Genomic DNA, 55,872 nt, shown 5'->3' with positions numbered 1-55,872 from the left:
GTTCGAACCATGGCTGATGGAACTGCCGTGGTGCAGCCACACTCTGCGCCCGTTGTCCGGCGCCGGTTCGACCGGCGCATCGGTGCGCAGGGCGATCAGCTCGGTGATCTCCGTGTGCGGAAGCCAGATCTCGACGTTCTTGTCACGCGCCGGCAGATCGGTGAAGCGAGCGGTGCCGGCAGGCCCCTCACGCAGTTCGGCGGCCTGGGTGACCATGTCGATGATCGTACGGACGTTGCCGCCGGCCACCGTGGCCTGGGCGGCGAGGCGGCCGTCGACCAGCAGGTCGTACACGCCGTCCGCCGGGGCCGGAAAACCCCGGTAGGCCCGCTTGGTGGGCAGTGTGTCCAGTTCGATGGTGGTGGCCCGGGTGCGGAAGACCAGGCGCACGCCGGAGGGCTGGGCCTCCGCCACGGCCAGTTGGTCGTCAGGGATCTGTCGACGCGCTCGGGCGGGCAGCCGATGCGGCAGCAGGCCGTGCGTGGTCGGTTCCGCGTCGAGGAAACCGCGCAGGATGTCCGCGGTGACAGGGGTGGTGATCCAGTCGTGCTCAGCGTTCATCGTCCCAGCCTGTTGATCAAGGTTTCCGGATTGTTCGGATACGGTGCGCGGCGCGACGGATTGCCTTCGGCGGCGCGGCCTCGCATGGGTCAGGGGGTGGCCCGGTTCCGAAGCAGAGTGTCGAGGGAGTCCAGGATCCAGACCCAGGACTCCTGAGAGTCGACGGCGGTGTGGCTGAAGCCTCCGGCCGTCTCCAGGCTGACGTAGCCGTGGAAGACGCTGCCCAGCATCCGCACCGCGTGCGTCTGGTCCGGCTCCGTCAGGTCGTAGCCCCGCAGGATGGCCCGTGTCATCTGTGCATGCCGAACGCCGGCACTGGCGGCCGCCGTCTCGGGATCGAGCCTCAGCCGGGCAGCGTCGTAGCGACCGGGGTGCTCCCTGGCGTAGTCGCGATAGGCATCCGCGAAGGCCGCCAGTGCGTCCTTGCCGGCACGCCCGGCCAGCGCGGCGGCGACCCGGTCGGCGAGCTCCTCCAGCGCGAACAGCGCGATCCGGGTCTTGAGATCCTGGGAGCTCTTCAGGTGCGAGTACAGACTCGCGACCTTGACGTCGAACCGTCGGGCGAGCGCCGAAACGGTCACCTGATCGAAGCCGACCTCGTCAGCCAGTTCCGCCCCTGCCCGGGTCAGTCGCTCCGGTGTCAGCCCTACTCGAACCATGACCTTCCCCCCATTCAGCGATGTCCATTATGCATTTACCTAAAGCCTATAGGCAAATTAGCCTGCACTCCATGAAGCCGCTGACCGAGCAAGAGATCCGTACCGCGTTCGTGAACTGCACCAAGGGCGCGGCGAAGCGTCTGCCCGTCCCCCGCGACCTGACCGAGCGACCCCGGGGACGACCTGGACTTTCTCGGCCGGCGCGACCCCCAGGCCCCCGACCGTGCCCACCTCGCCACCGAGCTGGACGGCCGCCCGGTGGCGCTCACTCTGCGCTGCTCCAGCGCCGACTCCTGGCAGACACGGAGCAGCATGTGCACGATGTGCATGACCACCCACACCGCGGGCGTCTCGTTGATGGTCGCCGCGAAGGCGGACAAGGCCGGGCAGCAGGGCAACTCGGTGGGCGCCTACATATGCAGCGACTTCGCCCGCCCGCTGCATGTGCGGGGCAAGAAGGACGCGGGCGCCGGCGCGCGGCTCCCCAAGTCGCTCACCTCAGGAGAAGATCCAGCGGACCGTCGCCAACCTCACCGCGTTCATCACCGAGGTCACCACATGAAGTGTCCGGTCACGCCCGCCATATCCGCCCGCGCCGGATGCAGCACGGCACGATCCCCATGGATCCGCGATGCGGGGGTCCCGGCGGTGCGGACACACTCGACGTCGGCAGTCACCGCCGTCGCTCCGTGGCACAACAGCTCCGCGGCAACGCGAAAGGCACCCGTGCACCGCACCCGCGGTGACGGACGGCCGGGGGTCGCCGGCTTCGTCCGGCTTCTCGCGCCGGGGAACGAGTGCATTCGGCGCTAACCTGGCTCCGTGACGCAACAAGTGAGCTCAGTGGTGCTGATGTGTGGTCTTCCAGGAGCGGGCAAGACCACCTGGGCGATGGAACTGGTGCGCCGCGGCTACGTCCGGCTCTCGATCGACGAGGTGGTCTGGCACCGACTCGGGCGACGCGATGCCGGCGTGGTGCTGCAGGCGGAGGCGTTCGACGAGCTCAAGGAAGAGGTCCGCCGCGAGCAGCGGCAGGAACTGGTGGAGTTGATGCTTGCCGGGCGCGACGTGGTGGTGGACTACAGCTTCTGGAGTCGTGCCGCCCGGGACGACTACAAGGCACTCGTCGAGAGCCACGGCTGCCGTTGGGAACTGATCCACCTCAAGGCCGACCGGGGGACGCTGGAGCGTCGCCTCCAGGAACGGAACCGCGAGGAGGGTGCCAACTCCGTGACCGTGGGCGCGAAATTGTTCTCCCGCTACCTGGCCAATTTCGAGGAACCGCAAGGAGAGGGCGAGCAGGTCTTCACGCAACCGTTGGCTTGAGCGCCTCAAGCCCTGCACAGCGAGGACAGGACGCCCTCCACAGCGGGTTGTTCCCTTTCCCGCCGCGGATGCGGGGGGGTGGTCGCGCCACCGCGCCTGGAGCTGTTCACACGGGCTGTCAGGCCGTGCCCCTCCGCGCGTACACCTCGATCTCGATCTTCATCCGGGGGTCGGCGAGACCGCACACGAGCATCGTCGCAGCCGGCCGGACCTCGCCGAAACATCGGCGCAGGACAGGCCAGCAGGGCTCGAAATCGACGCGGTCGGGCAGGAGATACCGCACTCGTACGACGTCCGCGAAGGTGCACTTCGCTTCGGCCAACGCGGCCTCGATGTTGCGCAGGCACTGCTCAGCCTGCTCGACCACATCGTCGGAGATCGTCATGGTGGTGTAGTCGAACCCGGTCGTCCCGGAAACATGTACCCAGTCACCGTCGATCACGGCACGGGCATAGCCGATCTGCTCCTCAAAGGTCGAGCCGCCGAGGATCGCACGTCGCTCCGTCATGCGCCGAACGCTAAGTGGCCAACGGTGATACGTCTAATACAGTCAGAGGAATTGCCTGATATCTCTAGGCGTATGGAGCGTCCCGAACTTCGCCTGCCTCAGTTGCATGCTTTCGTCGTACTCGCCGAAGAACTCCACTTCGGTCGTGCGGCTGCGCGCCTGGGCATCGCACAACCGCCGCTGAGCCAGCAGATCAGTCGCCTCGAAGGCAAGGTCGGCCACGCGCTGTTCAGCCGTGAACCGGGCCGCGTAGCTCTTACTCCGGCAGGCCAGGAGCTGCTGCCGGCCGCCGTGCAAGCCCTCACCGGCCTCTCGGACGGTCTGGCCGCTGCACGACCAGATCACCGGCCTGTGCTCCACCGCCGGCTTCACGCCCCGGGTGGTGCAACGCGCGGTGGAATGGCAGACCGTCTGCGCCCTGGTGAAAGCCGGCTTGGGTGTGTCACTGGCTCCGGCGAGCATCCGGCGTATCCGTCTCGAAGGCGTCACCTTCCGCGGCATCGGTCCCGGCACCCCCCGCACACGAGTCGCCGTCGCCTGGCGCAAGGACGACCAAAACCCCCTGGTCGCAAGCCTCCTGTCAGCCATCAGCAAGGATCCGCCGACACCGGGCCGCCCACGTGCCCAGCGGGGCGACGCCCCGGCGCGCGCGCTCATCTCACCGATCCGGCCGGGGTGAGGAGGAGTTCGATCCGGAGCGCGGAACCTGGCGCACCGGGATCAGGCCAGGGCAGCCGAGTTGACGGCGGCCGGGCAACAGACCGTTAGGCCACCGCTACACGCCGTGTGATGTGAGCAAAGGAAGTACCTCGTGTGTCGATATTCCTCTCGTGAGGATTGAACTGATTACAAGATGGTCACTAGGGTTGGGCCTCGAACCTTCGCACGATTGATCACCCATCCGGGGTGGCAGCGAAGACACCGCCGAATCCGTGACATGCACGGAGCCGGGGATTCACCTCCCCCCATAGCCCGGTAGGCGGCTCGAGGAAGAAGGAGCTCGCCTTCGTGGCGTCCCACCGTCGTCCCAAGCAGCCGAGCCGCACCCGTGTGACCGTGCTCACCGCGACCGCCGCCGCGGCCGTCGCCCTCACCTCCCAGGCCGCTCACGCCGACCCCAAGCCGACCAAGAGCGAGGTCAAGGCGAAAGTCGACAAGCTCTACCACGAGGCGGAGCAGGCCACCGAGAAGTACGACGGGGCCAAGGAGCAGCAGGAGAAGCTCGAGAAGCAGGTGAGCGCGCTGCAGGACAAGGTCGCCCGCGGCCAGCAGGAGCTCAACACCCTGCGCAGCGGCCTCGGTTCACTCGCGTCGGCGCAGTACCGCTCCGGTGGCATCGACCCGTCCGTGCAGCTCTTCCTCTCCTCGGACCCGGACAGCTTCCTCGACCAGGCCTCGACCCTGGACCAGCTGACGGCGAAGCAGACCGAGGCGCTGGAGAAGATCCAGGAGAAGCAGCGATCCCTCGCGCAGCAGCGCAAGGAGGCCCAGGAGAAGCTGGGCGACCTCGCCGACATCCGCAAGGTGCTTGGCGAGAACAAGCAGAAGTTCCAGGGCAAGCTCGCCGACGCGCAGCGTCTGCTGAACACTCTGACCGCCACCGAGCGCGCCAAGATGGCCGAGGAGGAGCAGCGCGCCAGCCGCAGCGCCGGCGACCGGGTGGAACTCGGCAACGAGGTCCCTGCGTCCGCTCTCGGCGCCGCCGCACTCCAGGCCGCCAGCACGCGGATAGGAATGCCCTATGTCCGCACCGCCGCGGGCCCCAGCTCCTTCGACTGCTCGGGGCTGACCCAGTGGGCCTACGCCCAGGCCGGCGCCCACATCACCCGCACCACCTACACCCAGATAAACGAAGGCACTCGCATCGCCCGCAGCCAGCTGAAGCCGGGTGACCTGGTCTTCTTCAACAACACCTCGCACGTGGGCATCTACGCGGGCGGAAACACCGTGCTGCACGCCCCGTACCCGGGCGCCTACGTCCGCTACGAGTCGATGAACACCATCGGCAGCTTCCAGGCCGCAGTCCGCATCTGATCACGCCCGAACGGGCGAATCTTCGCGCCCCGTACTGACTGTCCGTACCGCCGGAGACCACAGGTCGCCGGCGGTACGACCTCTGGCCGCCTTCAGACGTGGGGCGGAGATGTCGGCCTCGGTGCAGTGGGTGGCCGCTCGCTGCGGGGGGCGGCACCATGACAGCTCCACACAGTTCCTCTCCTCCGCAGCATCCTCTGTGGCCGTCCCGGCGTGGAATGAGCCGACCAGCGCACACGACGAGTCCAGCCTTTCGCCACTCGACGCCTGGGCCTTCAGCAGCAAGTGCAGCCGCTCCCCATCGCCCGGGCCGTCGCCCCGACCGCGCTGATGAGGTACGAAGTCCGTTGTGAACGATCAGACTCAGCCCGCGACCATTCGCGTGTTCATCGCCCTCGCCCCGCCCGACGACGCGAAGGAAGAACTCGCCAGGGAACTGCGCCCCGCCTATGGCACGCACTCTCACATGCGGTGGAACCGCATCGAGGACTGGCACATCACCCTGGCGTTCCTCGGGGAACTTCCGGTCTCGATCGTTCCGCTGCTTCGCCCGCCGCTCGCGGACCTCGCGGCGACTCGCGTTCCGCTCCGCCTGGCACTGCACGGCGGCGGGACCTTCGACGACCGGGTGCTGTGGAGCGGAATCGACGGGGACCTCGACGGGCTGCACACGCTCGCGGCCGACGTCCGCACCGTCGTGCGGAGTTGCGGTGTCACCTTCGAGGAACGGCCCCTTCGCCCCCATCTGACACTGGCTAGGGCCCGCCGGGGCGATCGTTCCTCGGCGGCAGAGATCGCCGCGGCGTTCGCCGGGTTCGCCGGCCGCCGATGGACGACCGAACGCCTGCACCTGGTCGGCAGCAACGTCGGCCGTAGCCGAGGACCGATCCACTACCGTGACATCGAGTCCTGGACCCTGGGTAGCGGGCAGTCAACTTGACCCGGTCCTGAGGGCCGGGGTTGCAGGCGGAGCCCGACCGGCTGCCGGGTTACCGCTCCAGAAGGGGCGGTGACACGAGGAACGGTACGGGTGGGACGCCGGCCCGGACCGCGCCGAGCGTCGACGCACTCGCCTCGCGGTCATCCCCGACGACAAAGCCTCCTGCTCCCGCATCAACCGGGCTCACCCACGAAATCGTCACATCAAGGCCGCCATCCCAAGAAGAAGGGCCAGACCGCCACCGCAGAAAAAGGGCAAACACGGCGGCAGAGGTGAGGCCGGCAACGGCACTCTTCCGCTGCGCCTACATGTCCATGACACTGGCGCAGTTCACGTCATTCACTGTGCACTGCAACAGGTCCGTGAAAGGACGAAGATGTCCCCGTCCAGTTCCTCTTCCCACTCCCCGCGCTCGTTCAACCGCCGTACGGCGCTGCGCGGAACGCTGGCAGCCGGTATAGGCGTCGTGCTCGGCCCCGCCGTTCTGTCGGGGGTCGCGGAGGCGTACTCCTGGTCGCGCACCCTGAATCAGGGGGCCACCGGCGCCGACGTGACCGAACTGCAGATCAGAGTCGCCGGGTGGGCCGCGGACAGCGCCGGACAGTCCCGCGTGGCCGTCGACGGCAACTTCGGCCCCGGCACTGCGGCGGCGGTGCGCCGGTTCCAAGCGGCCTACGGACTCGCCGTCGACGGCAGCGCCGGTCCCAGCACCCAGTCGCAACTCAATGCCCTTGAGCAGTCGGACGGTTCGACCGCGCACTTCGACTTCAGCGAGTTCACCGACCGGATCAGCGGCACCTTCTCCGGCGGCAAGCTGAGCGCAGCCGACGTCAAGGAGAACGCCCGCCGCGCGATGTACAAGCTGGAGGCACTCCGCAAGAAGCTCGGCAACGTCCCCATCACGGTCAATTCCGGCTTCCGCAGCATCGCGCACAACGCCGATATCGGCGGAGCCAGCGACAGCATGCACATGTACGGCACAGCGGCCGACCTCGCCGTGCCCGGAGTGTCCAACAAGACCGTCTACCAGAAGGCGGAGACCTCCGGCTTCTCCGGTCTGGAGACCTACACCGCGGACCACCAGCACGTAGACAGCCGGGCCGACCTCGGCCGCGCCTGGTGGTGGGAGAACGGCACCGTCTAGGAATCTCCTGAAGCACTTGCCGGTGGAGGGGTGTCCCCGTCGGGGTCACCCCTTTGCCCTGGTACGGGGGACGTGGCGAGTGGCCCGGATGCGGCCTGTGCGAGCGAGGAGGAGACCGGTCGGCCGGCCGGACCGATCACGCACCCGTTGATGCGCAGCTCCTCGATGTCCGGCCGATTCCCCAGCCGACGTCCGTCCGCGCCCGGCGTGACCGCTGCGTCCGCCTCCGCCGCTGGAGTAGGGCAGGATACCCGGGTAGTCGAAGACCGCGGAAGCGAGGTGCTGAGATCCCGTGCCAGCCCTGATCGTTGTCACCGGACCTTACGGATCCGGCAAGACCACGCTCGCCCACCGGCTCGCCCGGCGCATCGGGTGCCCGGCCATCTGCCGCGACGAGATCAAGGAAGGCATGGTTGTCTCCCTGCCGGGCTACCGGCCGGCCCCGGGTGACTTGCTCAACCAGCAGACCTTCACGGTCTTCCGTGATGTCCTGCGTGTGCTGCTGGATGCCGGTGCGACCACGATCGCAGAGGCGGCTTTCCAGGGGCCCAACTGGCACCACCTCCTCGACGGGTTGGGACCGGCACACACGACGCGGATCATCGAGTGCCAAGTCGCCCCCGGGACCGCCCACGCCCGTAGCACCGAACGGGACGCACGCAGCAAGGTGCGACAAGCCGCTCACTGCGCCCCCAACCCTGCTTTCACAGCCTCCGACTGGCGAGGCATCACCCTCGACCTGCCCTCTCTGCGCGTCGACACCACGGACGGATATCAGCCCGGACTGGATGAGATCGTCGAATTCTGCAGAGCGGGAAAGCCATGAGAGGGCTGCGATGCGGCCTCGTCGAAGCCGGCGTCGAGTCGACACGGTCGTGGGAGGACAGGGCCTGGTGGCGCAGCCACAGGTCACATCACTCGGCAGTGCCGGCACAGCCGAGTGCTCTGCCGGACGGCGCCGTGACGGTCTCCGCACGAAGCACTCCGATGTCGTCTCTACGATGCGCTGATGAGACTCAACCGCCGAGCCCGCACAGTGCTCCCTTCCTGCGCCGTCGTCCTCCTCACGGCGTTCGGCTGGTACGCGACCAGGACCGTACGCCCCTATGACTGCCACGTCACCGTCGCCGCCTTCGCCGACAGCGACGGACAGCCGTTCCCGGACTCGAACGGGAGACCGCAGACGTGGCACGAGCTGGACGAACGCGCCTACCAGGAGGCGGTCGACGCAGGGCGCTGCGATCCGCCGACGGCGCGCTGGCGCCAGTGGCTCACCTGATTCGGGTCAGGGCTGATGGGATGACGCTGCCCCGACAACACGTCGTGGAGTTCGGGGTGCTTCCGTCGAGTACCAAGTCGACCGTGCCGCCCGTCCTGTCGGCCGGGGAGGCACCAGTAGCTGCTTCGATCGTTCAGTGGCCGCAGGCCATGCCGTGATCCGTGGTGGACAGCGGCGGATACGCATGTCGCCGCGGTTTCGGAGCGCCCGCACGCGCTCAGCACGGGGACGGCCTTCTGCCTTGCGATGGCCGGTCGAGCGCGCGCTCGAGCGGCCGCTGAGCCGGCGTGACGACGGCCTTCAGTGCCTGCAGCGATCGCAGGCTCCGCTCGATGACTGTGAACGCCAGGTCCTTATTGGGTTGGGCTTCTCTGTCATTGCCGGCGCCGGCCCGTGACCGCAGCACGGCCTCGGCGCGTCCGAGAGAGAGCACTGCAGCTCCCGCCGCGGCAGCATGTTGGGTGGCATACGCTCCAGGATGCACGGCTCTCAACGTCGCTTGTATCAAGAGCCGCTGGTGACCGGCCAGACGCGCTGCACTCATGCCGGCGAGAAGCGCCGACTCGGATCCGGGATAGAACATTCCCGGACCCTACCCAGAGGATGGACCATACTGGTACCAGGGCCCTTGAATCAGCCCCACGAAGCCGTCGCTCTAAGACATTTGTCGTGGGGGTGCGTCAGTCGTCGGAGTGAACCTGAGCCATGAACGGCGGGAGCCCCTATCCCGCTTGTCGGCCTGTGACCATCCCCGCAGCAGGCACTCGGGACCGCTGCTCCACCGCGGCGGCTCGGCAAGCAACCTGCAGGCCATGGGCGTTTCCTGCGAGGTCAGGCGCAACAGTCCGAAGACCAGCGGGCTCGATGCCGAACGGACAGGTCGGGCGGGCTGGACCGGTCGCCGGCCGGATGTCTGCATGAGCGGGCCCCTGGAAAAAGGCAGGGGCGGGCGAGGGCACAACACAACATCCCTTACGCTGCAATACAGCGGTCACCGATGGTAGGCCGGAACAGAAGGGCGACATCATGACTTCCGCGACCAGCACCCCGGGCAGCGTCGAAGCAACAACAGCGCTTCTGCAGGCGGAACTTCCGCGTCTGGAAGTACGTCAGCAGGACTTGGAGAAGGAACTCGTCACGGTCAGCGAACGTCTGGAGTCGGTGCGCACCGCGCTGTCCGCTCTGCAGGCGCTGGCCACCGCTCCCCCCGTGCTGACGACGACATCGGTCGACGACGGACCCTCCGCCTCATCGTCCGGCAGTGAGGCAGAGGCCCATGCTCGGCCGACGACCACGCAGCAGGAGCAGCAGGAACCCGGCCTCTCTGCCGTGACAGGTGATGTGCCGGAGGCAGCAGTCGTACCCGCGCCTCGCAAGGCCGGCAGGACTGCTGCCGACGCCGTGAGGACAGCTTCCAAAACCACTGCGAAGCAGAAGAAGGAGCGCACCTCCAAGAAGGCCGCCCCCGCCAAGTCCGAGAAGGCCCAGACCGCCGAGAAGGCGGCGCCCGCCGCGTCGGCCAAGGACGGGGGCCGTCTCATCGAACAGGTCATGGAGGTGGTGGCCGCAGCCGGTGGCGCGCCCGTACGGGCCCGTGACGTGACCGAGGCCCTGGGACGCGAGCTCACAGCCGGCAGCATCAACACGGTGCGCAGCACACTCGATCGCCTCGTCGCCACCTCCAGGGCCCATCGCGCCGGGCGCGGCCTCTACCAGGCCCCTGCCGAGTAATCCCCTCCCGCGGGTTGGCACTGTCGTGGCGCTCGGACGGCAGGGGACGGCGTTGACTTCGACAGCGAGGATGCCGCCGCCCGGAGGCCATGAAGGCCTTCCGGGCGGGGGGGGGAAGTCTGTGGGCGACGGCGGCGTACTACCGCATCAACGCCCCTTCCGCTCAAGGAACACCGGGTTGGTCAGCGCGGCCATCGGCCCGAAAAGCAGTGCGTCACCCATGGTGTTGCCCTGCCCCGGGGAGCCGTTGGGCATCGGGTGTCGGACCTCGGCGCGTACGTAGGCGGCGAGCGAGGCGGTCGTCCGCCACACCACTGTGCCGGTACCGGCTGCGCTCACCGACTCCTGGTGCATCTGGCCCTCGTCGGTGATGAACCGGACCGTGCCGTTCGGCACACCCTCGACGTCGAGGCGGATGTCCACGGGCGCGTCCGCCGGCACGCTGAGCTTCTCGCCGATGCCCGCCTGCTTGCCGTTCCCGCTGGCCGTGAAGGTCAGCTCGACGGAGGAGGACTCCGCTATCCAGCTACGGCCGGCGCGGATGCCGTCCATGATCGAGTCGGTGGCCAGGTCGTCGGCGTGGACGACATTGTGCGGCAGGCCGATGACCTGGGGCTCGCTGTGCGCGTCGCTGTTTCCCATCGCCGGAAGCCAACGCTTGCCGGTGCGCACCGCCTCACCCAGCTTCTGGTCCCAGGTGCTGATCGCGTGCTCGTCGTCGTACGTCCACGGGCCCGTCCACACCTCGGTGGCATCGGCGTCGTCGAACCCGAACTTCCACTGGCTGGCCACGTAGGCGCAGTACATGTGGGCGGGAACCACGAGTCCGCCGCCCCGGTGCACCTGACGCGAGAAGCGCTCGAAGGCGTCGTCGCGGGAGCGGTAGCGCCAGTCGATCCACTCGCCCGCCGGAAGTCCGAGTGCCAGCCAGTGTCCGTTGCGGGTGGTGACCTCCTCGCCGGTCATGATCAGCAGGTCCTGGCCGGCGTACTGGCCCCATACCGCGTGCGAGGACGAGGTGTTGTGATCGGTGGAGACGATGAAGTCCAGTCCGGCGGCCCGTGCTCCGGCCGCGACCTGATCGGGCAGGCGCTTGCCGTCGGAGTGGACCGTGTGCAGGTGGCAGTCACCGCGGTACCAGCTCCGGCCACGGCCCTTGGCCCGCTGCGGCGGGAAGTTCTTCACGTGGTCGGGTCCGGGCTTGCCGTAGGTGAGTGTCACCTGGACCTGGTAGTTCATGCCCTGGGGCGCCACCTGGTAGGGGCCGAGAATGATGTTCCAGGTGCCGGCGTCGACCGGTCCGGGCAGGTAGCCCGGGGTGGCGTCGCTGTTGCTGATCGCGAACGAGGTGCGGGAGCCGCCGGACCAGCCGCGGAAGCCACGTCCGCCGAGCGCGGTCCCCCGCTCGTCGAAAATGCCGATGTCGCAGGAGTTGCCCGGAGTCCCTGCGGGGACGCCCGGCTTGTCGTAGGAGTACGAGACGGCTATCTGCTGGACGCCCTTGGGAACCTCCACCGGGAGGTAGACGAAGTCGGCGACGCCGGTCTCCAGGAACCCGCTGATGACACGGGTCACTTCACCGCTGGTCGGCGGCTTGCCACCTGCGGGTGAGGCCTCGGAGGCCTGGGCGAAGGAGACCGGCGCAAGGGTGAGGGCCGCGGCGCCCGCGACCCCGGCCGTCAGCAGACGGCGGCGTCCCGGCCCGGCAGTCGGGGCATCGTCGGACGCGGCCTCGGGAACGAGGGGGTCGTAGGTGTGTGCGCAATGTCCGTCAAGGCACATGATGGTCCTCAGCAAATTCGGTGGTTGGTACATAAAAGCTCTCTTCGGACTCTGATCGCGCCGCGCGAACGGCATATGTCCTGGGCATGACTCCCTCGGTAAGAACCCATGGCGGGAGGGCCGCTGCCGGGGCGACCATGCTCTTCCCGCCCGGCCGACGGCTGCCGCCGTTCGCCACGCCCGCCGGGACTTCGTCGACCATGACCGAGAGGTCCGTCGGCCGGTTGCCTTCCGGAGACGTCGTACCGAGCGGGAGAGGCGGGGAGTGAGCGCCCGACGTGCGGCGCGGGAGCGTCCAGATCTGTTCGCGCTCCGATGAGGTGAGCGGCCGTGAAGGGGCAGCCCCGCCAACCGGTCGTCGTCGACACACTGGAGTCGTCGAGCTCCCGGTGGCCGGGCCTGTATCTGGTGATGATGGTTGTGGGCGAGACCTTCGGCCCTGTTGTCGACGACTGATTTTGCGCGTCGGCGGGGTTGAAGCGTGCCGCCGTCCTCACGCAGCTCGTCCTTCGAGGCCCTGCCGCTGCGGGAAGGCTGAACGAGTTCTGTGATTCATTTCGTTTTGCTCATCGTGTGTGCGGTGGCGATCTATCTCTCGTGTGAGTGGTTCGTCAACGCGGTGGAGTGGCTGGGCGAGCGGCTGAACGTCGGGAAGATGGCGGTCGGCACGATTCTGGCCGCCTTCGGTACCGCCTTGCCGGAGTCCGTGGTGACGCTGGTCGCGGTCACGACCGGCGCGGACGAGGAGGCCAGGAACATCGGCGTCGGTGCCGCAATGGGTGGCCCGCTTGCGCTGGCGACCATCGCCTACGGCGTGACGGGCGCGGTGCTGCTCCTCAAACGTCGCGAGGACCGGGCCCTGGCTCTCCAGGAGACCGGCATGCCGCCCGGCCACGGACCGGCCGATGAGGCGCTGGGGAACGAGAAGGACATGAAGCGGCTGGCGAAGGACCAGAAGTGGTTCCTGCCGATCTTCATCGTGAAGGTCGCGCTCGGCCTGGTCACCTTCGCGTTCAAGCCTGCGCTCGGGCTGCTGTTCTTCGCCACGTACGCCGTCTACTTCTGGCGTGAGATCCGTGGCGAGGACGACGAGGACGACGAGGAGGCGGAGCTGGATCCGCTGAAGTTCCAGCCCGAGAAGTCCGCTCCGGACTCCTGGGCCGTGGTGGCGCAGACGTTGCTCACCGTCGTGATCATCTTCTTCGCGTCCCAGCTTTTCGTGAAGCAACTGCATGCGATCGGTCCGATTCTCGGGCTCTCCGCCGCGGTGACCGCGCTGCTGCTATCCCCGGTCGCCACCGAACTCCCCGAGATCATGAATGCCGTGATCTGGGTCCGGCAGGGCAAGACCAAGCTCGCGCTCGCGAACATCTCCGGCGCCATGATGATCCAGGCCACCGTCCCCAGCGGGCTCGGTCTGCTGTTCACCACGTGGCAGTTCGACGGCGCCCTGCTCTGGTCCGGACTCATCACGATGGCCGCGATCGTCTACCTGCTGCTGACCATGCGCGCCCACAAACTCACCCCGGCCCGCCTCACCGTCGCGGCAGCCTTCTACGCGGTCTTCGCGATCGGCCTCGTCCCGATCCTCTCCTGACACCGATCAGCCCCACCGCGGTTCTCGGCGAAGTGCCGGCTGCGACGTCACGGAGCCATCGGGCAGGGTCAGCAGCGGCTCCGGCCATCCGGCGCTCGCCACGCTGAGTTCACACGTGACGGGGTCGTACACGGCGTACATGCAGGACGGCTCGGGTGATGCACATGGCTGCCGCCCGTGTGGTCGCTCGCGACGCGGGTGGCAACATCGTCAAGGTGCACCAGGAGTTCGTCGGGTGGCAGGTCGAGGTCGGCCAGGGTGGACACCGCGGTACGGAAGCGGCCCATCGTCACGGAGGCCTGCAGCCCGTGATCGGGAACCTGCCCGATGACCAGACCGACACGGGCGCTGGAGAGGGGGGTCACGTCGAACCAGTAGGCGTCGGACTTCCCTGGAAGATAGAAGCGGCCGAAGTTGATGGCCGAGACCTCGGGGAGCATCTTCGGCAGAAGGCTGCGCTGCAGCGTGATCGCGGTGTTGTGTTCGCGAATGAATCGGCGCGCGTTCTCGATCGCGATCGATGTCCGCGCCGCCAGTTCTTCGGCCAGCGCGACGTCCTCCTCGTCGAATCGTGCCGGATGCCGCTCGTCCCGGTAGAAGCACACGATCCCCAGAGCCATGCCATGGACGGCGAGAGGCGTGATGATCACCGAGTGTGCGCCGGCTCGCGCCAGAGCGCTGGCTCGCTCGATGTCATGTGTCAGCCAGGCCGCCGGCGCGGCTATCGGATCGATCAGCCGGGTATCGAGGTCGGAGAGCACTTGTGTGTACGGGGAAGGGAACGCGGTACTTGCATGTCGAGCTCCCCGACCGGGCGTCCGATGACCTGGTCCGCTCTCTGCCGCCGCATGTCGCCGCGACACATCGGTGTCCGCGCATCGCCCTGCAGCGCGGCCCGGCCCCGCCACCTCAGCTAACACCTCGTCACCACGGTGCGTCACTCGGATGGGTGTACGTGACTCCTCCCCGATCGAGGGAGGACAGGCGAACGCGGCATGTCCCCTGTGGCGTCCGACCGGGTTCGTGGAGAAACGACCCGCTCGGATCAGACGCCGTGCCTGCGGTGGCGCAGCACGCCGCCCGGTGCATTAACTGAGACGGAACGCGCCCCGCCGGCTCGTGAGTCGTATCGGCACCGCCGGTCCCGCGTTGCTGGACTTCGTGAGGAGATGAGCGGCCCATGACGGAAGTTGTCGGTCCGGCACGACACCTGTGTGGTCTCCTGGCCGGCGCCGCCGCGGGCGCGGCCGGGACCACGGCCCTGAATGCCGTCGGCTATCTGGACATGGTGATCCGTGGCCGCGGCGCGAGCACGGCGCCCGAGGTCACCGCGGAACGGCTGTCGGAAACCTTGCACGTGCCGATTCCGGGCGACGAGGACGTACGGGAGAACCGTGTCGATGCCCTGGGCCCACTGACCGGCACGGCCGCCGGTGTGGGCATGGGCGCCCTGCTCGGTCTTGCCCTCTCATGCGGCTGGCGTCCGGGCAACGCGGTCCTGGCCGCCACGGCGACCATCGGGGCGCTGATCGGAACCAACGGCCCGATGACCGTGCTGGGCGTGACCGACCCGCGCACATGGTCGCGCTCCGACTGGGTCTCCGACATCGTTCCGCATGTGACGTACGCGCTCGTCACCGTCGCCGTCATCAGGGGCCTGGAACCCTGATGAGCCGGTCGTCCCCCCGGCGAGATCCGGGTGGGGCACACATCCCTCGCGCCACCGACGCGCAAGTGGCGCGGGTACCCACTCATCCGTCGTCCGGAGCGACCGATCTGCCGGTCGGTCTACGATCGCTGCATGGTGACCGTACTGGTTAACGGACTTCCCGGAGCAGGTAAGACCACTCTCGCCCGGGCCCTGGCACGGGAGTTGAAGCTGCCGCTGTTCAGCAAGGACGCGGTCAAGGAGACCCTGGCCGACACCCTCGGGGAGGGACCCGCGAGCGGTATCACCGCACACGAGTGGAGCAGCGCCCTCGGCAGTGCCGCCGCGGAGACGTTGTGGACACTGCTGGCGTCTGCGCCCGACGGCGCGGTGCTGGAGAGCCCGTGGCTGCGCCATGTGCGTCGGTTCGCCGTGGCCGGACTCGCCCGGGCCGGTGCAGAGGGGGTCCAGGAGGTCTGGTGCGACGTGCCGTTGGAGGTGGCGCGGCGGCGCTACGTCGCCCGGGCCGCGAGCAGACACCCCGTGCACCTGGATGACCAGCTGGAGTCCGATGCACGGTGGGAGATGTGGAGCAGGGAGGCCCGACCTCTGGGTCTCGGGCCGGTGATCCACGTCGACACGACCCGGCCGGTGGACATCTCTCTGCTCGCGAAACAGATCAGCGAAGCCGCTGCGCCGAGCCGACGTGGTGAGTGATCGTGTCCTTGCCCGCACTCCAGCCACTGACCGGCGCTCCCGCACGGACGGGGCCGACCCTGCTCCCCGGCCCTGCCACCACGTCCACGGCGCCAGGCACTCCGGCGGGCTAACTCAACTGGTCGGCGGCCCGGTCATACGAAGAGGCTGACCTTCTGGGGGACCTACGACCACGTTGGGAATCCGCAGACATGACCTCCTCGCGACGACCGCTGACAGCCCGCAGGACTCGCTGTTTCACCCTGGTCGCGCTCCTTGCCACCACCAGTGCGACGCTCAGCGGCTGCGCCGGCCGCAGCGATCGCGTCGCCGACAACGGCCAGGCGATATCCGCCGTTTCGAAGCAGATGCAGGCCTCCTACGTGCCCTGCGGCACTCCTCCGGCGAAGCTGGAAAAGATCGACCAGGATTTCCTCGACAAGCTTGCGGCAGCCGACGGGACGCCGCTGTACAAGCTGTCGTACAAGGCCGCTCGGGACGTGCTGGACAAGCTGCAGGCGGGGCCGGTGGACATGGTGCCCGCGCAGATCAGCACCCGTACCGTGCCCGGCGGCCCGACCGGCCCCGTCTCCGTCCATGTCGTCCGCCCCGACGGCGTCACGGGCGACCTGCCCGCCATCGTCTACATCCATGGCGGTGGATGGGTTCTGGGCAATTTCAAGACACACGAACGCCTGGTCCGGCAGCTCGCCGACGGTGCACGCGCGGCCGTCGTCTTCGTCGACTACACCCCCTCCCCCGAGGCGCAGTTCCCCGTCCCCGTCGAGCAGGCTTACACGGTCGCCCGGTGGGTGGCCGACCACGGCGGCGAGATCGGTGTCGACACCAGTCGTCTGGCGGTTGCCGGCGACTCGGTGGGCGGAGACATGACTGCCGCCGTCACCTTGATGGCCAAGCAGCGCGGCGGCCCCCGCTTCCAGCAGCAGGTCATGCTCTATCCCGTCACCGACGCCGACTTCGACACCTCCTCCTACCAGCGATTCGCCGAGAACTGCTGGCTCACCAAGCCGGCGATGAAGTGGTTCTGGGATGCCTACGCACCTCGCGTGACCGATCGCAGCAACCCGCTGGCCTCCCCGCTGCGCGCCACCGTGAACCAACTGCGCGGCCTGCCGCCCGCCTTGATGATCACCGACTCCGATGTGCTGCTCGACGCGGCCGACTCGTACGCCGCCAAGCTCCGCTCGGCCGGCGTCCGGGTGGTCTCGTCCCACTACAGCGGCGTCACCCACGACTTCATGATGCTCGACGCGCTGGCCGGCACCCGGGCCGCCGAGCAGGCCGTGGCCCAGACCACTGCCGTTCTGCGTGAGGCACTGTACGCACCGGCCGACCCCGTCCCCGGCAAGTAGCCGACCGTTGTCACCGGTACCCGGTGCCGGTGACAACGGTCCGGAGGGCGGACGGGGTGTATTGCGTGGCTCCGTCCCCGATCAGAGCGACTACGGGCCTCTCGGGCCGACCCCGATCGGAGTCCGATGGCGGCGGGAAGGCACCGGCCGAGGCCACCGGCGAGGGCGGCGAAGGCGAGCCGCATCCATGGATGCGGCTCAATTGGCTCGTACACGGAGTTCGACCGGCAACCGGGGCCGCACCCGGGTTCAAGTTCCGGCACGCCCGACCCGATCGGCCATTCACTCCGACGCACCACGCCATTCACCCGGTTGGCGGACATCAGCGGGCCGAGCGGCACCGATTCGTGAACGCTGAGGTGCTGTTGGCATCGAGGAAAGCGAGAACAGCATGACCGCATTGGCGATCTCCGGCATATCGCGCGCACACGCCGCCGCAGCCGGATGCACACTGGCCCTGTGCTCGATGACGGCAGTCCCGGCTGCCGCGGACGGCGGCACGGCGGGCGCCAAGCCCACCGTCGTCCTGGTGCACGGGGCATTCGCCGACAGTTCCAGCTGGGACGGTGTCATCTCGCGCCTCGAACGCGACGGCTACCCGGTCGTCGCGGCCGCCAACCCACTGCGCGGTCTGTACAACGACTCCACCTACATCGCTTCGGTGCTGGACAGCATCAAGGGGCCGGTCGTGCTCGTGGGCCACTCCTACGGCGGCGCCGTGATCAGCTCGGCAGCTGAAGGCAACCCCCATGTGAAGTCGCTCGTGTACATATCGGCTCTGATGCCCGATGTGGGCGAGAGCGGCATGTCGCTGGCCGCGCGGTTCCCCAGTGAGCTGGGGACCGCCACACGGTCCGTCCCGTACCGGGAGAGCGGTCGCAGCGGGACCGACCTCTACCTGAAACGCGACAAGGTCCACCAGGTCTTCGCCGCCGACCTGCCGGAGAGCGAGGCGAATCTGCTGGGTGACACCCAGCGGCCGGCTGCCACGACCGCGTTCTCCGAGAAGGCCAAGGTCGCGGCCTGGAAGCACATCCCGTCCTGGGCACTCGTGGGCCGGCAGGACAAGACCATCAATCCCGACCAGGAACGGTTCCAGGCAAAGCGGGCCGGCTCGCACACGGTGGAGATCAACTCCTCCCATGTGTCGTTGATCGCCCACCCCGGGGCGGTCGCCGACTTGATCATCCAGGCGGCTGCGGGGGCCGACTCCGCCCGGCCGTCCCTGGCAACTTCGGGGGCCGTGAACGACCTGGGCAGCAACACCGCCCTCGCCCGCATCGCCGGGGCGTCCCTGGCCGTCGGCGCGGGGACCGTCTTCGTCGGCCGACGGCTGCGACGCGTCCGACCCTGACGTCGCGCAGGCACGGTGCGCAGCCTCACCACCACCCGGGGGTGATACCGCTGGGCGAACGTGACGCTCCCGGCCTGCCGTGCGTGCGGCGTCCACGAACATACGCACGGCATCACCCGAGGGCACGCTGGGGCCAACGCTCCCGTTCCGCACCGAGTACGTAGTGGAGAGAAGCTGACGATGACCGGCAAGCCGCCTTATCCCCCGTTCAACGCCGACACCGCAGTGCAGAAGGTCAGGGCGGGCGAGGACGCCTGGAACACTCGCAACCCGGAGGCGGTTTCGCTCGCCTACACCGAGGACAGCCGCTGGCGTAATCGCTCCGTCTTCATCAACGGGCGCAGGGAGATCGTCGACTTCCTCGCGCACAAGTGGGAGTACGAACTCGAGTACCGGCTGATCAAGGAACTGTGGTCCTTCGGCGGGCACCGGATCGCCGTCCGCTTCGCCTACGAATACCACACAGTCAACGGAGACTGGTTTCGTGCCTATGGCAACGAAAATTGGGAGTTCAGCGACGACGGCCTCATGAGCGTTCGCCACGCGAGCATCAATGACGTGCCGATCACGGCGTCGGAACGCAAATTCAGCTGGGACCGCTCGGGGCCGCGCCCGTCCGACTACCCGAGCCTCAGCGACTTCGGCTTCTGAACCCGCACGCAGGCCGGTGCCCCGGCTTGCGCGATGGCGACTCCCCGGGAACGCGCGCCGGAGCCACGGCACTTCATGCGCAGTCACCTCTCCTACCGGGGACCCGCCGTACACCGGCCGCGGCCTCTTGGCAGTACCTGCTCAGGGCTCTTAGGATCCGACGATCGTGGCAGAACTGTGCTGATGCCGAAGCACGTCGAAGAGTTGAGGAAGGGTGGACGTGTATGACCGAGGGGGAGGTACTGGCCGCCGCTTGGGCGTTCCTTCGGGACAGGTACGGGGACGGCCCGCCGACGATCGTGATCGGACCGGCGGCGACAGCGGAGTACCGACTGGCGTGGACTGTCCGCTTCGACTCGCAGGAGCACATCGACACGGGGGACTTCACCCAGGCGCCGATGGTCCGGCAGCTCGTGTTGTTCAAGGACGGTTCACTGATCGACTTCACACCGAGCGCTCTGAACACCGACGAGGGCCGGGCGTGGTTCGACCGCGGGGTCTGGCCGGAGCGACTGAACCAGCTGACCGATCCGCGCGTCTTCGGCACCGTCTGGACCCGGCAGCCGCCGCCGTGGGCCAAGTGAAGGATTGAGCGGTCCGCGCCGGCCGGGCCGCCGCCTCCGAATCCGACCGTGATGTCCGCCCGCTCCGTGCGGCGGACTCCCCCGGTGGCAAGTCCGCTGTCGGACGGTTGCCACTTGTTCATCCCGCACTCTCCGCACCGCATGGTGCGGAGGCCGGCGGGACCTCCGGTGTGTGTGGGTCAGGCCGTCGTGTCCAGTGCCTGGACCGCGGCCTTGGCCGCCTTCTCCACCAGCGAGACACCGTCCGCCATGCTGACGTTGTCCCGCGACACCACTGCGACGAGGCGGTCATGTCCGTCCACCTGGACGAGGCCGATGCTGTTGACGTCCCAGCGCCCCGTGGCGGTCCGCTGCAGCCAGCCGTTCTTCAGGCCGGTGACGGGGCCGGCCGCGGAGACTCCCCAGTCCTGGCCTGCCGCTATGCCGCCCATGAGACCGCGGAGGTAGGTCCGGGACGACTGATCCAACGGCGAGTCGGTGCCGAAGACGGCGGTCAGCAGGGCGAGCTGATCGGTCGCGGTGGTCTGGGTGAGCCCCCAGTGAGCGCCGGCGCCACCGGTGGTGCCGGTCAGGCCGAACCTGCGGTTGGCGGCGTCGAGACCCGGCGCCTCGCCGATCACCCGCCAGAGGGCATCGGCGGACGCATTGTCACTGATCCGGATCATCGACGTGGCGAACGCCTTCTCCTGCGTGGTGAGCCCGCGGTGCTGGTCCTGGGCCTGGAGCAGCAAGGTCGCCAGGATGTCGACCTTCACGATGCTCGCCGTGTCGTACGTCACCCCCGCGCGGACGCCGTACCGTGCCGTGCGTCCGTCGGCCGGGTCGAGCACCGCCACCGACAGCGAAGCAGGGGTGGCGGCCACGACCGACGCCAGCCGCTTCGACAGCACCTGGTCGGGAGTCGCGCCGGGAACCGCCCGGGGCCCGGTGGTGCGCAGGGCTGCCGCGGACACCGACGGAGTGGGTGAGGGCGCCACCGTGACGGGCGCGGACGGCAGCGCAGGAACGGAGCCCAGGTAGGCGATGCCGGTTACCGGGCCCACCGCCGGGCCCGAACTCGGGAGGGCCCGCGTCTCGTCGGCCCTGGCCGGGTCCACGACGCCACCCGTCGCCGCCCAGCCCGTCATGACGATCGCGAGTGCGGCCAGGGCGTAGCGCGAGGGATGACGGCGGACGAACGTGACGACCGGCGGAGTGAACGAATGACGAGACATGACGCGATCATAAAAAGACCGTTCGCGAAATAACTATGTCCCACGTAACAGCTGCGTGACGCAATTCGTGATTCCGCCCACATCGCCCAGAAGTGGACTTCGGGGAAATCGCGCCCACTGAATCCTTGATCGATCGGCCCGCGCAAGCCGGGCCGCTCACGACAGCCCTGCGGAGACATTCAGGATTTTGCCGCGCCGGACGGCTACCACCGGCCAAGTCATCGGTATCCGGAAATTCCACGAACGCCCGGACTGCTCGAAGAACAGCTTTCGGGATGCGCGACCTACGGGGCGCGGATACCCGCGTTCGTGCCGCCCGCGATCATCGAAGGAATTCTTGTCGGCAACCGCGTGGGTAGAAGAATGCTTACGTGGGCGATGTCACCATTCCTTTATGCGGTTGCAGCTCTCGGTGCACATGAGAAGCGCAGTGATCGAGGCGCACCGCACTCCCCCGCGAGCATCGGCGGTGGTCGGCGGCCGTACCGAATCGTGCGCGCCTTTCGTCCGCCACACCTCGGACGATCGCCTGGGCGCCGGGTGAGCCCTGGTCATGGACCGGGCACACCTCACCTGCCGGGCACACCCCGCCCACATCCGACCGAACGACGGAGTGACCCGTTTCGAGGGGCCACTCCCCGTCGGCGCGCCGGGCAGGGCGAGGTGCGCTGTGTTCCGACGCCGTCAGGAGGGTTCGGGTGTCTCGCGTCGGAGGGCGACGACGTCGATCTCCACAAGGATGTTCATCAGATCCGTGCCGACCGTGGTGCGGACCGGCAGGGGCGCGGTGAAGAACGCCCGGTATGCGGCATCGAACGAGGCGAAGTCGCGGTGCAGGTGCTGGAGGTGCACCGTCACCTTGACGACGTCCTCCGGACCGAGCCCTTCACTGTCCAGCACGGCGCCGATGTTCCGCAGCACCTGGGTGGTCTGTTCCGCGACGGTGTCCGCGACGGCGCCGGTGCTCGGGTCCTGCGGGCCGAAGCCCGAGGTGAAGAGATACGGGCCGGCGGCGATCCCCTGGCTGTAGCCACCGGCGGGCGCGGGCGCCCGGTCCGTGCTCACCGCGTGCCGGGTGGTGCGGGTGGGGGTGCTGGGTCCGGTCATCGGGTGAGGTCTCCTTCGCGGGCGTTGACCTCCGCGTAATGGCGGAGCTTGTCCTCGTCGACGGTGACACCGAGGCCGGGGCCGGTCGGAACGCGCAGGCTGCCGTTCTTGAGCGGGATCGGCTCGATGATGTCGTCGGCGTGCAGGTAGTACATGGAGTCGATGGCGCGGGAGAGCACCGGGGTGCTTGCGACCACCGCGAGATGCGCGGCCGTCGCGATGCCCAGCTCACCGCCGCTGTGCAGGTTCATCCCGAGCCCGAAGGTCTCGCAGTGTGCCGCGAGGGCCTTGGTGGGAGCGATTCCCCCCCACTTGTAGACGTCACCGTGGATGACGTCCACGGCACCGAGGCGTACTGCGGGTGCGAAGTCCTCGAAGCGGACGACGCACATGTTGGTGCACAGCGGTATGCGGACCTTCGCACGGACCTGGCTCATGCCCTCGATGCCGACGCAGGGGTCCTCGAGGTACTCGAGGTCCAGTTCCTCCAGCGCGATGCCGGCGCGGATCGAGTCGGGGACGGACCAGGCGGCGTTGGGGTCTACGCGGAGGCTGACCTCGGGCAGGGCGGAGCGCAGGGCCCGGAGAATCGCGACGTCGCCCTGGACGTCCTTCGTGCCCTTGAGCTTGACGGCCTGGAAGCCTCCCTCGGTGACGACACGGAGGGTGTGCTCGGCAAGTGCGGCAGGAAGATCCGCCGACCGTGCGCCGGGGGCGTCGGCCCGGGTGATGAGCGCGGTGAGCGGGACCTCCTCACGCACGGGACCGCCGAGCAGGTCGGTGACGGACTGGCCGGTGGCCTTGCCCATGGCGTCCCAGCAGGCGACGTCGAGGGCTGCGATCGCGGCGTAGCCGAGGTAGCCGTAGAAGAAGGGCACCATGTGCTGCTTGCGGTGGAATGCTTCGAGTGCGAAGGGGCTCATGCCGATGAGATCCTCGGCAAGTGTCCTGACGATCGCCGCGACGGGCCGGCCCCACATGGTCTCGCCCCAGCCCTCGACACCGGTGTCGGTACGGATACGCACGACCGTGCGCGTCTCCCCGGTCTTCGTCTCGAAGGAGCTGGTGAAGGGATTGAGCAGGGGCAGGTTCACCACATGGACGTCGACATCGGTGATCTTCATGCTGTTCCTCGTTCGGTTCGGGTGGGGCGGTCGGTGCCGGGGCCGGTCACGGTCCGGTGCGGGTCGCGGCGTCGAAGGCCAGGACCGCGCGCGCGAGGCCGCGGGCACGGTCGTCCAGGAGCCTGCGGCCGTGCCCGGCGTCGGCGGTCGAGGCGTCGTCGGTGGAGCCACCTACGCGCTCCCATTCGCCGTGCCGTTCGACGGTGAGCCCGGGGTAGGGCGGCCGGTCGAAGAGCGGCGGCGGCTCGACGGGGGCCCGGGCCGGCACGGGGGTGCGTACGAGGCCGGGGTGGGCGGCGAGCATGAGCGAGGTCTCGAACCAGCCCGCGTGGCCGGGGGTGACCTCCGGGCGGCCTCCGTCGTCCTCGCCGCTGGTCACCGTCCAGTAGGAGCAAGCGGCGGCGGTGGCATCGGCGCGCAGAGCGAAGCGCTTGACGGCGAGCTTCATGATCTCGTCGTTTCCGCCGTGTCCGTTGACGACGAGGATCCGGCGGTGGCCGCAGGCGGCGAGTGAGTCGAGGATCTCGCCGAGCACGGCGGCGAGGGTGGGGGCCGAGAGCGTCAGCGCGGCGGCGAACAGATGGTGGGGGCTGTGGCCGTACGGCAGGGTGGGCAGCCGGACGAGGACGGGGGTTCCGTCGGTACCGGCGGCGGCCTCCTCGTCGATCAGGGTGAGTGCGCGGTCGACGACGGCCTCGACGAGCAGGGTGTCGGTTCCCAGCGGAAGGTGCTCCGCGTGCTGTTCCTGGGAGCCGATGGGGAGCAGTGCGATGGCCTCGGGTGCCGCCTCACGGGTCTCGCGCCAGGTGGTCTCGGTCAGGTGCCGGTGGCTCATGCGGCTGTCTCCTCGGAACACGGACGTGGCAGAGTCGGCGCATGGCGCATGAACGTTCTCCTTTGCGGTTGGTGCCGGACCCCGTGCCGGGTCCGGAGGTACGGACGGTTTCCAGCACGCTGGGGGCCGTCGAGCTGCTCCCCGGCAGGGTCCGGGCGGCGCTGCTCGCTCGCTCCGGCGCCGTGCTCGGACGGGCCGAGGCCGAGTTCGACGCGGCGTCCCCGTCCCCTGCAGCGGTGGACGAGGCGCTCGCGCGAGTGGCCGTCGTGTTCGAGGGGCGCCGTCCGACAGGCATCGGCATCGCGGCGGCGGGAGTGATCGATCCGGCCGGCGGCCGGGTGATCGAGGTCAACGAGGCGCCGGCCCTGCGCGGCTACCCGGTCGCACAGCGGCTGGAAACACTGACCGGGGCCCCGGTGCGGGTCGAGCACCGGGCGCGGGTCCAGGTGCTCGGCGACCGGTGGTTCGGGCCGGGCCGGGGACGTCGCTCCTTCGCCTCGGTGTCGACGGGTGAGGTGCTGGGGGTGGGCATTCTGTACGAGGGTGAGGTGCTCGCCCCTGACGGCGGGCGCAGCGGGGCTCACATGACGGTGTCCGCCAGTGGTGAGCTGTGCACCTGCGGGCGTCGCGGCTGCTGGAAGGCGGTGGCGACGACGCGCTGGCTGCGCCGACGGGCGGAGGTGCTCGGTCTCGGGGCGGCGGGTGCGTCGCTCGGCGCGCTGGTGGCATCGCGGGACGGGGCGGCGCGGCGCCTGGTGGCGGAGTACGCGGAGAATCTGGTGCTGGGACTCGCCACGGTGCAGCAGCTCTTCGCCTGCGGGCTCTTCGTCCTGCACGGGGAGGCCCGTGAAGGCGGGGAGCCGTTCCGGGCCCTGGTCGAGTCGCGGCTGCGTTCGGACGGCCTGGGCGGCGGCGAGCTGCCCAGGGTGGTGGTGAGCGAGGCGACCGTGGACGATGTCGCGCTGCTGGGCGGAGCGGGACTGGTGCTGTCCGGCCGGTAGGTGCGCGGCGGTTGTCATGCGGGGCCCTCGTGCGCGGGGTTCGGGGCGGAACCGGAGCCGGCCGGGGTGTTCACGCCCGCTGTCTCCTCGTCGTGCGCGGCCGGTCGCCGGGTCCTGCGGGCCTTCGCGGGGTCCGGCACGGGGACGGCGTCGAGGAGCTGACGCGTATAGGGGTGGGCGGGTGCGGTGAACACCTGCTGGGCGGTGCCCACCTCGACGATGCGGCCCCGGCGCATGACGGCGACCCGGTCGGCCACCTGCTGGACGACCGCGAGGTTGTGGGACACGAACACGTAGGTGAGCCCGAGGCGCTGTTGGAGTTCGCCGAGCAGGTCGAGGACGCGCGCCTGGACGGACACGTCGAGAGCGCTGGTGGGTTCGTCGAGGACGACGAGGCGGGGTTCGAGGGTGAGGGCGCGGGCGATGGAGATGCGCTGGCGTTGACCGCCGGAGAACTCGTGGGGGTAGCGGTCGAGAATCGCGGCGTCGAGGCCGACCGCCTCGAGGAGTTCCCCGACGCGCTGCCGGGTACGTGCCCGGCCCCGGCGGCCCCGGGCCTGCGGATCGTGGGTGACGAGGGGTTCGGCGACGATGTCGACGATCCGAAGCCGTGGGTTCATGCTGGAGTAGGGATCCTGGAGGACGACCTGCATCTCGCGGCGGACCCGGCGCAGCGCGGTCGCGTCGAGGCCGAAGAGGTCGGTGCCGGCGAAGCGTACGGTGCCCGAGGTCGGTTCCAGCAGGCGCAGCAGCAGCCGGGTCAGCGTGGTCTTCCCACAGCCCGACTCCCCCACCAGCGCGAGGGTTTCGCCTTCGTGGACGGTGAGGCTCACGTCGTCCACCGCGACGCTTCCGGGCCGTCCGCCGAACTCCTTGCGCAGGTTCTCGAGTTCGAGCAGGGGCGGGGCGGTGACGGTCATCCGGCGGGCTCCAGTCGGGGTGTCGCGTCCAGTAGTTGGCGGGTGTAGGGGTCGGTGGGGCGGGAGAAGATGTCGTGGACGTCGCCGCTCTCGACAGCTTCTCCGTGGTGCATGACGACGACGCGGTCGGCTGTTTCCGCGACGACACCGAGGTCGTGCGTGATCAGGACGACGGCCATGCCGTGCCGTTCCTGGAGCTGTACGAGCAGGTCGAGGATCTGACGCTGCACGGTGACGTCGAGGGCCGTGGTGGGTTCGTCGGCGATGAGGACCCGGGGACGGGCCACCAGGGCGGCGGCGATCATGACGCGTTGGCGCAGCCCGCCGGAGAGTTCGTGGGGGTACTGGCGGTAGCGGCGTTCGGGGTCGGGGATGCCGACTTCGTCCAGGGCGGACAGGGCGGCGGCCCTGGCTTCGGCCCGGCTGTACGCGCCGTGGTGACGGAGGACCTCGGCGACCTGGTTGCCGATGCGTTGCAGCGGGTCGAGGCTGGTCATCGGGTCCTGGAAGATCATGGAGAGTTCGGCGCCACGGATGCGGCCGAGTTCGCGTTCGCTGCGGGTGAGGAGGTCCTTGCCGTCGAGGAGGATGTGGCCGCCGGCGTAGACGCAGGGCGGTTCGGGGTTGAGGCGGAGGGTGGAGAGCGCGGTCGCGGACTTGCCGCTGCCCGATTCGCCGACGATGGCGAGGGTCTCCCCGGGGGCGACGGCGAGGCTGAGGCCGCGGACCGCGTGGACGGTCGTGGTGGCGAGCCGGAAGTCGACGCGCAGGTCGTGGATTTCGAGGACCGGCGCTGCGGTGGCGGCTGTGCCGCCGGTGGTGAGAGGGGTCATCGGCGGTAGGCCTTCGGGTCCGCGACGTCGCGCAGGGCGTCGCCGGTGATGTTGACGGCGAGTGAGGTGAGCATGAGGGCGACGCCGGGGAAGACGGCGACCCACCATGAGGTGCCGAGGTAGAGCTGCCCGTCGGCGAGCATCGAGCCCCACGTGACGGTCTCCTTGGGGACGCCGAGGCCGAGGTAGCTCAGGGACGCCTCGGCTACGACGGCGGCGGCGACGTGGAGGGTGCCGATGGTGGCGAGGGGTGCCATCACGTTGGGCAGCAGGTGGCGGCGCATGATCGCGGTATGGCCGACGCCGATGGCGTGGGCCTCGGTGATGAAGTCCCGGGAGCGCAGGGACAGCACCTCGGAGCGGACGACGCGGGCGTACGACACCCAGCCGGTGATGCCGAGGACGAGGATGACGTACCAGAGGCCCGAGCCGAGGAATCCGACGATGGCGAGGGCGAGGAGGATCGCGGGGAAGGCGAGCTGGACGTCGGCGAGGCGCATGAGGATGCGGTCGGGCCAGCCTCCGAAGTAGCCGGAGGCGAGGCCGACGACGGTGCCGATGACTCCGGCGAGCAGGGCGGCGCCGGCTCCGACGAGCAGCGAGACGCGGGTGCCGTAGATGACGCGGGAGAGCAGGTCGCGACCGAGTTGGTCGGTGCCGAGCAGGTGTGCGTCGCTGCCGCCGTGCATCCACGCGGGCGGCTGGAGCCGGGCCAGGAGGTCCTGTGCGTCGGGGTCGGCCGGCGCGATGAGCGGGGCGAAGAGCGCGCAGATCACGATGAGGGCGACGAAGGCGAAGGCGGCGACGGCGAGCCGGTTGCGCAACAGCGTGCGCAGGGCGGCGGCGCGGGGCGATGGGGCGAGGGCGGGGACGGCCGGCGTCCGGTCGTCGGTGGTGGCCGGAGCCGGGGATGTGGTGGTCATCGGGAGGTCCTCACCCTCGGGTCGAGGAGGCTGTAGGAGAGGTCCACGAGCAGGTTCACCACGACGAAGGTCGCGGCGAACAGCAGCACGGTGGCCTGGACGAGTGGGAAGTCTCGGTTGGAGATGGCTTCGATGGTGAGCTGGCCGACTCCGGGCCAGGAGAAGACCTGTTCGGTGAGGATGGCGCCGCCGAGGAGGCTGCCGACTTCGAGGCCGACGACGGTGACGACGGGCAGCGAGGCGTTGCGCAGCCCGTGCGTGAGGACGACCTTGACGGGGCCGAACCCCTTGGCCCGTGCGGTGCGTATGTGGTCGGCGCTCAGCACGTCGATGAGGGAGGAGCGCAGGAGCCGGGCGACGACGGCGACGGAGTACACGGCGAGTGTCACGGCCGGCAGGACGAGGTTGGCGAAGGTTCCGTAGCCGGAGGCGGGCAGTGCGTGCAGGCCGACGGCGAAGACCAGGATGAGGAGGATGCCGATCCAGAAGGGCGGGGTGGACTGGCCGAGCAGGACACCCGTCATGACGGTGCGGTCGGTGGTCCTCCCCCGTCGCATGGCGGCCACGGTCCCGGCAGGCAGGGCGATGAGGAGCGTGATGACGAGCGCTCCGGCGGCCAGCAGGAGGGTTGCGGGGATGCGGTCGGCGAGGACCGCGCGTACCGGCTGGTTGTAGAAGAGGGAGTTGCCGAAGTCGAACCGCGGGATACCCCACAGATAGTCGAGGTACTGGGTGATCAGGGGGCGGTCCAGCCCGAGGCTGTGGCGCAGGACGCTCTCCTGGTGGGCGGTGGCGTCGGGCGGCAGGAGGACTTTGACGGGGTCGCCGGAGAGCCGTACGAGGAAGAAGGCGACGGTGGCGGTGCACAGGAGGACGAGCAGCGCGGTGCCGACGCGGGTCGCGATCATGGGCAGGACCCGGAGGACTGCGCGACGGGGCACGGGCGGTGCCGCAGGGGGCTCGGGGTCCTCGTGGGAGCCGGGGGCGGTGGGGGTCAGGAGCTCGTTCATCGGGAGACCTTCGCGCTCGCCATGTCGAGGACGCCGGCGGATCCGGGTGTCCAGCGGGGCCGTTGGTTGCGGGCGTAGATGTTGTCGATCTGGTACAGGGGGACGAAGGGCGCCTCGGTCCTGATGAGCCGCTGGAGGTCGGAGAAGGCGCGTTGCCGGGTGTCCGGGTCGACGGAGAGTTCTTCGAGGTCGACGAGCCGGTCGGCTTCCTTGTTGTGCCAGCGGCTCTGCCGCCGTTCGCTGCGCACGTTGGACTGGATCATGCTCTCGCCGTCGAGTGTCCATACCGTGGACGCCGCCAGGTACATCGGTCCGAGCGCTCCGTGGTTGTCGGAGGTGAGGCGCTGGGCGTAGGTGCCGGGATCGAGGAGGTCGACCTTCGCGTGCACCCCGGCGCGGGCGAGGAGCCCGGAAATCGCCTCCGCGACGTCGGCGTCCATGTTGGAGGCGGTGAGGCTCGTGCTGAAACCGTGCGGGTGGCCGGCCTCGGTGAGCAACGCGCGGGCGTTGGCGAGGGAACGTCTGAAGGGCTTGATGCTCTCGTCGAAGCCGAAGGCACCGCGCGGGATCATCGCGGGGACCTCGGTCCCCTTCCCGCCGAGAACGGCCTTGATGAGCAGGGGTACGTCGACTGCGTGGTTGAGCGCCTGGCGCACCCGGCGGTCCTGGAGCGGTCCCGCGTCAAGGGTGTTGAGGGAGAGGTACGAGGTGCGGATCCCGGTGTGGTTGTCGAGACTCACACCGGTGTAGCCGTCGAGCTGCTGGGCGGCATCGGGGGTGAGTCCGGCGACGAGGTCCACACCACCGCTCTGGAGTACCGCGAGCGCGGAGGACGCGTTCGGGGCGGGGGTGAAGACGAGTTCGTCGATGTGCGGGCTGCCCTGCCAGTGATGCTCGTTGGCGCGCATCCGCAGTTCGTGGTCGCGCTGCCACCGGACGAAGGTGAACGGTCCGGTGCCGACGGGGCGGGCGGCGAAGCCGTCGTCGCCGACCTCGGCCAGATAGCGCGGGGGGACGATCACCCCGCCGAAGAGGGACACCTTGTCGGGCAGGATCGGGTCGTGGACGGTGGTGTGGAAGTCCACGGTGAGCCGGTCGACGACGGAGACGCCCTTGACGTAACGCAGTTCGACGATGGGCGACTTGGTCGCCGGGTCGAGGAGGCGTTCGATGCTGAACTTCACTGCGGCGGCGTCGCAGGGCTCGCCGTTGTGGAAAGCGACGCCGGGCCGGAGCCGGAAGCGCCAGACGCGTGGCGAGAGGGCCTTCCAGGAGAGGGCGAGGCGGGGGCGAAGGGTGTTGTCGCGTCCCCGGGTGGTGAGCGTGTCGAACATGTTGATCAGGGCGTTCATCGACGTCATGTCGCCCTGCTTCTGCGGGTCCATGGTCTTGGGGTCACCCGTCTGGGAGACCCGCAGGACGTTGCCGGCGCCGGCTGCGGGGTCCGTACCGCAGCCGGTGAGCAGTGTCGGCGCGGCGACGGCGGGGAGCAGCACGCCTCCGCAGCGAAGGACCGTTCGGCGGGAGGGGCGGCCACGGCCCCCCGTCCATCCTCCACGTATTCGTTCCATTGAACAACACACCCGTTCCGACAGATGGAATGCAGTGGGGGTAAGCTAAGCGACATGGGGAAACCGGTCAATAGCCGTTCGAAGGAGCAGCCGCCCACGGGCCAGGCTGGCGAACACTCCGTCATGGGCCCGGTGGACAAGGCGATGGAGGTCCTGTCCGCACTGGTCGAGACGGGTGCACCGCATCGCCTGGCGGACCTGGCCCGCCGTACGGGGCTCACCAAACCCACCGTGCACCGGTTGCTGCGCAGCCTGGCGAACTCCGGCTTCGCCGAGCCCGCGGAAGGGGGCAGTTACCGGGCGGGTCCCCGGCTGCTGGGCCTCGCTGCCGCCGCGCTCGACTGCGGCCCCGGGATGCGGCTGATCCGGCCGGTGCTGGCGGATCTGCGCACCCGCACCGGACTGCTCGCGCACTACGCCGTACGGGACGGGGACGCCGCGGTCTGTCTGGAGGTGTCCGAACCGGCCCGGGAGTACGCGCTCGAACTGCGTCCGGGATCAAGGGCTCCCCTGCTCGCCTCGGCACCCGGCCTCGCGATGCTGGCTGCTCTGCCGGCCTCCGAGACCGAGCTGGCCCTCGCGGCCGAGGAGGCCAGCGGCCATCCGTTGCCGGTGCCCGCCGGTACGCTGCGGGCCGCGATCGCCGCGGCCGCGGAGCGTGGATACGCACTCGACGACCAGTACGAGCAGCAGGACCGGCGCGCAATCGCCTCGGCGGTACGGGACGAGGAGGGGCGGATCGTGGGGGCGGTCGCGCTCACCGGGCTGGTCTTCACCCTGGACGAGGCAGGCGTCGACCTGTACGGCCCGATGGTCCGGGCGGCGGCACGTTCGGTCTCCGCGGGGCCGGGTTCCGGTGGGCGCGCCAGGCTGGCGGTGGCACGCGAGGACACACAGTCCGGCGGCCGGCGGTGGAGTGACCGGTGAACACAGCGGGTGGTCCGGAAGTGGAGCAGGCGATGGTGGAGCGGGGAACGGTGCAGGCGTCGGGTCGTGCGCACGCGCCGGGCGAGAAGAAGCGTGTCGAGGTGCTGGCCGAAGGGCGGGCGCGGCAGCTCTACTCGGGTGCCGCGTGGTCGGTGGGCTCCGCGCAGGGCCCCGCGGACCGGGGGTGGCTGGGCACCCGGAGCTGGGGCGGGGCGGAGCTGGACGGCACGGACCTGTGGGATCTCGCCTCCGTCACCAAGCCGGTCGTGGGCCTGGTCGTCATGGCGCTCGCGGACGGCGGCGCGCTGTCGCCGGCCGACACGGTGGGCGCTCATCTCCCCCGCTTCCGGGACACCGACAAGGCGCCACTGACCGTTGCCGACCTGCTCACCCACACCTCGGGCCTGCCGGGACAGGTCCCGATGTACCGCAGCCACCCCACTCGCGAGTCACTGCTCTCCGCCCTCGGGACGCTGCCGCTGCGGTCCGCTCCCGGTCAACGGGTCGAGTACTCCTCGCAGGGCTTCATGCTGCTCGGCCTGATCGCGGAACACGCCGCCGGACAGGGGCTGGACGCACTGGTGGCAGAGCTGGTGTGCCGTCCGCTGGGCCTGGAGGACACCGGCTTCGCTCCGGCGGCCGCAGATCGGATGCGTGCGGTCGCGACCGAGGAGTGCCCCTGGCGCGGCAGGACGGTCGTGGGCGAGGTGCACGACGAGAACGCCGCCGTGCTCGGCGGGATCGCCGGCCATGCCGGGCTCTTCGCGACACTTGCCGACACTGAACGGCTGGCCATCGCCCTGGCGGGCGGAGCCCGCGAACTACTGCGCCCGGAAACGTTCTCGCTGATGACCGCCCCGCACACGGACGGGCTCAACCTCCGCCGCGGGCTCGCCTGGCAGGGTCAGGACCCGGACGGCTCCCCCGTGGGCCCCTCCTTCGGCCCGGCCTCGTACGGTCACACCGGTTTCACCGGGACGAGCCTCTGGATCGATCCGGACACGGGCCGCTATGCGGTGCTGCTCACCAACCGGGTCCATCCGACGCGGGAGGTCAGCGGTATCGCCGAACTGCGGCGGGAGTTCCACTCCGCGGCGGGCTGAGTGGTGAAAGGCCGACCGGGGGACCTCCCCCGGTCGGCCTTTCACCACCATGTCCTCGTCGAAGCTACGGATGAGGCTTCTCGGTGTGGTCGGTCAGGACAGGATCTCGACGTACCCGTCGGTTCCGTGCACGCGGATCCGCTGCCCGTCGCGGATCAGCCGGGTGGCCTGCTCCACACCCACAACGGCCGGCAAGCCGTACTCCCGGGCAATCACTGCGCCATGGGTCATCAGGCCGCCCACCTCCGTCACCAGGCCCGCGATTCCGACGAACAGCGGCGACCAGCTGGGGTCCGTGAAGGTCGTGACCAGGATGTCGCCCGCTTCGAGATCGGCCTCCGCCATGTCGAGGATGACGCGGGCCCTTCCCTCGACGGTCCCGGCGGAAACCGGTAGGCCGCTCAGGGCGCCGGCCGGCACGTCGTCGCGCCGGTACGCCCCGGTGACGGCCTCACCATCCGATGTGAGCACCCGGGGCGGTGTGAGCGCGTGGTACGACCGGAACGCGTCCTTGCGCTGCTGGATGAGCTGGCCGTCCACCCGGTTCGAGCGTACGACGTCGTGGAGTTCCTGGAACGTGAGGTAGAAGATGTCCTCCTTCTCAGGAAGCACGTCGGCCCGCACGAGGCGCTCGGCCTCCTCCAGCAGGGCCTGTTTGTAGACGAAGTAGCGGGTGACGATGCCGTATTTCGGGTACTCCCGGTACCCGATGAACGTTCTCACCCGGTCGATCATCCGCTTGGTCTCGTCGGCTTTCCGGTCCCCGTCCGGCAGGGCCCGCAACCGTGACAGCACGTCCTGTTCCTTCTCCTGCGCCTTCTTCCGCCCTTGTTCGAAGCGCCGCTCGGCGGCGCCCGGCTCGAAGATCCTGACGTTGTCGAGGATCACGGGCACGAGCGTGGTGGGGCGCTCGCGCCAACGTGGCCTCGTGATGTCGATCTCGCCGACGCAGCGCATGCCGTACCGGTCGAGGTAGGCCTCCATGGCGTCGCGCGCTTCGGTCCCGCCCGCGAGCTTCGCCAGCTCGTCCAGGAAGTCCTCGTCCTCGACGCCCTGCAGGAACGCCACCACCTCCGGATGCGGGCGGATCACGTCCGCGACGTCGAGCAGCGCCAGTCCCATCTCCGACGTGATGTTGTCGGGGGCGGACAGCGTGAGCGTGTCAGCCGCGTTCTTCTCGCCCAGCCACTCCTGCAGCTTGTCGTTGAGCCACCACGTGGCCTCCATCCCCGCCATGATCGCCTGAATGTTCAGCGGCTCGCCGAGGACTCGCTTGTGCTCCTCGAAGGCCTCCAGCAGGAAGTCGAACAGCGCCGGTCCGGTCTTCGTCCGGATGGCGCGCTCCAGGGCGGCGATGGACACCTGGCTGCGTTCGATCAGCTCGGTGACGATGGCCGGATCGGTCGCGACCGGGGCGGACGCACCCCTGGCCGGCGGCCCGCCGGGACCTGCGTCCGGGAGCGACGGGACGAAATCGCCGCGGTCGAGAACGGTCTCCAGAGCGTCCCTGATCAGTGGGTCACCCTTCCCCATGGCGTCCAGGAGGCCGGCGCGGCTCGCGGGCGAGGCCAGGCGTCGGGTGACGTCGACGAACAGCCTCCCGCCGGCCTCGTGCATCGGCACCATGGCCGTCAGTCGCCACATGGAGAGCCCCAGAGGCTTCATGGGGTCGGTCATCATCTGTCCGTGACCGACGGAGACGTAGACGTGATTCTCCTGGTCGCCGGTGTCGGGGATGGGGAAGAGCGTCGTGATCGGCCGGCTCTGAACGATCTGGAAGCCGTCATCGACCAGGCACCATTCGATGTCCTGGGGGCCGCCGAAGTGCGCCTCGATCTGCCGCCCGAGCTGCACGAGCTTCACGACCTGCGCATCCGTCAGCGCCGGCTGCTCCTGCCGCTGCGAGTCGATCGCCACTTCCTGCGTACCGCCGGCCCGCAGGGCGAGAACGGCGCGCTGTTTGGCGGCGATCGCCTTGGCGACGACTTCGCCGTGTCGCACCTTGAAGACGTCCGGGTTCACCAGGCCGGAGACCAGGGCCTCGCCGAGGCCGAAGCCGGCGTCCACGGTGGCGACCTTCCGGTTGCCCGTGACGGGGTCGGCGGTGAAGAGGATGCCGGCCGCATGCGGGAAGACCATCTGTTGCACGACCACGGCCATGTGGACCGTACGGTGGTCGATGCCGTTCCGCCGGCGGTAGGTCACGGCCCGCTCGGTGAACAGCGAGGCCCAGCACCGGCTGATGTGCCGGAGGACCGCCGTCGGCCCCACGACGTTCAGGTACGTGTCCTGCTGGCCGGCGAAGGAGGCCGTCGGCAGATCCTCCGCGGTCGCGCTGGATCGGACGGCGTAGGCGGCCTGCTCGCCGAACCGGGCGAGCGCGTGGGTGATCGCCGCAGCGAGATCGCCCGGGATGGCAATCTCTTCGATGGTCCGACGAATCTGCGCGCTGAGCGTGCGGATAGCCTCCCGGTCGTCCGGGTCGAGGCGCGACAACTGATCGAGCCGATCGTCGATCGACGGCGCTTCAGCCATGATCCGCCGGAAGGCGTCCGTCGTCACGCAGAAGCCACCCGGCACGCGGATGCCTTCGATCCGCGACAGCCCGCCCAGGTGCGCGCCCTTGCCACCGAAGACCGCGACCTGCGTCTCGTCGACCTCTTGAAGTCCCGACACGTACTGCTCAGTCACTGCGATACCTCCGAGGCAGCCGTGCTCCATCGCACTGCGGTGGCCGATCGAATCACCGGCGCCTCCCACTCTGTCGAGCCGGCCCCCGACCCCGGTTGCCTTCCCTCCGACGAGACGACCGGCCGCTCCGCCCGGTCGGACGGCGCACACCCCCGCAACTGCGCTGCCGGTCCCACCGCTGGTTCGACGTCACCGCGTCCCCCGTACCCCGACAACAACACACGCACGTCGTGCTCCCATTTCCGCAGAATGTGGCATAGGCCGACGATTCTGCGCCATGACCCGGTCCTTGCGGCAAGCCCCCCAGTGCGCTATAAGTTGAGAGCGGCAAGGAGAGAGCTCTCCTTGCCTTTACTTTTTTTCCGTCCGATGGAACCGACGAGGTTCTCGCGGAGCGGTGGCGCGCCGCGTACGGGGTACCCGTCGTCGGCCCAGGCGGATGTCCCATCGGCCTACGGATGCAGCCGCGGAACCAGAAGTTGTTTCCCTTGTCGGCAAGGCCCGGGCGTCGAGCGCGCCGCCATCTCCTATTTCGGCGGAGGCTGGTCCTCGGCGGCGATGCCAGAGTCTCGGAGAGTCGGTCGACACCGAAGCCGCTGATCAGAAGGCGTTCCTTGCGATTGCCGGTGAGGAGTTGGCTCCAGTCGACGAACCCGCCGTCGGCGACTTCCAGACAGCGATCTTCGACGCGGATATAGATCTTGAAGCAAACGCCCGTGTAGTAGCCGCGTCCGGTCGTCCGATCCCGGTCCTCGACGACTTCAACGCCTGATTGCGCGGCGAAGTCCTCACACATCCGATCGGTGATCGGACGGCTCGCTTCCTCCAGGCAGGTGAGCCGGATCTGTGTGTGCTGTGCCCCCGCAGCGGCCAACGCCCTGGTCGCGAACCGCAGGTGCTCGGCCAACTGCTCATGCTCGAAGGACCGGTTGCCGGCATCCCGGCCGGCGGTCACCAGACCGAAGATCTGGAAGTGGGCGAGCATCCCGGGGCGGTTGAAGTGCTGTGCGCGAGTGACACGCTGACTGGCCGCCAGGCGGACCGGCACGTCGGAACGAGGATCGGCGGCCAGGGCCAGGGAACGGCGTAGGGACGCTTCCAGGGCCAAGGCGTTGGTCGGGTCGGCGGCGACCTCGCTGCCGCGAACCGTTGCGATCACCTTGCGCGGATCGACGGTCGCGACGGCCGAATGAGCTGCCAGAGGCAGAACGGGGGCAAGCACGAGCATCTCGAAGTCATCGGGCAGTACGGATATCAACGCGTCTTCGGCGCGGCGGAGCGCGGTGAAGCCGGTCGGCGCCGGCGCTACGAAACGATCGCTGCGGTAGCGCCTCATCACCTCCGCCGGCGAGTGCCGGTTCGCTCGGCGCCGGAACACCTCGAGCAGCAGCGTGGTCAGATCTCCGCCGGACATGCCATGGGTCAGCGTGTCCAGCAGCTCCGCGCCGCCGGGCCGTCCCAGGATTCGTCGTAGTGCCGGGTTGTCCGGGATTTCCCGATTGAGATCGTCATGCCTCATGAGTAGGGAGTATCGTCGGACGGCCTCCGCCTGGACCAGGGATTTTCTGGTACGCGGACGGTGTAGCTGCCGCGGGCCCGGGGCCTTCGGAGCAGAGTCCACCCACCGCCTCCGCCTCGCGCGGTCATCGTCGACCGCCTCACCTTCGGCGGCAACATGTATCAAGTCCGGCACCGACTCCTTCCGCCTCGCCATCGCCCGTACCCGCGCCGAACAGCAAGCCATCGGCCGGTCCACTGCCGCACCACTCGACGCTACCGGGCTTTGGTGTTCCCGAGTTCGACTGCCACCGCGGCCATTTCGCGCAGGCGCTCGTGGTACTCGATCGCGCCGTCCTCATCCTCGATCGACGGCAGGACCTTCTCGACGGCCGCGAGGCGGATGAGCAGGATTCTGTGGCGCTTCGCATCAAGAGGCCCTGAGAGCGACGAGAGGACACAGCCGGCCATGTCCGCGTCGAGCAACACCATGTCTTCGCCATCGATCTCCCGACCGCGCATGTGTGGTGGGAATGGCTCGCGCATGTGCTCTTCCCACAGCCGTGAGAGCAGGTCACCCATGCATCCGGTATCCATCGGACCGACCTCCCGATGCAGGGACCGGATCGCCGATCGAACCCACCGGTCGACTTCTCAGAAGTGAGTGGCGATCCCGAACGCCTCGCGGAGCCGCGCCATGTCGTGACGATCGCGATCGGTCGGCTCATAACCCTGGTGGAAGTAGTTCTGCTGTTCCGCTGACAGGCAGGGAACCGTCATGCCACCGATCCGGCCGGTCACGAAGCACGGAGCGGGATAGAGAAATGGGTGCTCCGCATCGAAAGAAGCCTGCACCGCGGAACCGTCGGATGCGAAGGCCAGAGGATGAAGGTCGATCTCTCGTCCGCCCGGGGCCGTGACCACGAACCGTACCGGCCGCCAGTTCAGGCTTTCCGTGAAGCCCGCGTCGTCGAGCACTTCGACAACGCCGGCTTCGTGATCACCGCTGTACATCAGGTCCAGGTCACGGTGCTCACGGGTCTGTTCGCCGATCAGTGCGTCGACGCCCCACCCGCCACCGATCCAGACGGCAAGACCTGCCTGTTGCAGCCGTTCCAGCACGGACAGCACATCATCAGCCGTCATCATCCCGGGCACGTTAGTACACCGCGCCCTGCCCGGGACGGGTGGAGCCGGATCAATCTCCTACGCCGGCAACGAACCATCGCCGGTCCGCCGAGGCGAGTCTCACGTAGGTACTCAAGGACAGAACCGACGGCCTGCTCCTCTCACCGGTCAACGAACAGCCACTCCACGCCTCGTGGAGGGGCGATACGCACGACCTCCAGCTGCGGCGACCGGACAAGCCCGGGCCGTCGACGGCAGCGTGGTACGCCTCCTTGCCGGTCGAACGGGCAAGAGCCGATTGCCGCGAGCGCTCAGAACACGTTGATCGCAGCGGGCGCCCGCTCCACGCGGGTCAATGCCCGCAGCAACGCCGTCTGGCCATGCCGTCGTACCGCAAGCTCGGTCAACAGCCTCAGTACGGGATCGAAAGCAGCACGCGGAAGCTCTGTCGTGGGAAGCCCGACACCGGCCGCCAGGTCGTCCATGTGGACAGCGAGCTCGACCAGCCGCGTCACGAGGAAATCGTCCAGACACAGCGCCCACCCGGTCTGCGGAAGGAACACGACCCGGTCGTCGGGCACTTCACCCAAGCCGGTTCGTTGCTCGTCGAGCGCGGCACCGACACGCGCCCGCAGCGGTTGCACCCCTTCCGATGAGATGCCTTCACCCTTCGCCCGAATTCCGGAGTTGGCCTCCCCGTCGAGCGGGGCACCGATCCACTCGGCACGCTCGTAGTGTTCCACCAACGAGATCGGTTCCTGCTCGGACTCCGGTTCCTGCAGCACCTGATCCACGCTGAAGATCTGGTACATGAGATGGCCGGCCAGGCCACCGACGGTCCACTGCGTCAACGCGCTGGGTCTTCTCCAGGCGGCGGCCGTTTCCGGTGCGTCCAGCAGTGTCACGGCCCGCGCCGCGGTCTCCAAATAGGCGTTCTTCAGACTCACAGGTCCCCCAGGATCCGATGCCCCACCGTACGCCGTCTCACTCAAAGGGGGCAGACGCCGCATCACATGTGACGGCCCTGAAACGATCCGACCAGGCCGACGAACATTTCGCCGAGAGGGCTCGACGCCCGGTCCGGGCAGACCGAGCCGGCCGGCGGCAGTCTCGAACCTTCGAGCAGCACCGCCGACCGGACGCATTCACGGGCGCGGCCAGGGACGTCCACCGAGGCGCTCGATATCGGTGTTGAAGCGCTTGAGGTAGGCGGCGAATCCCGCGATGTCCTGGTCCGACCAGTCGGCCATGACGCGGTCCAGGCCCTCGACGGTCCGTTCGCGTTCCTCGTCCAGGAGACGCGCACCCTTGTCCGTGAGACGGAACTTGCGGGCCATCCCTCCGTCCGGATCGGGGATGCGGTCGACGAGTCCGGAGCGCATCGCCGCGCCGGTCTGCCGGTTGAGCGTGGAGGCGTCGAGACCGAACGCGTCGCTCAGCTCGCCGATGGACATGGGCCCCTGGATCCGGATCCGGCTGAGCAGAATGTAGGCGCTGCGCTCAAGACCGCCCTCGCGCCGGACGCTCTTGTGGTGCACAAGTGCGTGGCGGCTCAGCAGCATCTGCTCGTACTCGACGTCGTGGGTGGGCCTGACCATACGCCTGCCGCCTTCTCCTTCTCACCGGTCCGACGTACGCCGTCCTCGCCGTCGCGGCGCCGTCGCATTCCATTCTCTCATGGAAATATGCACCTTGCACGCAATGTGTGCGATACACGAGACGTGTACGATGCATATCGTCCCTCTCCCTATACGAGCACGAGTACGAGGAGCCCCCTATGGATGCCACCCAGGCATCAAGCCGCTCAGGCGGCGTGGTCGCGACACTGGCCTTCGCAGGCATCACAGCGGCGATCATGCAGACCCTGGTGACGCCGCTCATCGCCGAGCTGCCACAGATCCTGGACACCACCTCGTCGAACGCGGCCTGGGTGATCACCGCCACCCTGCTGGTGGCGGCCGTCTTCGTACCGGTCTCCGGACGCCTGGGCGACCTCCTGGGCAAGCGCCGGATGCTCCTCGCCTGCTCGGTGCCGCTGATCGCGGGCTCGGTGGTGTGCGCCCTGTCCTCCTCCGTCGTCCCCATGATCGTCGGACGCGGTCTGCAGGGGATGGGTATGGGAATGGTGCCGCTGGGCATCGCCCTGCTGCGTGACGTGGTCCCGGCGGAGAAGCTCAGCTCCTCGATCGCCCTGGTCAGCGCATCCATGGGGATCGGCGGTGGCCTCGGTCTGCCGATCGCCTCCGCCGTCGCCCAGTACGCGAACTGGCGTGTGCTGTTCTGGGGTTCGGCTGTCATGGCCGTAGTGGTTGGCACTCTCGTCTGGTTCCTGATCCCCGACGTGCCCGCCAGCGCCAAGGGACAGCGCTTCGATCTGCCCGGCGCGCTCGGCCTCGGCGCCGGTCTGGTCTGCCTGCTGCTCGCGGTCTCCAAGGGCGCCGACTGGGGCTGGGGCTCGGCCACCACCCTCGGTCTGTTCGTCGCCGCCGTCGTCATCCTGCTCGGGTGGGGAGCCTGGGAGCTGCGGACCCGCGACCCTCTGGTCGACCTGCGCACCACCGCCCGCCCGCGGGTGCTGATCACCAACATCGCATCGATCTTTGTCGGCTGCGCCATGTACGCCAGCATGCTGGTCCTGCCGCAGCTGCTGCAGTTCCCCGAGGCCACCGGCTACGGTCTGGGCCAGTCGATGCTCGCCGCCGGCCTGTGGATGGCGCCCGGCGGCATCATGATGATGATCGTCTCCCCGCTCGGGGGGAAGCTCACCGATGCCCGCGGCCCGAAGTTCACGTTGATCTCCGGCGTGCTGGTCATCGCCATCGGCTACGGCCTGGCACTGACCCTGATGGGCACGGCATGGGGCCTGATGCTGGTCGGCATCGTGGTCAACAGCGGTGTGGGTCTCGCCTACGGCGCGATGCCCGCCCTGATCATGAGTTCGGTCCCGCTCTCCGAGACCGCTGCTGCCAACGGCTTCAACACGCTCATGCGCTCGCTCGGCACCTCGATCGGCGCGGCGGTGATCGGGGTGGTTCTCGCACAGATGACCACCACGTTGGGCGGCTACACCTTCGCTTCCGAGGACGGCTTCCGCACCAGTCTCCTCATCGGCTGCGGCGTCGCCCTCGTCGCCGCGGTGGTCGCAGCCACCATCCCGGCAGTCCGCGCTGTCACGGGCGGCGGCGACAAGGCAACCACCGCCGACGCACTCGGTGAGCCGGCGGCGGTCGAAGCCTGAGCGACTCGAGCGAGCCGGGCTGATCGAACCGTGGCACGGCCTGCCTGCCAGGCTCCGCCCCTCCTGCGAGGCCGGTGCATGGCACGTCACCACGCTTCGCCTCCGCATCCCGGATCACGCCGCCGTACCGACCACGACGCGCACGACCGCAACGCGTACCGAGCCGGGCCCGGATCGCGAGCGGCCTCGCCGCCCTGGGCGGTTTCCGAAGATCGTTGCAACAGACGGTTGGTCTGATCAGGCCGCGAGCAGTCGATGCAGGCGCTCGGCCGGGATTTCCCAGCCGAGCGTTCCGCGGGGGCGGTCGTGGAGATCGGCAGCGATTGCGTTCAGGGGGCGCGGGTGTGTACTGCCAGGTCAGTGCCTTCGGGGAAGTACTGCCGCAGCAGGCCGTCGGTGTTCTCGTCGGAGCCGCACGCCCGGGCTGGACCGCCCCGACGAGGGGCTCGGTCACGGGGAGCCTGCCCTGCACGATCCATCTCGTGGAGGCAGTTCTCGTTCTCCGCGCTGTAAGACCGACCGGCAGTGGGAGGCAGCCCTCCCATTGCCGGTCGGGCTGAGCCTCGGCGAAACCGTCGTGGCATCGGGCCTCCTCCTCGCCCGTCGCGGGCCGGCAGGCGAACCCTCGGTAGGCGAGCAGGGCCCGCAATGGAGTCCCTGGCCACTGGTGGGCCGGAGCGGCGGCCACGGCCCAAGGAGTGATCGGGTCGGCACGACCGAGTGAAGGCGGTTCGACAAGGGGAGTCCTCTCCTCATGATCAGTACGATGCATGCCGTCCGCGCCCACCGAAGGGGCGGCCCGGAGCAACTTGTCCACGAGTCGGCCCCACGCCCCGAACCGGCAGACGGTGAGGTGCTCGTTGCGGTGCACGCCGCTTCCATCACCGCCGGTGAACTCGAATGGGATGCCAGCTGGACCGACAGCATTGACGGGACGGGACGGGACCGCACGCCGACCATTCCCTCCCACGAGGTGTCCGGCGTTGTGGCCGAAGTCGGAGCCGGAGTGTCCGATCTCGCTGTCGGTGACGAGATCTACGGACTGATCCCGTTCACCCGAGACGGTGCGGCAGCCGAATACGTTGCCGTTCCCTCGAACGTGCTCGCCGCGAAGCCGACCCGGCTGGACCACGACCGGACGTCAGCTGTACCGCTCGCCGCCCTCACGGCACAGCAGGCGCTCGTCGACCATGCGGCGATGCGAGCGGGACAGCACGTACTGGTCCACGGCGGCGCCGGTGGCGTGGGGACCTTCGCCGTACAGATGGCCGCTGCGCTGGGTGGACGCGTGACGGCCACCGCTTCGGCACGAGACGCGGACTTCGTCACCGCGCTCGGTGCCCAGCGTGTCATCGACTACCGGCAGGAGCGGTTCGAGCAGCTGGTACGGGATGCCGACGTGGTGCTCGACCTGGTCGGAGGTGAGACGCAGAACCGTTCCTGGGCGACTCTGCGCCCAGGCGGAATCCTCGTCAGCATCGTGCAGCCGCCGGACCCTGAAACGGCCGCTGCCCATGACGTCCGCGCGAAGTTCTTCATCGTGGAACCCGACCGGGCCGGCCTTGTGGCCATCGCCGAGCTGATCGACGCCGGCAAACTGGCGCCGGTGGTGGACCGCGTGCTCCCCCTCGCCGAGACCCGCGCCGCCTACGAGGCACTCGCGACCGAGCACCCACGCGGCAAGATCGTCCTCCATGTGGGCAGCAGCGCAAACACCCGGTAGTCCAGCCGCGCTTCGCCATCCGCACGGAGACATTCCATGCGGTTGAGCTGTCAGGCGAGGGCCTCTCGGCATTGCTCGGCAAAGCTCCTCCTCCCGTCGCCGTAGCAGCCCCAGAAGTGGATTTCCTCCGGCCTGCCGTGGGCATCGTGCAGGGCCGCACATCTACCGAACCGCCTTGAACGGCAAGCGATTCGAAGTGCCACTACGTGGGCCCGTGCGGGCTGCTCGGTCCCGGCCACCCGGAGAGCCTCGTCAGGCCGAACAGGCTGCAGCCTCGGGCCGGGGCCGGGGCCGCGGCGCCCGGCCGGCCGGCAAGCCGGACCCCGCGACCGCTCAGGTCAGGCCGTCGAGGTGACCGCCCGGCCGAAGTGCCGGGCGAAGAACTGGACCGCGCTTTCGGCCTCGAACCTGGGCAGCTCCTTGTGCTTGCCCGAGTTCACGTGCAACGACTTCTCCTTCGAGGCGAAGGCGTCGAACAGCGCGAGACCCTCCTCGCGCGAGATGTGCTCGTCATCCCACTGCAGGTCGAACTCGATCGGGATGGTGATCTGCTTCGCCTTCTCGGCCAGGACATCGGGCCAGTGCTGACCGAAGACCGCAGCCGTGATCCTGGGTTCGATCGCCACGAACGGTACGCCGATCGCGGTGCCCATATTGATGCCCCAGAAACCGACCGGCCCATCGGTGCCGATCTCCGGAAGTTCCTGGAGAGCATCCAGGGTCGCCCGGTATTCGGGAACGGCGAGCTCCGCCAGGTGGGCGTTGTAGCGCACGACGACAGGGCCTTCCGGCTCGCCCGCCGCCCGCGCCCGGAACAGCTCGGCGATTTCCGCCTCGTCGTGCGCCGTGCGCGGCCGGTCGCCGTGACCGGGCGCGTCGATGACGGCGACGTGGAAGCCCCAGCCGGTCACGAGGCGCTGGGCGCGGCCGGACATCGCCGGATGCTTCTTGTGGTTGCCCCCGCCATGTCCCATCAGCACCAGGGGTGCGCGAACGGCGCCGGATGCCGGCGACCAGAGGACTCCGGGGATCTCGCCCACGATGAAGTCGCGTTCGATCATGCCGTTCGACGACGACTCGGCGGTGAACTGCAGAGAATGCATAGGTATTGCCTTTCGGGAGTGCCCTGTTGTCGAGGCGCTCCCGGCGACACCTACGTCAGCCGCCCGACCGTGACGACAGGGGGAGCACCCACATGGATACAGCGTTCATGGGTCTCACCTCCTCGGACGGTGTCTCGGTCGACTGCAAGCTATCAGCTCACCGCGATCCCGCTCATCCCTTTTTCCCGCCATGTGATCACGACTCCGGACAGACCCTGGGACCACGGAAGATCCGTCGAACCGAGTGGTCGATCGATGTGCACCGTATACGCCCAGGACTGCCTGGTTCGGCGCCTCGGGCTCTCAGCGTTCGAGCGTGGGCAGGCGGGCGAGCCCGGTGATCGACATGATGCGGTCGACGGTGTTGGACAGGGCGCTGTCGGCTCCGATGACAGTCTCCAGACCATCGGGCAGCAGATCCAGCGGCCGGTACCAGGAGCGCAGGTCGCTCTCGTGGACTTCGTCGGCAATGGGTTCGGTGGCGTGGCGGGCGAGCGTTTCCTCGAACGGCACGTCCAGGTAGAAACCGTGGGTCGGTCCACGGTGGTCGGCACAGGCTCACGCCGCCACGCCTCGCCCCGCACGGGTGCTGCCCGGCTGCACGCAAAGGACCTGAAGGCGATCGGACATGTTGGGGATCCGCGGACAACCGGACGGTCGCCGGCGGCTGTTGCACAGTAGGTTGCGAGGATGCTGAATTATCTGGCGCGCACTCTCGCCGCCTACGAGCACAGCGCCCAGAAGTACGAGACCGCCACCGGGGGGATGATTCCGGACTTGGAGCTGGACAGCTTCGCGGCGCTGTTGCCCGATCCGTCGGGGCCGGTGCTGGACGCCGGTTGTGCCTTCGGCCGCGACACCGCTCTGCTCGGGGCCCGGGGGCTGGCTGTGACCGGAATCGATCTGAGCGAGTCCTTCCTCGTAAGGGCCCGTGAGCTTCACCCCGGACTCGACTTCCGTCTGATGGACGTGTGTTCGCTGGAGTTCGCCGATGCCGACTTCGCCGGCGTCTGGTGCCAGGCGACACTCCTCCACCTCAAGGACGAGCACGTGCTGGCGGCCCTGTCCGAGTTCCACCGGGTACTGCGGCCCGGCGGGGTGTTGTTCGTCAGCTTCAAGGAGGGCGAGGGCGAGGAGGAGTTCGTCGAGTCCTTCAGCGCGGACGCGGCACGCTTTTTCCGGTACCAGACGGTGGACGGGGTCCGGGGCCTGCTGGAGGCCACCGGATTCACCGCGCCCGATGTGCAGGTCGTCAACGAGCGGGAGCGCTACGGGCCCGGGCACCGTGACCTCAACTGGCTTACGGCACTGGCCCGTACGTCGAAGTGAACATCTCGGCGGCCAATATCCGAACCGTACGGCGCTGTGGACCGTCGTGACCCAGGTGCGGCCCATGGCCGGGCCCGCGCCCACTCCCCCATATACCCGCACGAGGAGACCGGCCGAGGAAACGGCCTTGCGTCGCACGCGGGCCGCGTGGATGCTGACGTGGCGGAGGTACGGAAGATGATCAACGTTGTGCTGAAGCTCTCGGTGCGCGACCTGACGCACGCGGACCTGGCGTCGTGCGGGTGGTCAGGGTCCGATCGACACCTGTCCAACGTCGCACAACAGATCGAGCGCGCCCGGCAGGGTGAGGTCGACTACCTCGCCGTCTGCTCGACAACGGACATCCCCGTGGCGAAGGGCGGCGTCGACTACCGGGCCAAGGAGGGTGTCGGAATTCTGTGGCAGCTGGCGGTGCATCCCGCGCTGCAGTCGTGCGGGATCGGCACCTTCCTCATCGAAGCCGCGGAGAATCGGATCAGAGACCGCGGTCTGCGGCAGGCGGAGCTTGCGGTGGAGGAGAGCAATCCCCGCGCTCGCGCACTGTACGAGCGACTGGGCTATGTCGCATACGGCAGTCAGCCGGATTCGTGGGACGAGCAAGCTCCGGATGGCTCTCTGCACCGCTACGAAACCATCTGCACGTTGATGCGCAAGGAGCTCCCGCAGGCCGGCCGTCCCCACGGTCCAGGCCTCGAGTGTCTGCCGACGTCTCGGCACGGTGAAACCGATTGGCCTGCTCGTTCGCGAACGGAGCGATGAATGCCGCGCACGGAGTCGCCGGATCGCAACGGTCGGCGGACCGGGGCCCCTGACCCCAATGGCCGCCATGCGCCGTCACTCCTGGGGACACTTGCCCTCATGGCGACAACGGGGGGTTGACGTCGACAACAGGGGGTTGTCATCATCGCGGTATGGCAGACAACGATCCCTCCCTGCACGAACCGACCTTCACCCGCATCAAGGATGTGCGGGCCAAAGCGATACACCACGCCCGCCTGGCCCAGGAGTTCGCGGCCGAGCGACGCGAACTGATGCAGAGCCTTGTCGATCGAGGCGTGTCCCAAGCCGACATCGCGCGGGAACTCGGGGTGACACGCCAGGCGATCCAGAAGATGCTGGCCTGCTGACAACGTCCGACCGGAGCCGTGGCACGCGTCCGGCAGCCTCGACGCGGCCTTGAGCCAGACCGACGCCGGGCAATGGATGGCCGGAGTCCGGAGTGAAGAGGTGCCACCGGAGCCTCCACCAAGTCGGCCGCGAGCCACAGATCCCTCTCGCGCGACGGACCGGTGCCCTCCCTCTTCACCAGGTCGCGTTCTACGAGAAGATCACCTCATGAGTGAGATCGTCTTGATGTCGGACCCGAAGGTCGCCGCCATATCCGTTGTGGAGTGCGGTGAACGCCTCACGGACGTCCGCCGCGACGGATCGTTGCTGGTCGATACGCGCAAACAGGACCCAGCAGACGCCTTCGCACACCTGCGGGTAGGCGTGCTTGAGCGGCTGATCAAAGCCCAGGCGACGCTTCCACGGGGCTTGCGGCTCATGTTCGTCGAGGGGTACCGACCACCATCACTGCAGCGGGAGTACTTCGAGGAGTACGCGGGCCGGCTGCGAACCGACCACGCCGATTGGTCCGCGGAACAGATCCACTCGGCAACGAGCCGGTATGTGTCACCACCCGAAATCGCTCCCCACAGCGCCGGCGCGGCCGTCGACCTCACCCTCGCCGACGTCTATGGGCGCGAGCTGAGCATGGGCACCCGGATGAACGCGGATCCGGAAGAGAGCGAAGGCGCCTGCTACACCCATGCCCGCAACATCAGCGACGAGGCCCACGCCAACAGGGAGCTGATGGGTACGGCCCTCACAGCTGCAGGATTGGTGAACTACCCGACGGAATGGTGGCATTGGTCCTTCGGTGACCGCTACTGGGCGCTGGCCACCGGGGCCGCCGTCGCCCATTACGGCCCCAAGGAGATCGGCTCACACGGATGACCGGTACGCCGTGCCGCCGGGCCGGACACCCCCGACACGCAGAGGCCCGCGCCCGCTCGGGGTCTCGTTCCCGGTAGGTGCGACAGCAGGCAGCCTTACGAAATTCGCTTCGAGCGCCGTGACGGTTGCCTCTACCGTGACCTGGTGACAACTCAAGTGATCGTGCTGAACGGCGGGTCAAGCTCGGGCAAGTCCGGGATCGTCCGATGCCTGCAGGAGGTACTGCCGGACCCGTGGCTGGTCGCTGCGATCGACTCCCTCGTCGAGGCGATGCCCGCTTCCATGCAGACATCGGACGCAGGGATCGCATTCGCCGCAGATGGGGGCGTGAATGTCGGATCGCAGTTCAGGGAGTTGGAAGCGGCATGGATGGAGGGCGTCGCCGCGATGACACGCGCAGGCGCCCGGGTCATCATCGATGACGTCTTCCTCGGTGGCGCGGCGTCCCAGGAGCGGTGGCAGAGGGCTCTGAGCGGACTGGATGTGCTGTGGGTCGGCGTCAAGTGCGAGAGCACGGTCGCCGCAGGCCGCGAGGTCGCTCGCGGGGATCGCACAAAGGGGATGGCGGCATCACAGGCGGAGACGGTCCACCGGGGCGTGGTCTACGACCTGGAGGTGGACACCACGCACACGGAGTCCCTGGAGTGTGCCCGGATCGTCGCCGCCCAAGTCAAGTGATCGAAAGCTCAGCTTCCGACCGTCGAGGTCTGCCGGGCCGATCGGACTGAGGCGGCACGGCCTCCTTTTGGCAACTGCTGTCATCACAGGCGTATTTGACGGGGCATCAAATTATTCCCCTCTCGCGCGTGCCGCTGGAGCGGTGCCGCTGTCGCCGGCCACCGCTTGCCACACCGAGCTCACGCTGCTAAAAAAGCCGCGGCTTTATTATTTAAGCCCTAAGGTAAATTGGCGAGCGTCATGCCCGCCATGATGAAGGGACGGTGCTGATGCGACGCGCGGCGTTCGGGCGACCGAAGAGTCTCGACGAGAGGCCTGCGGACGTGAGATCCGGGGCGGGGCGCTGGTACGGGGTCCTCACCTTCACCATCGTTGTGGCCATCTCCTACGTCGACCGGGTCAACATCTCGGTGCTCATCACCGACCACTCCTTCCTGGACAGGTTCGGACTGGCCGGCGACCGGGTGGCGCAGGGTGCGTTGATGACGGTCTTTTTGGTCGGCTACGGCCTCGCAGCCTTCGTGCTCACACCGGTGTACGAGACCCTGCTCGGGGTTCGGCGCGGGCTCGTGGTGAGCGTGACGACCTGGGCAGTGCTCACCTTCGTCTCACCGTGGATCGGCAGCCTGTTCCTGCTGCTGGCTGTGCGCTGTCTGCTCGGCGCTGCGGAAGGCCCGCTGTTCTCCCTCAAGACGATGTACATCAAGGACCGGTTCGCCGACACCGAGCTGGGCCGCCCGAATGCGGTCAGCTCGATGGGCGTCTCTCTCGGCACGGCCGTGGGCATGCCGCTGGTCACCCTGCTGATCGCGCATTCCGACTGGACCACCTCATTCCATGCCCTCGGTGCGCTCAACGCCGTTCTCGGCATCCCCCTGGTCCTCTTGTTCATCCGCCCCAGGGGCGTCGGAGCTCTCGGATCAAGCCGGAAGCGCACGCAGGACCAGGACGGCGACGGGAAGCCGACCCGTGGACCCGTACCCTCCGACAACCGCCCTCGTGGTGGCGGCATGCTGCTGTCCACTCTGATCCGGGCCCTTCGAACGCCGCGCCTGGGCTGGATCCTGCTGGTCGAGATCGCCACCCTGGCCTTCCTGTGGGGCACAGCCTCCTGGCTTCCCTCGTACCTGCGGCAGGCACGCCATTTCTCCGCGACGCAGACCGGTTGGCTCGCCGCGTTGCCGTTCGCCGTCAGCCTCGCTTCGGGGCTGATCGGCGGCCTGTTCATCGACAGGGTTCCGCAACGCCGCCTCCCACTGGTACTGGTGGTCGGTAGCGTGGGGGCGGGGGCCTGCGCCGCGCTCGCCGTTTCCGCAACATCGGCCACCGTCTCTGCCACCGCACTCGTCCTCGCGGGTGGATTCTGGGGGCTCCAGGGGCCGGCCATCCCGACCCTGGTGCAGCGTCACGCTCCGGCGGGCAGTGTCGGCAGTGCATACGGCGTGGTCAACGGGGTCGGCAACCTGGTCTCGGCATTCATGCCGACGCTCATGGGAACGGCGATCGCCATGGACGGCGGACACGGCTTCACCGCAGGGCTGTCCCTCCTGGTCGTCACACAGGTGATCACCCTGATCAGCGCCGTGGCGCTGCTTTCCGGGCGCCACGGTCCGCAGACCGGAGAGAGCGGGCCACGGCCGGATGTCTGGGTTGCGGAGCGGCCCGCGGGGCAGCCGACCAGCACTGCGCTCTGACCTCACCGCGCCGCAGGGTCGGGGTCTCGGGCCGAACCCGCAACGCCGCAGCCGCCCGAGTCCGCCCCAGGGAAACAGCGGCGGCGCGCACGCATCGGCGGCCTCTCAGCACGGGGCATCAGCCGCGCGGAGGCCGGGACACGGTCAGCACATGCGTGCGACACTCTCGCGCCTCACAAGGGCCGAAGAGGCACCCTCACGCCGGAAACCCCGGCCCGATTCCGACGGGCCGGGGTTTCCGTTATTCGGGGATGGGCTGTTACCACTGGCCGTGGCGGTTTTCGATCACCCGGAAGCTGCCCACGACACCGTTGCGGACGAAGACGCCGCCACGAACGGTGCGAGCGAAGACGCTGTTGCTCGTGCTCCACGGGCCGATCGTCGCAACCGGGGAGCCGTTGTCGCAGGTGGCGCCACGGAAGACCTCAACGGTCCGGCGGCTGTCGTTACGAACGTTGAACGTCCTGGAACCCAGGCCGCTCACCACCGTGATGCACCCGTCCGTGTGCGCGGAGTACGAGCGCTCGTTGATGTGGATGCGTCCCTCGTAGTAGTTGTGGCCGCCGCGGCCGCCGCCGTAGCCGCCACCGCCTTCGTTGCCCTTGCCCTCGTTGCCCTTGCCCGCGTTGCCGCTGTCGCCACCAAGAGGAGCCTGGGCGGCGACGGCCGGCTGGACGGCCGGGGCTGCCTGGGGGGTCCCGGAAGCCGAGGCGTAGGAGATACCCGTTACGGCCAGGGCCGCAGCGCCGACAACGGCTGCGGTCACGGCGACGGTACGTGTAGTCATGTCACTTCTCCCTGTCTCAGAGACGTCGGCCGGACAGCCGACCTGTGATGAACGTACTAATGCGCTCATTGGCTGTCATATCGGGCGTGCCAAAGGTAGGGAGCCATGGGGCCGACCGGGTGTACGGGAGGCCCGTGAAGCACGCTCAACATGCGCGCGATGTCTCATCAACTCGCTTTGCAGCCAGCACATTTGGCATGTGATTAGGCCTTCTGGGCGACTTGCTGACACCCGCTCACCCTGTCGGCAGCATGCGTCGGTTCTCGAAAGGGGCGGAAACAACCCACTGCCGTGAGCCATCGTCATCCGCGGAGACCGGCCGCGGATGACGATGGTGTCCGCGCTGCGCGCCGAGAACCGCGCCGGCGGGCCGCGGGCGTCCCGGCCGCATCGCTACGGCCGAGGCGCTCGAAGAGCAGTCCTCGGACCGGGCTGACGGAGCAGCAGTTCCGGACGCGCCATCAACAGTGCGTCCCGCCGACTCCGTCGCGGGTGAGGACAGCACTAGGGCGTGTTTCGGAAGTCCCGCCTGCTCGGCGACGTCTCGCACGCACGCTCGCCGCGTTGTCGGGATCACCCCGATACATCCAGTATCGGGGCGACCCTCCGCCTTGCGATCGCACGCACCAGACGCCGCCGAGCCCGCCCCCCGGGCGGCCGGCGCTACTTTCGAAACATGCCCTAGCGCTGACGTCAGCCGGGCTGGGTGGTGTTCCCGTCCCGGGAGGCCGGGTCCGGCGCGCTCTGCCCATCCAGCGACCGTCAGATATCCGTCCGGCGTGCACGTGTGACGAAGCGTATGCAGATCCCTCATGTGCCCCGGAGGTGGTGACCGGAGCATGTCCGATGGGTCGTGGCACGGGAGCTGAGCCCCAGGTCAATGCAGGTCCACCTGGAAGGCGTGACGGTGGTCGGCGGGGCAGGTGAAGATGCGCAGGTCCCCCCATCTGCCGACGACGACCCCTGTCTCGTCATCGCTGGCCACGGTGAACAGAAGCGTCAAGGCCGTGCCGCAGTCACCGCAGGGAAAGACCGTGGGGTGCGTCAGGTGCCAGGTCGGCCAGCCCCCGAGTTTCCAGCCCGCGAGTCGAGTGATGGCGTCACCGCCGTCGCCGGTCTCGCGGACCAGTTCCTCCAGCCGCGGACGGAGTTCCACAGGCAGCTCCTCACGGAAAGGGAAGTCGGTCACGTGCTCAGCGGTGATGGCGCACGCAGCGGGAAGGTAGCCGTCCTCCTCATACCTCGAGGGCGACGGCGGGGTCGCCGCTTGGCTGATCACGTCAGCGGCCCGGCGCCATCGCACCTCGAGCACAGGGCTGACGTCGGCCTGCTGGGCCGGAGGATCCCAGTGTTCATTGGGGCACCAGAGGATCTGCAGGAGGTCGATACCGGCGGGCCACCAGGGTCCCGGCGCTTCGCGCCGGAAAATCTGTGCAACCGGCACCATGGCCGTGCCAGGCACACCGGCAGGGTTGTTCTCGTCGGGCAAGGAACACTCGGGCCACGGTTCGTCACTCGGCCACAGCAGTGGTCCGCCGATCGAACTGTCCCGGCAGCCCGGCTCGGCCCGCTCGGGATGGAGGACGACTGCGTCGCGCGCGTGGGGAGCGAGTTCGGGAAGCGCGGCAAGTATCGCTTCGGTCGTCGGTCTGGGAGTGCGTGTCATCATGCCGTCCGGTCAGCTGGTCGTTGATCACTCGCAGCGTATAGGCCAGTTGTGACAGCGGATCCCACTCGCGGATCACGGGCGGAGCCACAGTCGGATCGCGGCAGCGGTGGAAGAAGCCTCGGTCACCGACCTTTCAGACAGGCTGCAGGACTTGTCCGGCCGATCATGCCACTGCTTCGTATCCGGTCGTTGATGTCGACGTCTCGATCCGGTCAGCCCCGCAGGAAGCCGGTCAGCATCGCGCCCGACAAGACCTGCAGCAACGGGCCGTGCCGCCAGTTCCTGCGGCATCAGGGCATCCGGCACACGATCCCGCAGCAGACCGACAGCCAGGCCCGCCCGTCTGCGCAAGGGCTCACGCGGCGGGCGGCCTCCCGGCTTCGACAAGGAGCAGTGCGAGAAACACAACACCGTCGAGGAGCTATCGGTCGATCGAAGCAGCACCAGGCGGTGGCCACCCGTTACGACAAGGGCCGTTACGTCTACGTCAGCACCGCCACTGCGGCAGCCCTCACGATCTGGTTCCGAACATGATCGACGGGCAAGCTCCGGGGCACTGAGAAGCGGTGTGCTCCTTGCTGCCCCTGTCGTCGAGCACCTGCGCCTTCACAACAGCGATCGACGCCGCGCTATGCGGGGCGAGGAACGGGATCGATCCCTGCCAGGATGTCGTGCAACTGACGGGCCCCCAGGGCAACACGATCGTCGGTGTCCCGCGACATCTCCTCGCAAAGCCGTAGCGCCTCGTCCAGGTCGTCGGAGAAGATGCTGAATACATCGACGATTGCGGTGTCGATCCAATCACAGTGACTCGAGTTGGCGACTGCCAGTGCGGACGCGACCACAGCCAGCCCCACCCTGTCCTTTCGCCGAAGCAGGCCCTCCGTGGTCCGCCGGGTGACGAAGGTGTCGCCTGGGTCGAGCAGGAGCTCCAGCAGCGGCCCGAGGGCCTCCTGCATCTCGGCGAACCCTGCCAGGCTGTGACCGGCATCCGCCCGGTCGCGCCAGTCACGACTCCGCCCGAGTTCGCCGAGCGTCACAACAGCCGCACGCCGCAGGTCGCTGTCCACCTACGCGCCCGCCCTCCCACGATTCCGGTCAAAGTACCACCGAGGCGCCCTACCGGATGATCGCCGGGACAGACCCTCGTGCCGCAACAGACAACGCTCGCCCTGTTGTGACTACTTGAGCAACCATCCTCGAAGGAAGATCGCGATACCTGCCTTCTGGCGTCAGGGACAGACACCACGAGATGATCACCCCATGGCAGATGTGATCTTCTTCGATTTGGACGGCACCCTGGTCGATCACCGAAGCGCGGTCTTGGAAACGATCGGCCAGATCGTCCAGGCCGCGCCGAACGCGACGGCTCCACCGGAGGAACTGGTGGCGTTGTGGTGGACGCTGGAGGCGCGCCACATGCGGGAATACCTGGCCGGTCAGTGCTCCTTCGCCGAGCACCACCGACGCCGGCTCCGTTCCTTCCTGCCGATGCTCGGAGAGCCGGTTCCTGAAGGTCCCGGCCTTCTGGACACCTGGATCGCCGAGCGCTACCTCACCGTGTTCGAGGAGTCCTGGCGGTGCTACCCCGATGTCCAGCCATGCCTGGAGACCCTGAAACGGCATCCCCGAGGACCGCGTCTGGCTGTTCTCACCAACGGGGATCCCGAGCAGCAGCGCGCCAAACTCGCCCGCTTCGGCCTCCTCGAATACTTCGAAGCCGTCCTGACCCCGACCGAGCTCGGTGCGGCCAAGCCCATCGCCTACGCCGCCGCCTGCCGGCAGATGCGGACAGACCCCGCACAGGCGGTCAACGTGGGCGACATGCTGGAAAGCGATGTGAACGCAGCCGCCCTCGCCGGGCTCACCGGCATCTGGCTGGACCGCGGCATCGATTTCGTCACCGGCGGACCATCGCCGACCGCAGACGAGAAGGTGCTCCGCATCGCGCGGCTCACCGACCTCCCCAACCAACTGTCACGCACGAGCGCCTGACCGGCGGCCGTCGTAGGTGAGCGATCCGGGTGAACGCCTGCCCCACTCACAGTATCGGCCCGGCCCGCGTCAGGCTCGACGCGGCCCGGTTCCTGCGTCCACGTGCCTGCGGCCGGTCTTTGCGCGGCTCCCCCACGCCTGCCTGCGACCACGAAATGCGCCGACCCTCCCGAGCCCACCGGCCCCATCGAGCTCCTCACCGCTCGGATCAGCGGCGGAACGCGCAGCAAAGCGCTCGGCCGGGACCTCCCGGCCGAGCGCTTGCATCAACTGCTCGTGGCCCGATCAGCCGGCCACGTGTGGCAGCGACCGTTGGAACGTGCCCCATGGGCACACCATCCGTGCCGCTCAACGCCGACGGTGCTTCACCGGCGCGGGAACTCGTCCTTCTCGCTGTCGGCACGGTGGCCCGACCGGGCCTCGGCCGCACCCCCGCCCGCCGTCACGGACTGCTCCTGCATACGCCGGGCCTCGTCCTGCAGCCTGCGACGCTCGTTCGGGTCGGTCGTACGCTCGGCACGCTCGTTCAGCTTCTGGACCTTGTCCTGGATCTGCTGCGCACGATCGGCGGACTTGCCTGCAACACTCATCTTCGCTCCTGAAGAGGGGAAGTGGGGTGGACACATCGCAGCCAACCAGCGCTCCGCCGCTCACGCACCCGGAAGCGTCACCATCCGCAATCGCCGCAGGTCATCGGGGCTTGACCTGAGCGCGTCACCTCCCGCCAGGGGCCTTGAGGCAGACGGACCGAAGCAAGGAGTCCGGGCTCGGACTCCTTCCGTGCCCGTTGCGACCTGCGCCTCACGGGCCCAGCTGTGCAGAAACTCTCAGGACCGGCCCTCACTCCGGACCTGCAAAGAGCTGCCCGCGCGGAAGTCGGACGTCGCCGGTGATCGATGCGGGCCGCACGCGACGCGGCGGCGACGAGAATGCCGAACGGTTTCACGCCCCGTTCCCGCAGCCTCCTCCGGCTATCCACGGACTCTCATGCACCGAGGTCGCCGCTCGATTCCTCGCAGATCGAAACGTCAGTATCCGGAACCAATGCCAGCTGCAACAAAGCGAGTTGTGCCAGACCGTGCTCCGACCGACAGTCCTGACCATCCAGCACCAGTCGATGGAACACCTCGGACTGCCTCCACCTGCACAGGACGCCGATCCACACGGTCCCTACGATCGACGCGTGACGATCACGTACGAGTGGCGCGGCGACTTCGACGATGTCTCCCTCAACGCGTTGCACGCCGAAGGCTTTGGCCATCCACCTGACCGGACGGCCTGGCGAGCACGACTGCAGCGGCACAGCCTCGGCTGGGTCTGTGCCTGGGACGACGGATCGCTGATCGGCTTCGTCAACGTCATCTGGGACGGCGGAGCTCACGCCTTCATCCTCGACACGGTGGTGGCTCGGCAGCACCGGGCGCAGGGCGTGGGCATCGGGCTTGTCGCGACCGCGGCCGGAGAGGCCCGAGCCGCGAAGTGCGAGTGGTTGCACGTCGACTTCGAGGAGCATCTGCGGCCGTTCTACTTCGATGCCTGCGGTTTCAGATCGACAGCAGCCGGCCTGATCGCCCTGTAGTTCCACGACCCGCAGTCTCTGGCTGCCGAACCCACCTCCACCAGCAAGAATCACGATGAACGGTCTCGAGGCGTGCACAGCCGGACGGACATCACCCTGCGTGACCGAGCCCCCGAAGGCGTACCGGGCCTGCACAGCGGAAGCCACCGGCGGAGTTGGGCGCGGCCGGTGCGTCCCTCATTCGATGGGAGCCCGGCCCACCGGGGTCATGACGCAAGAGGCACCATCGAAACGGTCAGTCGGGTGTCGGGGTGGTGGAGGGCTTGGGGGTCCTGTGGTCGGCGGGGTGTGGTCGGGGTGGGGCGGGGGCTTTCATACGCTGTCGGGT

General features: G+C 68.6%; 52 protein-coding genes and 5 pseudogenes (1 of these 57 only partly in view). 30 read left to right on the top strand and 27 right to left on the bottom strand.

Features of this window, described 5'->3' with window-relative positions:
* On the bottom strand, positions 1-561 hold the 5' end (the start) of the coding sequence (locus ACFVXE_RS21260) for a GDSL-type esterase/lipase family protein (RefSeq protein WP_389673073.1). Its footprint begins 618 nt before the window's first position; only the first 561 of its 1,179 coding nucleotides appear in the window; the start codon lies at positions 559-561; its stop codon lies beyond the left edge, outside the window.
* 89 nt (positions 562-650) lie between these two features.
* Positions 651-1,220, bottom strand: a complete 570-nt coding sequence (locus ACFVXE_RS21255; protein ID WP_389673071.1) for a TetR/AcrR family transcriptional regulator — start codon at positions 1,218-1,220, stop codon at positions 651-653.
* A gap of 71 nt (positions 1,221-1,291) precedes the next feature.
* On the opposite strand from ACFVXE_RS21255, the pseudogene ACFVXE_RS21250 reads away from it, so the two are divergent.
* A pseudogene (locus ACFVXE_RS21250) lies at positions 1,292-1,782 on the top strand (FBP domain-containing protein).
* Between the two features lie 260 nt (positions 1,783-2,042).
* Positions 2,043-2,546: an AAA family ATPase gene (locus ACFVXE_RS21245; RefSeq protein WP_389673069.1), complete on the top strand. Its 504-nt coding sequence runs from the start codon at positions 2,043-2,045 to the stop codon at positions 2,544-2,546.
* Between the two features lie 118 nt (positions 2,547-2,664).
* Here ACFVXE_RS21245 and ACFVXE_RS21240 read toward each other — a convergent pair whose 3' ends face one another.
* Positions 2,665-3,054 carry a RidA family protein gene (locus ACFVXE_RS21240; protein ID WP_389673067.1) on the bottom strand — a complete coding sequence of 130 codons (390 nt, stop codon included), beginning with the start codon at positions 3,052-3,054 and terminating at the stop codon, positions 2,665-2,667.
* A 72-nt stretch (positions 3,055-3,126) separates the two neighbouring features.
* Between ACFVXE_RS21240 and ACFVXE_RS21235 the strand changes: the two are divergent.
* From ACFVXE_RS21235 to ACFVXE_RS21205, 7 genes and pseudogenes are all read left to right on the top strand, one after another.
* Positions 3,127-3,733: pseudogene (locus ACFVXE_RS21235) on the top strand (LysR family transcriptional regulator).
* A 329-nt stretch (positions 3,734-4,062) separates the two neighbouring features.
* Positions 4,063-5,088, top strand: coding sequence for an NlpC/P60 family protein (locus tag ACFVXE_RS21230; protein WP_389673065.1), 1,026 nt, complete (start codon positions 4,063-4,065; stop codon positions 5,086-5,088).
* Between the two features lie 349 nt (positions 5,089-5,437).
* Complete coding sequence (gene thpR / locus ACFVXE_RS21225) at positions 5,438-6,028, top strand: RNA 2',3'-cyclic phosphodiesterase (protein ID WP_389673063.1); 591 nt, start codon at positions 5,438-5,440, stop codon at positions 6,026-6,028.
* 376 nt (positions 6,029-6,404) lie between these two features.
* A complete protein-coding gene (locus ACFVXE_RS21220) occupies positions 6,405-7,172 on the top strand; it encodes a D-Ala-D-Ala carboxypeptidase family metallohydrolase (protein WP_389673061.1) in 768 nt (255 codons plus the stop codon).
* 292 nt (positions 7,173-7,464) lie between these two features.
* Entirely contained in the window at positions 7,465-7,998 is a 534-nt protein-coding gene (locus ACFVXE_RS21215; protein WP_389673059.1) for an AAA family ATPase, read from the top strand.
* Between the two features lie 183 nt (positions 7,999-8,181).
* Positions 8,182-8,451 (top strand): hypothetical protein, encoded by a 270-nt coding sequence (locus ACFVXE_RS21210; protein WP_389673057.1) that lies wholly within the window; start codon positions 8,182-8,184, stop codon positions 8,449-8,451.
* A 1,026-nt stretch (positions 8,452-9,477) separates the two neighbouring features.
* Positions 9,478-10,182, top strand: a complete 705-nt coding sequence (locus ACFVXE_RS21205) for a hypothetical protein (RefSeq protein ID WP_389673055.1) — start codon at positions 9,478-9,480, stop codon at positions 10,180-10,182.
* A 147-nt stretch (positions 10,183-10,329) separates the two neighbouring features.
* Here ACFVXE_RS21205 and ACFVXE_RS21200 read toward each other — a convergent pair whose 3' ends face one another.
* Entirely contained in the window at positions 10,330-11,964 is a 1,635-nt protein-coding gene (locus ACFVXE_RS21200; RefSeq protein ID WP_389673054.1) for a CehA/McbA family metallohydrolase, read from the bottom strand.
* 330 nt (positions 11,965-12,294) lie between these two features.
* On the opposite strand from ACFVXE_RS21200, the gene ACFVXE_RS21195 reads away from it, so the two are divergent.
* Entirely contained in the window at positions 12,295-12,420 is a 126-nt protein-coding gene (locus ACFVXE_RS21195) for a hypothetical protein (protein WP_389673052.1), read from the top strand.
* 91 nt (positions 12,421-12,511) lie between these two features.
* Entirely contained in the window at positions 12,512-13,561 is a 1,050-nt protein-coding gene (locus ACFVXE_RS21190; RefSeq protein WP_389673050.1) for a sodium:calcium antiporter, read from the top strand.
* A 68-nt stretch (positions 13,562-13,629) separates the two neighbouring features.
* Here the strand turns inward: ACFVXE_RS21190 and ACFVXE_RS21185 are convergent, their stop codons facing one another.
* The gene (locus ACFVXE_RS21185; RefSeq protein ID WP_389673123.1) at positions 13,630-14,424 is read right to left on the bottom strand and encodes a PP2C family protein-serine/threonine phosphatase; all 795 of its coding nucleotides are present in this window, start codon (positions 14,422-14,424) and stop codon (positions 13,630-13,632) included.
* Positions 14,425-14,741: 317 nt separating this feature from the next.
* Between ACFVXE_RS21185 and ACFVXE_RS21180 the strand changes: the two genes are divergently transcribed.
* The 6 genes from ACFVXE_RS21180 (at position 14,742) to ACFVXE_RS21155 (ending at position 19,867) form a co-directional block, all read left to right on the top strand.
* A complete protein-coding gene (locus tag ACFVXE_RS21180; protein ID WP_389673048.1) occupies positions 14,742-15,230 on the top strand; it encodes a hypothetical protein in 489 nt (162 codons plus the stop codon).
* Between the two features lie 132 nt (positions 15,231-15,362).
* Positions 15,363-15,926 (top strand): AAA family ATPase, encoded by a 564-nt coding sequence (locus ACFVXE_RS21175; RefSeq protein ID WP_389673046.1) that lies wholly within the window; start codon positions 15,363-15,365, stop codon positions 15,924-15,926.
* 191 nt (positions 15,927-16,117) lie between these two features.
* Positions 16,118-17,278 carry an alpha/beta hydrolase fold domain-containing protein gene (locus ACFVXE_RS21170; protein ID WP_389673044.1) on the top strand — a complete coding sequence of 387 codons (1,161 nt, stop codon included), beginning with the start codon at positions 16,118-16,120 and terminating at the stop codon, positions 17,276-17,278.
* Between the two features lie 391 nt (positions 17,279-17,669).
* A complete protein-coding gene (locus ACFVXE_RS21165; protein ID WP_389673042.1) occupies positions 17,670-18,632 on the top strand; it encodes an alpha/beta fold hydrolase in 963 nt (320 codons plus the stop codon).
* Positions 18,633-18,812: 180 nt separating this feature from the next.
* On the top strand, positions 18,813-19,283 hold the full coding sequence (locus ACFVXE_RS21160; RefSeq protein ID WP_389673040.1) for a DUF1348 family protein: 471 nt from the start codon (positions 18,813-18,815) through the stop codon (positions 19,281-19,283).
* A gap of 224 nt (positions 19,284-19,507) precedes the next feature.
* Positions 19,508-19,867: a serine protease gene (locus ACFVXE_RS21155; protein WP_389673038.1), complete on the top strand. Its 360-nt coding sequence runs from the start codon at positions 19,508-19,510 to the stop codon at positions 19,865-19,867.
* 179 nt (positions 19,868-20,046) lie between these two features.
* Here ACFVXE_RS21155 and ACFVXE_RS21150 read toward each other — a convergent pair whose 3' ends face one another.
* From ACFVXE_RS21150 to ACFVXE_RS21135, 4 genes are all read right to left on the bottom strand, one after another.
* Positions 20,047-21,081: a serine hydrolase gene (locus ACFVXE_RS21150; protein ID WP_389673036.1), complete on the bottom strand. Its 1,035-nt coding sequence runs from the start codon at positions 21,079-21,081 to the stop codon at positions 20,047-20,049.
* A 684-nt stretch (positions 21,082-21,765) separates the two neighbouring features.
* A complete protein-coding gene (locus ACFVXE_RS21145) occupies positions 21,766-22,188 on the bottom strand; it encodes a RidA family protein (RefSeq protein ID WP_389673034.1) in 423 nt (140 codons plus the stop codon).
* A complete protein-coding gene (locus ACFVXE_RS21140; protein ID WP_389673032.1) occupies positions 22,185-23,312 on the bottom strand; it encodes a mandelate racemase/muconate lactonizing enzyme family protein in 1,128 nt (375 codons plus the stop codon). Before ACFVXE_RS21140 ends, ACFVXE_RS21145 begins: the two co-directional genes overlap by 4 nt.
* Positions 23,313-23,358: 46 nt before the next feature.
* Positions 23,359-24,147 carry a creatininase family protein gene (locus ACFVXE_RS21135; protein WP_389673030.1) on the bottom strand — a complete coding sequence of 263 codons (789 nt, stop codon included), beginning with the start codon at positions 24,145-24,147 and terminating at the stop codon, positions 23,359-23,361.
* Between the two features lie 41 nt (positions 24,148-24,188).
* Between ACFVXE_RS21135 and ACFVXE_RS21130 the strand changes: the two genes are divergently transcribed.
* Positions 24,189-25,148, top strand: coding sequence for an ROK family protein (locus tag ACFVXE_RS21130; RefSeq protein ID WP_389673028.1), 960 nt, complete (start codon positions 24,189-24,191; stop codon positions 25,146-25,148).
* Between the two features lie 14 nt (positions 25,149-25,162).
* Here the strand turns inward: ACFVXE_RS21130 and ACFVXE_RS21125 are convergent, their stop codons facing one another.
* The 5 genes from ACFVXE_RS21125 to ACFVXE_RS21105 form a co-directional block, all read right to left on the bottom strand.
* Entirely contained in the window at positions 25,163-26,068 is a 906-nt protein-coding gene (locus ACFVXE_RS21125) for an ATP-binding cassette domain-containing protein (protein ID WP_389673026.1), read from the bottom strand.
* Positions 26,065-26,901, bottom strand: coding sequence for an ATP-binding cassette domain-containing protein (locus ACFVXE_RS21120; RefSeq protein WP_389673024.1), 837 nt, complete (start codon positions 26,899-26,901; stop codon positions 26,065-26,067). Before ACFVXE_RS21120 ends, ACFVXE_RS21125 begins: the two co-directional genes overlap by 4 nt.
* A complete protein-coding gene (locus tag ACFVXE_RS21115; protein ID WP_389673022.1) occupies positions 26,898-27,824 on the bottom strand; it encodes an ABC transporter permease in 927 nt (308 codons plus the stop codon). The genes ACFVXE_RS21120 and ACFVXE_RS21115 overlap by 4 nt, the downstream gene beginning before the upstream one ends.
* Positions 27,821-28,732 carry an ABC transporter permease gene (locus ACFVXE_RS21110; protein WP_389673121.1) on the bottom strand — a complete coding sequence of 304 codons (912 nt, stop codon included), beginning with the start codon at positions 28,730-28,732 and terminating at the stop codon, positions 27,821-27,823. The genes ACFVXE_RS21115 and ACFVXE_RS21110 overlap by 4 nt, the downstream gene beginning before the upstream one ends.
* Positions 28,733-28,830: 98 nt before the next feature.
* Entirely contained in the window at positions 28,831-30,405 is a 1,575-nt protein-coding gene (locus tag ACFVXE_RS21105; protein ID WP_389673020.1) for an ABC transporter substrate-binding protein, read from the bottom strand.
* 54 nt (positions 30,406-30,459) lie between these two features.
* Here ACFVXE_RS21105 and ACFVXE_RS21100 point away from each other — a divergent pair, with 54 nt between their 5' ends.
* Both ACFVXE_RS21100 and ACFVXE_RS21095 read left to right on the top strand, forming a co-directional pair.
* Positions 30,460-31,332, top strand: a complete 873-nt coding sequence (locus ACFVXE_RS21100; RefSeq protein ID WP_389673018.1) for an IclR family transcriptional regulator — start codon at positions 30,460-30,462, stop codon at positions 31,330-31,332.
* Between the two features lie 32 nt (positions 31,333-31,364).
* Complete coding sequence (locus tag ACFVXE_RS21095; RefSeq protein WP_389673120.1) at positions 31,365-32,435, top strand: serine hydrolase domain-containing protein; 1,071 nt, start codon at positions 31,365-31,367, stop codon at positions 32,433-32,435.
* 93 nt (positions 32,436-32,528) lie between these two features.
* Here the strand turns inward: ACFVXE_RS21095 and rph are convergent, their stop codons facing one another.
* From rph to ACFVXE_RS21065, 6 genes are all read right to left on the bottom strand, one after another.
* The gene (rph, locus tag ACFVXE_RS21090; protein WP_389673016.1) at positions 32,529-35,126 is read right to left on the bottom strand and encodes a rifamycin-inactivating phosphotransferase; all 2,598 of its coding nucleotides are present in this window, start codon (positions 35,124-35,126) and stop codon (positions 32,529-32,531) included.
* A 52-nt stretch (positions 35,127-35,178) separates the two neighbouring features.
* Complete coding sequence (locus ACFVXE_RS21085) at positions 35,179-36,645, bottom strand: hypothetical protein (RefSeq protein WP_389673015.1); 1,467 nt, start codon at positions 36,643-36,645, stop codon at positions 35,179-35,181.
* A gap of 254 nt (positions 36,646-36,899) precedes the next feature.
* Positions 36,900-37,205: a hypothetical protein gene (locus tag ACFVXE_RS21080; protein WP_389673013.1), complete on the bottom strand. Its 306-nt coding sequence runs from the start codon at positions 37,203-37,205 to the stop codon at positions 36,900-36,902.
* 72 nt (positions 37,206-37,277) lie between these two features.
* Positions 37,278-37,772, bottom strand: a complete 495-nt coding sequence (locus tag ACFVXE_RS21075) for a nucleotidyltransferase domain-containing protein (RefSeq protein ID WP_389673011.1) — start codon at positions 37,770-37,772, stop codon at positions 37,278-37,280.
* A 290-nt stretch (positions 37,773-38,062) separates the two neighbouring features.
* Positions 38,063-38,698 (bottom strand): maleylpyruvate isomerase N-terminal domain-containing protein, encoded by a 636-nt coding sequence (locus tag ACFVXE_RS21070; RefSeq protein WP_389673009.1) that lies wholly within the window; start codon positions 38,696-38,698, stop codon positions 38,063-38,065.
* Positions 38,699-38,896: 198 nt separating this feature from the next.
* Complete coding sequence (locus ACFVXE_RS21065) at positions 38,897-39,349, bottom strand: MarR family winged helix-turn-helix transcriptional regulator (RefSeq protein WP_389673008.1); 453 nt, start codon at positions 39,347-39,349, stop codon at positions 38,897-38,899.
* Between the two features lie 179 nt (positions 39,350-39,528).
* On the opposite strand from ACFVXE_RS21065, the gene ACFVXE_RS21060 reads away from it, so the two are divergent.
* Positions 39,529-40,989 (top strand): MFS transporter, encoded by a 1,461-nt coding sequence (locus ACFVXE_RS21060; protein WP_389673006.1) that lies wholly within the window; start codon positions 39,529-39,531, stop codon positions 40,987-40,989.
* 237 nt (positions 40,990-41,226) lie between these two features.
* On the opposite strand, the pseudogene ACFVXE_RS21055 reads toward ACFVXE_RS21060, so the two are convergent.
* Positions 41,227-41,402 (bottom strand): annotated as a pseudogene (locus ACFVXE_RS21055) (IS30 family transposase); the annotation flags it as partial.
* A gap of 341 nt (positions 41,403-41,743) precedes the next feature.
* Between ACFVXE_RS21055 and ACFVXE_RS21050 the strand changes: the two are divergent.
* A complete protein-coding gene (locus tag ACFVXE_RS21050) occupies positions 41,744-42,712 on the top strand; it encodes an NADP-dependent oxidoreductase (protein WP_389673004.1) in 969 nt (322 codons plus the stop codon).
* A gap of 338 nt (positions 42,713-43,050) precedes the next feature.
* Here ACFVXE_RS21050 and ACFVXE_RS21045 read toward each other — a convergent pair whose 3' ends face one another.
* Positions 43,051-43,815 (bottom strand): alpha/beta hydrolase, encoded by a 765-nt coding sequence (locus tag ACFVXE_RS21045; RefSeq protein ID WP_389673003.1) that lies wholly within the window; start codon positions 43,813-43,815, stop codon positions 43,051-43,053.
* A gap of 303 nt (positions 43,816-44,118) precedes the next feature.
* Positions 44,119-44,367, bottom strand: a pseudogene (locus ACFVXE_RS21040) (kinase); the annotation flags it as partial.
* Positions 44,368-44,505: 138 nt separating this feature from the next.
* Here ACFVXE_RS21040 and ACFVXE_RS21035 point away from each other — a divergent pair.
* The 6 genes and pseudogenes from ACFVXE_RS21035 to ACFVXE_RS21010 all read left to right on the top strand — a co-directional run bounded on the left by ACFVXE_RS21035 (position 44,506) and on the right by ACFVXE_RS21010 (position 49,514).
* Positions 44,506-45,144: a class I SAM-dependent methyltransferase gene (locus ACFVXE_RS21035; RefSeq protein ID WP_389673001.1), complete on the top strand. Its 639-nt coding sequence runs from the start codon at positions 44,506-44,508 to the stop codon at positions 45,142-45,144.
* Positions 45,145-45,321: 177 nt separating this feature from the next.
* Positions 45,322-45,804 (top strand): annotated as a pseudogene (locus tag ACFVXE_RS21030) (GNAT family N-acetyltransferase); the annotation flags it as partial.
* Positions 45,805-46,055: 251 nt separating this feature from the next.
* Positions 46,056-46,271, top strand: a complete 216-nt coding sequence (locus ACFVXE_RS21025; RefSeq protein WP_389672999.1) for a hypothetical protein — start codon at positions 46,056-46,058, stop codon at positions 46,269-46,271.
* 208 nt (positions 46,272-46,479) lie between these two features.
* Positions 46,480-47,142 (top strand): M15 family metallopeptidase, encoded by a 663-nt coding sequence (locus ACFVXE_RS21020; RefSeq protein WP_389672997.1) that lies wholly within the window; start codon positions 46,480-46,482, stop codon positions 47,140-47,142.
* A gap of 144 nt (positions 47,143-47,286) precedes the next feature.
* Positions 47,287-47,820, top strand: a complete 534-nt coding sequence (gene cpt / locus ACFVXE_RS21015; RefSeq protein ID WP_389672995.1) for a chloramphenicol phosphotransferase CPT — start codon at positions 47,287-47,289, stop codon at positions 47,818-47,820.
* Between the two features lie 323 nt (positions 47,821-48,143).
* On the top strand, positions 48,144-49,514 hold the full coding sequence (locus ACFVXE_RS21010) for an MFS transporter (protein ID WP_389672994.1): 1,371 nt from the start codon (positions 48,144-48,146) through the stop codon (positions 49,512-49,514).
* 259 nt (positions 49,515-49,773) lie between these two features.
* Here ACFVXE_RS21010 and ACFVXE_RS21005 read toward each other — a convergent pair whose 3' ends face one another.
* The 3 genes from ACFVXE_RS21005 to ACFVXE_RS20995 all read right to left on the bottom strand — a co-directional run bounded on the left by ACFVXE_RS21005 (position 49,774) and on the right by ACFVXE_RS20995 (position 53,040).
* Positions 49,774-50,301 (bottom strand): hypothetical protein, encoded by a 528-nt coding sequence (locus ACFVXE_RS21005; RefSeq protein WP_389672992.1) that lies wholly within the window; start codon positions 50,299-50,301, stop codon positions 49,774-49,776.
* An 877-nt stretch (positions 50,302-51,178) separates the two neighbouring features.
* A complete protein-coding gene (locus ACFVXE_RS21000) occupies positions 51,179-51,790 on the bottom strand; it encodes a hypothetical protein (RefSeq protein ID WP_389672990.1) in 612 nt (203 codons plus the stop codon).
* 809 nt (positions 51,791-52,599) lie between these two features.
* Positions 52,600-53,040, bottom strand: a complete 441-nt coding sequence (locus ACFVXE_RS20995) for a hypothetical protein (protein WP_389672988.1) — start codon at positions 53,038-53,040, stop codon at positions 52,600-52,602.
* A 193-nt stretch (positions 53,041-53,233) separates the two neighbouring features.
* Here ACFVXE_RS20995 and ACFVXE_RS20990 point away from each other — a divergent pair, with 193 nt between their 5' ends.
* Positions 53,234-53,965 (top strand): HAD family hydrolase, encoded by a 732-nt coding sequence (locus ACFVXE_RS20990; protein WP_389672986.1) that lies wholly within the window; start codon positions 53,234-53,236, stop codon positions 53,963-53,965.
* Positions 53,966-54,330: 365 nt separating this feature from the next.
* Here ACFVXE_RS20990 and ACFVXE_RS20985 read toward each other — a convergent pair whose 3' ends face one another.
* Complete coding sequence (locus ACFVXE_RS20985; RefSeq protein ID WP_389672984.1) at positions 54,331-54,555, bottom strand: DUF6381 family protein; 225 nt, start codon at positions 54,553-54,555, stop codon at positions 54,331-54,333.
* 593 nt (positions 54,556-55,148) lie between these two features.
* Here ACFVXE_RS20985 and ACFVXE_RS20980 point away from each other — a divergent pair.
* Positions 55,149-55,544 (top strand): GNAT family N-acetyltransferase, encoded by a 396-nt coding sequence (locus ACFVXE_RS20980; RefSeq protein ID WP_389672982.1) that lies wholly within the window; start codon positions 55,149-55,151, stop codon positions 55,542-55,544.
* The last annotated feature ends 328 nt before the right edge of the window (positions 55,545-55,872 follow it).

Origin of the sequence: Streptomyces sp. NPDC058231, assembly GCF_042882275.1 — a bacterium.
Lineage (GTDB): Bacteria > Actinomycetota > Actinomycetes > Streptomycetales > Streptomycetaceae > Streptomyces.
The sequence above is the reverse complement of the archived record's forward strand: the minus strand, read 5'-3'. Positions and strand labels throughout refer to the sequence as shown.

Coding starts and splice junctions, on each gene's coding strand:
- ACFVXE_RS21080 (WP_389673013.1), bottom strand. CDS start 37,205: ATGGGTGACCTGCTCTCACGGCTGTGGGAAGAGCACATGCGCGAGCCA.
- ACFVXE_RS21140 (WP_389673032.1), bottom strand. CDS start 23,312: ATGAAGATCACCGATGTCGACGTCCATGTGGTGAACCTGCCCCTGCTC.
- ACFVXE_RS21170 (WP_389673044.1), top strand. CDS start 16,118: ATGACCTCCTCGCGACGACCGCTGACAGCCCGCAGGACTCGCTGTTTC.
- ACFVXE_RS21065 (WP_389673008.1), bottom strand. CDS start 39,349: ATGGTCAGGCCCACCCACGACGTCGAGTACGAGCAGATGCTGCTGAGC.
- ACFVXE_RS21060 (WP_389673006.1), top strand. CDS start 39,529: ATGGATGCCACCCAGGCATCAAGCCGCTCAGGCGGCGTGGTCGCGACA.
- ACFVXE_RS21045 (WP_389673003.1), bottom strand. CDS start 43,815: ATGCATTCTCTGCAGTTCACCGCCGAGTCGTCGTCGAACGGCATGATC.
- ACFVXE_RS21165 (WP_389673042.1), top strand. CDS start 17,670: ATGACCGCATTGGCGATCTCCGGCATATCGCGCGCACACGCCGCCGCA.
- ACFVXE_RS21145 (WP_389673034.1), bottom strand. CDS start 22,188: ATGACCGGACCCAGCACCCCCACCCGCACCACCCGGCACGCGGTGAGC.
- ACFVXE_RS21150 (WP_389673036.1), bottom strand. CDS start 21,081: ATGTCTCGTCATTCGTTCACTCCGCCGGTCGTCACGTTCGTCCGCCGT.
- ACFVXE_RS21135 (WP_389673030.1), bottom strand. CDS start 24,147: ATGAGCCACCGGCACCTGACCGAGACCACCTGGCGCGAGACCCGTGAG.
- ACFVXE_RS21110 (WP_389673121.1), bottom strand. CDS start 28,732: ATGATCGCGACCCGCGTCGGCACCGCGCTGCTCGTCCTCCTGTGCACC.
- ACFVXE_RS21115 (WP_389673022.1), bottom strand. CDS start 27,824: ATGACCACCACATCCCCGGCTCCGGCCACCACCGACGACCGGACGCCG.
- ACFVXE_RS21120 (WP_389673024.1), bottom strand. CDS start 26,901: ATGACCCCTCTCACCACCGGCGGCACAGCCGCCACCGCAGCGCCGGTC.
- ACFVXE_RS21175 (WP_389673046.1), top strand. CDS start 15,363: ATGGTGACCGTACTGGTTAACGGACTTCCCGGAGCAGGTAAGACCACT.
- ACFVXE_RS21020 (WP_389672997.1), top strand. CDS start 46,480: ATGAGTGAGATCGTCTTGATGTCGGACCCGAAGGTCGCCGCCATATCC.
- ACFVXE_RS21005 (WP_389672992.1), bottom strand. CDS start 50,301: ATGACTACACGTACCGTCGCCGTGACCGCAGCCGTTGTCGGCGCTGCG.
- ACFVXE_RS21210 (WP_389673057.1), top strand. CDS start 8,182: ATGAGACTCAACCGCCGAGCCCGCACAGTGCTCCCTTCCTGCGCCGTC.
- ACFVXE_RS21160 (WP_389673040.1), top strand. CDS start 18,813: ATGACCGGCAAGCCGCCTTATCCCCCGTTCAACGCCGACACCGCAGTG.
- ACFVXE_RS20985 (WP_389672984.1), bottom strand. CDS start 54,555: ATGAGTGTTGCAGGCAAGTCCGCCGATCGTGCGCAGCAGATCCAGGAC.
- ACFVXE_RS21105 (WP_389673020.1), bottom strand. CDS start 30,405: ATGGAACGAATACGTGGAGGATGGACGGGGGGCCGTGGCCGCCCCTCC.
- ACFVXE_RS21095 (WP_389673120.1), top strand. CDS start 31,365: ATGGTGGAGCGGGGAACGGTGCAGGCGTCGGGTCGTGCGCACGCGCCG.
- ACFVXE_RS21205 (WP_389673055.1), top strand. CDS start 9,478: ATGACTTCCGCGACCAGCACCCCGGGCAGCGTCGAAGCAACAACAGCG.
- ACFVXE_RS21035 (WP_389673001.1), top strand. CDS start 44,506: ATGCTGAATTATCTGGCGCGCACTCTCGCCGCCTACGAGCACAGCGCC.
- ACFVXE_RS21130 (WP_389673028.1), top strand. CDS start 24,189: ATGGCGCATGAACGTTCTCCTTTGCGGTTGGTGCCGGACCCCGTGCCG.
- ACFVXE_RS21025 (WP_389672999.1), top strand. CDS start 46,056: ATGGCAGACAACGATCCCTCCCTGCACGAACCGACCTTCACCCGCATC.
- ACFVXE_RS21125 (WP_389673026.1), bottom strand. CDS start 26,068: ATGACCGTCACCGCCCCGCCCCTGCTCGAACTCGAGAACCTGCGCAAG.
- ACFVXE_RS21220 (WP_389673061.1), top strand. CDS start 6,405: ATGTCCCCGTCCAGTTCCTCTTCCCACTCCCCGCGCTCGTTCAACCGC.
- ACFVXE_RS21180 (WP_389673048.1), top strand. CDS start 14,742: ATGACGGAAGTTGTCGGTCCGGCACGACACCTGTGTGGTCTCCTGGCC.
- ACFVXE_RS21050 (WP_389673004.1), top strand. CDS start 41,744: ATGATCAGTACGATGCATGCCGTCCGCGCCCACCGAAGGGGCGGCCCG.
- ACFVXE_RS21155 (WP_389673038.1), top strand. CDS start 19,508: ATGACCGAGGGGGAGGTACTGGCCGCCGCTTGGGCGTTCCTTCGGGAC.
- ACFVXE_RS21100 (WP_389673018.1), top strand. CDS start 30,460: ATGGGGAAACCGGTCAATAGCCGTTCGAAGGAGCAGCCGCCCACGGGC.
- ACFVXE_RS21255 (WP_389673071.1), bottom strand. CDS start 1,220: ATGGTTCGAGTAGGGCTGACACCGGAGCGACTGACCCGGGCAGGGGCG.
- ACFVXE_RS21200 (WP_389673054.1), bottom strand. CDS start 11,964: ATGTGCCTTGACGGACATTGCGCACACACCTACGACCCCCTCGTTCCC.
- ACFVXE_RS20990 (WP_389672986.1), top strand. CDS start 53,234: ATGGCAGATGTGATCTTCTTCGATTTGGACGGCACCCTGGTCGATCAC.
- ACFVXE_RS21075 (WP_389673011.1), bottom strand. CDS start 37,772: ATGATGACGGCTGATGATGTGCTGTCCGTGCTGGAACGGCTGCAACAG.
- ACFVXE_RS21240 (WP_389673067.1), bottom strand. CDS start 3,054: ATGACGGAGCGACGTGCGATCCTCGGCGGCTCGACCTTTGAGGAGCAG.
- ACFVXE_RS21085 (WP_389673015.1), bottom strand. CDS start 36,645: ATGAGGCATGACGATCTCAATCGGGAAATCCCGGACAACCCGGCACTA.